Origin of the sequence: Arthrobacter sp. Leaf69, from assembly GCF_001422645.1 — a bacterium.
GTDB lineage: Bacteria > Actinomycetota > Actinomycetes > Actinomycetales > Micrococcaceae > Arthrobacter.
Genome location: NZ_LMLR01000016.1, coordinates 1 through 54,378, shown reverse-complemented (window position 1 = coordinate 54,378; position 54,378 = coordinate 1). Strand labels below are relative to the sequence as shown.

At 63.4% G+C, this 54,378-nt stretch carries 48 protein-coding genes and 1 pseudogene; 21 read left to right on the top strand and 28 right to left on the bottom strand.

The features are described 5' to 3' along the window. From ASE96_RS19645 to ASE96_RS17455, 6 genes are all read right to left on the bottom strand, one after another. Positions 1–876, bottom strand: an 876-nt coding sequence (locus ASE96_RS19645) for an FG-GAP repeat domain-containing protein (RefSeq protein WP_235500328.1), incomplete at its 3' end; no start/stop codon positions are given. A gap of 1,328 nt (positions 877–2,204) precedes the next feature. Then, entirely contained in the window at positions 2,205–3,860 is a 1,656-nt protein-coding gene (locus tag ASE96_RS17475; RefSeq protein ID WP_056433405.1) for an alpha-amylase family glycosyl hydrolase, read from the bottom strand. Then, on the bottom strand, positions 3,857–4,783 hold the full coding sequence (locus ASE96_RS17470; protein WP_235500326.1) for a carbohydrate ABC transporter permease: 927 nt from the start codon (positions 4,781–4,783) through the stop codon (positions 3,857–3,859). The genes ASE96_RS17475 and ASE96_RS17470 overlap by 4 nt, the downstream gene beginning before the upstream one ends. Beyond that, positions 4,780–5,850: a carbohydrate ABC transporter permease gene (locus ASE96_RS17465; protein WP_235500325.1), complete on the bottom strand. Its 1,071-nt coding sequence runs from the start codon at positions 5,848–5,850 to the stop codon at positions 4,780–4,782. Before ASE96_RS17465 ends, ASE96_RS17470 begins: the two co-directional genes overlap by 4 nt. A gap of 90 nt (positions 5,851–5,940) precedes the next feature. Further along, positions 5,941–7,260 carry an ABC transporter substrate-binding protein gene (locus ASE96_RS17460; protein ID WP_056433398.1) on the bottom strand — a complete coding sequence of 440 codons (1,320 nt, stop codon included), beginning with the start codon at positions 7,258–7,260 and terminating at the stop codon, positions 5,941–5,943. A gap of 150 nt (positions 7,261–7,410) precedes the next feature. Next, positions 7,411–8,193, bottom strand: coding sequence for a substrate-binding domain-containing protein (locus ASE96_RS17455; protein WP_235500324.1), 783 nt, complete (start codon positions 8,191–8,193; stop codon positions 7,411–7,413). A 651-nt stretch (positions 8,194–8,844) separates the two neighbouring features. Between ASE96_RS17455 and ASE96_RS19275 the strand changes: the two genes are divergently transcribed. From ASE96_RS19275 to ASE96_RS17435, 8 genes are all read left to right on the top strand, one after another. Continuing rightward, on the top strand, positions 8,845–9,480 hold the full coding sequence (locus tag ASE96_RS19275) for a hypothetical protein (protein WP_156367657.1): 636 nt from the start codon (positions 8,845–8,847) through the stop codon (positions 9,478–9,480). Beyond that, complete coding sequence (locus tag ASE96_RS19270; protein WP_156367656.1) at positions 9,477–11,003, top strand: hypothetical protein; 1,527 nt, start codon at positions 9,477–9,479, stop codon at positions 11,001–11,003. The genes ASE96_RS19275 and ASE96_RS19270 overlap by 4 nt, the downstream gene beginning before the upstream one ends. Positions 11,004–11,011: 8 nt before the next feature. Continuing rightward, positions 11,012–12,688, top strand: coding sequence for a nuclease-related domain-containing DEAD/DEAH box helicase (locus ASE96_RS18990; RefSeq protein WP_162238837.1), 1,677 nt, complete (start codon positions 11,012–11,014; stop codon positions 12,686–12,688). A 311-nt stretch (positions 12,689–12,999) separates the two neighbouring features. Then, positions 13,000–16,116, top strand: a complete 3,117-nt coding sequence (locus ASE96_RS18985) for a helicase-related protein (RefSeq protein ID WP_200913089.1) — start codon at positions 13,000–13,002, stop codon at positions 16,114–16,116. A gap of 11 nt (positions 16,117–16,127) precedes the next feature. Then, a complete protein-coding gene (drmB, locus tag ASE96_RS19640) occupies positions 16,128–18,032 on the top strand; it encodes a DUF1998 domain-containing protein (RefSeq protein ID WP_082492831.1) in 1,905 nt (634 codons plus the stop codon). A 216-nt stretch (positions 18,033–18,248) separates the two neighbouring features. Beyond that, positions 18,249–19,256 carry a DNA cytosine methyltransferase gene (locus ASE96_RS18975; protein ID WP_082492846.1) on the top strand — a complete coding sequence of 336 codons (1,008 nt, stop codon included), beginning with the start codon at positions 18,249–18,251 and terminating at the stop codon, positions 19,254–19,256. A 1,060-nt stretch (positions 19,257–20,316) separates the two neighbouring features. Continuing rightward, positions 20,317–21,126 (top strand): HNH endonuclease, encoded by an 810-nt coding sequence (locus ASE96_RS18970; protein ID WP_235500322.1) that lies wholly within the window; start codon positions 20,317–20,319, stop codon positions 21,124–21,126. 296 nt (positions 21,127–21,422) lie between these two features. Then, the gene (locus tag ASE96_RS17435; protein ID WP_056433387.1) at positions 21,423–23,216 is read left to right on the top strand and encodes a DUF262 domain-containing protein; all 1,794 of its coding nucleotides are present in this window, start codon (positions 21,423–21,425) and stop codon (positions 23,214–23,216) included. A gap of 85 nt (positions 23,217–23,301) precedes the next feature. On the opposite strand, the gene ASE96_RS19265 is transcribed toward ASE96_RS17435, so the two are convergent. The 5 genes and pseudogenes from ASE96_RS19265 to ASE96_RS17410 form a co-directional block, all read right to left on the bottom strand. Then, positions 23,302–23,814, bottom strand: a complete 513-nt coding sequence (locus ASE96_RS19265) for a hypothetical protein (RefSeq protein WP_156367655.1) — start codon at positions 23,812–23,814, stop codon at positions 23,302–23,304. Between the two features lie 447 nt (positions 23,815–24,261). Continuing rightward, a complete protein-coding gene (locus ASE96_RS17425) occupies positions 24,262–24,735 on the bottom strand; it encodes a hypothetical protein (RefSeq protein ID WP_056433382.1) in 474 nt (157 codons plus the stop codon). A 120-nt stretch (positions 24,736–24,855) separates the two neighbouring features. Beyond that, a pseudogene (locus ASE96_RS17420) lies at positions 24,856–25,857 on the bottom strand (NAD(P)-binding domain-containing protein); the annotation flags it as partial. A 210-nt stretch (positions 25,858–26,067) separates the two neighbouring features. Beyond that, complete coding sequence (locus ASE96_RS17415) at positions 26,068–27,543, bottom strand: SLC13 family permease (RefSeq protein WP_082492830.1); 1,476 nt, start codon at positions 27,541–27,543, stop codon at positions 26,068–26,070. Between the two features lie 12 nt (positions 27,544–27,555). Further along, the gene (locus ASE96_RS17410) at positions 27,556–28,674 is read right to left on the bottom strand and encodes a PrpF domain-containing protein (RefSeq protein WP_056433379.1); all 1,119 of its coding nucleotides are present in this window, start codon (positions 28,672–28,674) and stop codon (positions 27,556–27,558) included. A gap of 241 nt (positions 28,675–28,915) precedes the next feature. Between ASE96_RS17410 and ASE96_RS17405 the strand changes: the two genes are divergently transcribed. Next, positions 28,916–29,854: a LysR family transcriptional regulator gene (locus ASE96_RS17405; protein ID WP_056433826.1), complete on the top strand. Its 939-nt coding sequence runs from the start codon at positions 28,916–28,918 to the stop codon at positions 29,852–29,854. 20 nt (positions 29,855–29,874) lie between these two features. On the opposite strand, the gene ASE96_RS17400 is transcribed toward ASE96_RS17405, so the two are convergent. Continuing rightward, positions 29,875–31,146, bottom strand: a complete 1,272-nt coding sequence (locus ASE96_RS17400; protein WP_056433377.1) for a flavin-containing monooxygenase — start codon at positions 31,144–31,146, stop codon at positions 29,875–29,877. 2 nt (positions 31,147–31,148) lie between these two features. Continuing rightward, the gene (locus ASE96_RS17395) at positions 31,149–31,520 is read right to left on the bottom strand and encodes a TfoX/Sxy family protein (protein WP_056433370.1); all 372 of its coding nucleotides are present in this window, start codon (positions 31,518–31,520) and stop codon (positions 31,149–31,151) included. A 410-nt stretch (positions 31,521–31,930) separates the two neighbouring features. On the opposite strand from ASE96_RS17395, the gene ASE96_RS17390 reads away from it, so the two are divergent. Next, positions 31,931–32,779 carry an esterase/lipase family protein gene (locus tag ASE96_RS17390; RefSeq protein ID WP_056433367.1) on the top strand — a complete coding sequence of 283 codons (849 nt, stop codon included), beginning with the start codon at positions 31,931–31,933 and terminating at the stop codon, positions 32,777–32,779. Positions 32,780–32,909: 130 nt separating this feature from the next. Further along, positions 32,910–34,064 (top strand): DUF6226 family protein, encoded by a 1,155-nt coding sequence (locus tag ASE96_RS17385; RefSeq protein WP_156367654.1) that lies wholly within the window; start codon positions 32,910–32,912, stop codon positions 34,062–34,064. Positions 34,065–34,112: 48 nt separating this feature from the next. Here ASE96_RS17385 and ASE96_RS17380 read toward each other — a convergent pair whose 3' ends face one another. Further along, positions 34,113–34,520, bottom strand: coding sequence for a type II toxin-antitoxin system VapC family toxin (locus tag ASE96_RS17380; protein ID WP_235500320.1), 408 nt, complete (start codon positions 34,518–34,520; stop codon positions 34,113–34,115). 8 nt (positions 34,521–34,528) lie between these two features. Continuing rightward, positions 34,529–34,792: a type II toxin-antitoxin system Phd/YefM family antitoxin gene (locus tag ASE96_RS17375; protein ID WP_056433358.1), complete on the bottom strand. Its 264-nt coding sequence runs from the start codon at positions 34,790–34,792 to the stop codon at positions 34,529–34,531. A gap of 86 nt (positions 34,793–34,878) precedes the next feature. Between ASE96_RS17375 and ASE96_RS17370 the strand changes: the two genes are divergently transcribed. Beyond that, positions 34,879–36,114 (top strand): acyltransferase family protein, encoded by a 1,236-nt coding sequence (locus ASE96_RS17370; protein WP_082492829.1) that lies wholly within the window; start codon positions 34,879–34,881, stop codon positions 36,112–36,114. 38 nt (positions 36,115–36,152) lie between these two features. Here ASE96_RS17370 and ASE96_RS17365 read toward each other — a convergent pair whose 3' ends face one another. After that, positions 36,153–36,554, bottom strand: coding sequence for a VOC family protein (locus ASE96_RS17365; protein WP_056433354.1), 402 nt, complete (start codon positions 36,552–36,554; stop codon positions 36,153–36,155). A 38-nt stretch (positions 36,555–36,592) separates the two neighbouring features. Then, the gene (locus ASE96_RS17360; RefSeq protein ID WP_056433349.1) at positions 36,593–37,015 is read right to left on the bottom strand and encodes a helix-turn-helix transcriptional regulator; all 423 of its coding nucleotides are present in this window, start codon (positions 37,013–37,015) and stop codon (positions 36,593–36,595) included. Positions 37,016–37,284: 269 nt separating this feature from the next. Between ASE96_RS17360 and ASE96_RS17355 the strand changes: the two genes are divergently transcribed. Continuing rightward, positions 37,285–37,488, top strand: a complete 204-nt coding sequence (locus ASE96_RS17355; RefSeq protein WP_024365339.1) for a cold-shock protein — start codon at positions 37,285–37,287, stop codon at positions 37,486–37,488. A 122-nt stretch (positions 37,489–37,610) separates the two neighbouring features. Here the strand turns inward: ASE96_RS17355 and ASE96_RS17350 are convergent, their stop codons facing one another. Together ASE96_RS17350 and ASE96_RS17345 are read right to left on the bottom strand one after the other, a co-directional pair. Beyond that, positions 37,611–37,961 (bottom strand): DUF6176 family protein, encoded by a 351-nt coding sequence (locus ASE96_RS17350; RefSeq protein ID WP_056433346.1) that lies wholly within the window; start codon positions 37,959–37,961, stop codon positions 37,611–37,613. Between the two features lie 144 nt (positions 37,962–38,105). Further along, positions 38,106–39,926: a hypothetical protein gene (locus ASE96_RS17345; protein WP_056433344.1), complete on the bottom strand. Its 1,821-nt coding sequence runs from the start codon at positions 39,924–39,926 to the stop codon at positions 38,106–38,108. Between the two features lie 131 nt (positions 39,927–40,057). On the opposite strand from ASE96_RS17345, the gene ASE96_RS17340 reads away from it, so the two are divergent. The 4 genes from ASE96_RS17340 (at position 40,058) to ASE96_RS17325 (ending at position 42,124) form a co-directional block, all read left to right on the top strand. Continuing rightward, on the top strand, positions 40,058–40,252 hold the full coding sequence (locus ASE96_RS17340; protein ID WP_056433341.1) for a hypothetical protein: 195 nt from the start codon (positions 40,058–40,060) through the stop codon (positions 40,250–40,252). Between the two features lie 217 nt (positions 40,253–40,469). After that, complete coding sequence (locus tag ASE96_RS17335; RefSeq protein WP_056433338.1) at positions 40,470–41,294, top strand: MBL fold metallo-hydrolase; 825 nt, start codon at positions 40,470–40,472, stop codon at positions 41,292–41,294. A gap of 68 nt (positions 41,295–41,362) precedes the next feature. Then, a complete protein-coding gene (locus ASE96_RS17330; protein WP_056433335.1) occupies positions 41,363–41,800 on the top strand; it encodes a VOC family protein in 438 nt (145 codons plus the stop codon). Positions 41,801–41,803: 3 nt separating this feature from the next. Beyond that, entirely contained in the window at positions 41,804–42,124 is a 321-nt protein-coding gene (locus ASE96_RS17325; protein ID WP_056433332.1) for a hypothetical protein, read from the top strand. 127 nt (positions 42,125–42,251) lie between these two features. Here the strand turns inward: ASE96_RS17325 and ASE96_RS17320 are convergent, their stop codons facing one another. The 3 genes from ASE96_RS17320 to ASE96_RS17310 all read right to left on the bottom strand — a co-directional run bounded on the left by ASE96_RS17320 (position 42,252) and on the right by ASE96_RS17310 (position 44,200). Further along, positions 42,252–42,773 (bottom strand): hypothetical protein, encoded by a 522-nt coding sequence (locus tag ASE96_RS17320; protein WP_056433330.1) that lies wholly within the window; start codon positions 42,771–42,773, stop codon positions 42,252–42,254. A gap of 86 nt (positions 42,774–42,859) precedes the next feature. Continuing rightward, positions 42,860–43,432 (bottom strand): GNAT family N-acetyltransferase, encoded by a 573-nt coding sequence (locus ASE96_RS17315; protein WP_442853914.1) that lies wholly within the window; start codon positions 43,430–43,432, stop codon positions 42,860–42,862. 54 nt (positions 43,433–43,486) lie between these two features. Further along, positions 43,487–44,200 carry a 4a-hydroxytetrahydrobiopterin dehydratase gene (locus ASE96_RS17310; protein WP_056433324.1) on the bottom strand — a complete coding sequence of 238 codons (714 nt, stop codon included), beginning with the start codon at positions 44,198–44,200 and terminating at the stop codon, positions 43,487–43,489. A 548-nt stretch (positions 44,201–44,748) separates the two neighbouring features. Here ASE96_RS17310 and ASE96_RS17300 point away from each other — a divergent pair. Continuing rightward, positions 44,749–45,312 carry a dihydrofolate reductase family protein gene (locus ASE96_RS17300; RefSeq protein ID WP_056433320.1) on the top strand — a complete coding sequence of 188 codons (564 nt, stop codon included), beginning with the start codon at positions 44,749–44,751 and terminating at the stop codon, positions 45,310–45,312. Positions 45,313–45,499: 187 nt separating this feature from the next. Here the strand turns inward: ASE96_RS17300 and ASE96_RS17295 are convergent, their stop codons facing one another. Continuing rightward, complete coding sequence (locus ASE96_RS17295) at positions 45,500–46,051, bottom strand: hypothetical protein (RefSeq protein ID WP_056433317.1); 552 nt, start codon at positions 46,049–46,051, stop codon at positions 45,500–45,502. Positions 46,052–46,542: 491 nt separating this feature from the next. Here ASE96_RS17295 and ASE96_RS17290 point away from each other — a divergent pair, with 491 nt between their 5' ends. Continuing rightward, positions 46,543–47,202 (top strand): Type 1 glutamine amidotransferase-like domain-containing protein, encoded by a 660-nt coding sequence (locus ASE96_RS17290; protein ID WP_056433315.1) that lies wholly within the window; start codon positions 46,543–46,545, stop codon positions 47,200–47,202. 394 nt (positions 47,203–47,596) lie between these two features. Here ASE96_RS17290 and ASE96_RS17285 read toward each other — a convergent pair whose 3' ends face one another. From ASE96_RS17285 to ASE96_RS17265, 5 genes are all read right to left on the bottom strand, one after another. Next, positions 47,597–48,016, bottom strand: a complete 420-nt coding sequence (locus tag ASE96_RS17285) for a GNAT family N-acetyltransferase (protein WP_326952923.1) — start codon at positions 48,014–48,016, stop codon at positions 47,597–47,599. A gap of 1,513 nt (positions 48,017–49,529) precedes the next feature. After that, positions 49,530–50,231 carry an alpha/beta fold hydrolase gene (locus tag ASE96_RS17280; protein WP_268753773.1) on the bottom strand — a complete coding sequence of 234 codons (702 nt, stop codon included), beginning with the start codon at positions 50,229–50,231 and terminating at the stop codon, positions 49,530–49,532. A 462-nt stretch (positions 50,232–50,693) separates the two neighbouring features. Then, positions 50,694–51,473 carry an alpha/beta fold hydrolase gene (locus tag ASE96_RS17275; RefSeq protein WP_056433309.1) on the bottom strand — a complete coding sequence of 260 codons (780 nt, stop codon included), beginning with the start codon at positions 51,471–51,473 and terminating at the stop codon, positions 50,694–50,696. A gap of 77 nt (positions 51,474–51,550) precedes the next feature. Continuing rightward, positions 51,551–51,718, bottom strand: coding sequence for a PspC domain-containing protein (locus ASE96_RS17270; RefSeq protein WP_235500318.1), 168 nt, complete (start codon positions 51,716–51,718; stop codon positions 51,551–51,553). A gap of 165 nt (positions 51,719–51,883) precedes the next feature. Further along, positions 51,884–52,777, bottom strand: coding sequence for a glucose 1-dehydrogenase (locus ASE96_RS17265; RefSeq protein ID WP_056433303.1), 894 nt, complete (start codon positions 52,775–52,777; stop codon positions 51,884–51,886). Between the two features lie 228 nt (positions 52,778–53,005). On the opposite strand from ASE96_RS17265, the gene ASE96_RS18965 reads away from it, so the two are divergent. Together ASE96_RS18965 and ASE96_RS17255 are read left to right on the top strand one after the other, a co-directional pair. Then, positions 53,006–53,371, top strand: a complete 366-nt coding sequence (locus ASE96_RS18965; protein ID WP_082492828.1) for an IS1096 element passenger TnpR family protein — start codon at positions 53,006–53,008, stop codon at positions 53,369–53,371. Positions 53,372–53,564: 193 nt separating this feature from the next. Continuing rightward, the gene (locus ASE96_RS17255; RefSeq protein WP_056433298.1) at positions 53,565–53,837 is read left to right on the top strand and encodes a hypothetical protein; all 273 of its coding nucleotides are present in this window, start codon (positions 53,565–53,567) and stop codon (positions 53,835–53,837) included. Positions 53,838–54,378: the final 541 nt, after the last annotated feature.

Sequence of the window (54,378 nt, the reverse complement as noted above, 5' to 3'; positions counted from 1 at the left end):
GGCCAGCAGGTCGGCCCGGCTGTCACCGTTGAGGTCTCCGGTGCCGGTAATGGATGTCATGGCGTTCCAGCCGCTGCCGATTCGTACCCGGGCGAGGAAGGATCCTTTGCCGTTGCCGGGGTAGAACCACAGGACCCCGGTGTTGTCCCYGGCCAGCAGGTCGCCCCGGCCGTCACCGTTGAAATCGTTTGACCTTCTGGCTGACGCGAAAGTCGCCTTGAAGGTGGTGGTCCAGGTCGTTGTTGCGCCGGCGGCAAGGACATAGTTGGTGCGGGCTTTCGCGGTGATGGTGATGGTTCCGGTGCCGGGGTATGTGCCTGCCGGTTTGGCTGTTCCGCCGACGAGGTAGTCCACGCCGGTGGTGGCGGGGATCGTGTAGGTGTCAGCGGTCATGCCGTCCTTGTCGGTGAAGATGACTGCTGCGGGGGTGACCTGGAACGGGGTGGTTTTGAACGTCGCGGTCCAGGATGCTGTTGCACCCGGAGCCAGGACGTAGTTGGCTTTGGCTTTCGCGGTCATGGTGATGGTTCCGGTGCCGGGGTAGGTGCCGGCCGGTTTGGCTGTTCCGCCGACGAGGTAGTCCACGCCGGTGGTGGCGGGGATCGTGTAGGTGTCAGCGGTCGTGCCGTCCTTGTCGGTGAAGATGACTGCTGCGGGGGTGACCTGGAACGGGGTGGTTTTGAAGGTAGCGGTCCAGGATGCTGTTGCACCCGGAGCCAGGACGTAGTCCGTGCGGGCTTTCGCGGTCACGGTGACGGTTCCGGTGCCGGGGTAGGTGCCGGCCGGTTTGGCTGTTCCGCCGACGAGGTAGTCAACGCCGGTGGTTGCCGGGACGGTGTAGGTGTCCTGGGCGGTGCCGTCCTTGTCCGTGAACACCACCGCAGCCGGGGTCGCCGCCGGTGGTTGCCGGGACGGTGTAGGTGTCCTGGGCGGTGCCGTCCTTGTCCGTGAACACCACCGCAGCCGGGGTCGCCGGGTTGGGGGTGGTTTTGAACGTGGTGGTCCAGGWGGAGGTCGCGCCGGCGGYCAGGACGTAGTCGGTTTTGGCTTTGGCGGTGACGGTGATGGTTCCGTTGCCGGGGTACGTCCCCGCGGGAACGACCTTGTCGCCGACGAGGTAGTCAACGTGATGGTTCCGTTGCCGGGGTACGTCCCCGCGGGAACGACCTTGTCGCCGACGAGGTAGTCAACRCCGGTGGTTGCCGGGACGGTGTAGGTGTCCTGGGCGGTGCCGTCCTTGTCGGTGAAGGTCACCGGCGCGGGGGTCACCTCACGGTCAGTGACCGTTAGTGTCGGGGCGGTGATATCTGCTAGCGCTTCGTTCCCGGAGTAGTTGCCGACGGCGTCTTGAACACCACTAAAGCGCGGAKTCCAAGTTCCCGCGGGGGCACCGGCAGGGATGGTTAGAGTCGCGCTGAAGGTGCCGTCAACCGGGGTTCCGCTGGCGAGATTTTCCAAGTTCCCGCGGGGGCACCGGCAGGGATGGTTAGAGTCGCGCTGAAGGTGCCGTCAACCGGGGTTCCGCTGGCGAGATTCATGAACGAATAGACCTTGCCAGGAAGGTTTTCAAGGTAGAGGAACACGGAGCCGGTCCCGGAGAGGTCGTCTGTGATGTGGGCTGTARCCGTCACTGTCTTGGGACCGTTGCTTACATCAACGGTCTGCGGCGATATCGACATCCCTCGCACCACAGGAGGCGTCGTATCCTCCGCCGCGTGCGAGGCAGAAATGGGCGCAAGGCCAAGCATCAAGGACACGACGACCAGCAACCGCGCGGCAATCGAAAATGGCCCAACTCTGTTAGAAGCCAACAAGAAATGTCCCCCCAAGGGCCGCACTTTGGGCGGCGTTCGAGCCCGCAGAGCCGCGGACAATGAGAATCTAACACCTAAATCCATGACGACATGTGTCTCCCCTACTTGAGAGGGCTGAAGCAGACATACACAAGGGCTGTTCACGCTGAGCACGTCGAGTGTCTGAGGCAGAGTCACCTCGGGCTAAGCGGTCAAGTACTCCTGGTTGAGGGTCCAGTGGGCAGTGAGGACTGCCGAAGGGGGCGGTGGCACCGCCTGGGCGTTCGGCCGTTTTTGGTTTTTCGGCAGAGTCAGTCCTTCCCGTTGTGGCTCGACGGCGGGTGCCGCCGGACACCCCAAGAGTCGCCCAGACTCCGCGAAGGATACTGGGCGGCCCGAAGCGGACAAGGATCAGTCCCGCAACGCCCACACGGTGTTGTTCGGCTGCAGCCAGCCGTCCGCGGCTAGGGGTGCGGCGCTGAGTAGCACGGTCCCGGCCGGCAGCCGGACCGGTTCGGTGCCCATCGCGACGGCGACGAAGAAGTCGGCGCTGCGTTCGCAGACCAGCAGGTTGCCGGGTTCCACGCGCCAGGTGCCGCCGTCGTTTGGGCCGAAGACCTCGTTCTTCCACAGCAGCCGGCGTAGCTCCAGGGCCTTGGTCACCAGTGCCAGCGAGGACTCCGGGTTTTGCTGCTGGAGTTCGATTGCATGCGCGCCCCAGCCGGCGGGCTGGGGCAGCCACGGTTCCGCCACGGATTCAGCCAGCGAGAAACCGTGGCTCAACGCATCGTCACCAGTCCACGGCAGCGGGACGCGGGCACCGTCGCGGCAGACGCCGCCGCGGGCCCACATCGGATCCACCCGGGACTCCAGAGGGACTTCCACCTCGGGCAGCCCCAGCTCCTGGCCCTGGTAGATATACGCCGGGCCGGGAAGCCCCAGCAGCGCCACCAGCGCGGCCCGGGCACGCAGCGCGCCAACGTCACCGCCCCCGAACCGGGTGACCGAACGGACGATGTCGTGGTTCTCCAGCGCCCACGTCGGTGTGGCGCCGTGCAGCTGCCGCGCGGCCTCGAGCTCGTTCCCGACGGCGGCCCACGCCGCCGGGTCCCAGCCGAGCTTCACGAACGCGAAGGCGAAGGCCTGCTGCATCTCATCGGCGCGGGTGTAGCGGGCGGCGCGGGCCGGTTCCAGGTTGACCTCGCCCACCAGCAGGCGGTGCGGCTCGTACTTCTCCGCGAGGGTGCGCCAGCGGCGGTAGACCTCGTGGACTTCCTCCTGGTCCGAGACCTGCGGGTTGGACCGCAGCCCGTCCACCACCCCGCCCGCGGAGGGCGAGTCGGGCAGGCCATCGGCCTTGAACAGGGCATGCGCGACGTCGATCCGGAGGCCGTCCACACCCTTGTCGAACCAGAAGCGCAGCACCCCGTCGAAGTAGTCGCCGACGGCGGGATTGCGCCAGTTCCAGTCCGGCTGCTCGGGGGAGAAGAGGTGCAGGTACCAGTCCCGGTCCCTCGCGGAGTCCGGGTTGGCCCGGCTCCACGCCCGGCCGCCGAAGACGCTCTGCCAGTTGTTCGGCGGGACGTCGTCGAGGTCAGCAACACCGGTACCCAAGCCGCCGCCGTCGGACATGTCCACCGGACCCGGGACAAAGTGGAACATGTCCCGCTCCGGGGACCCCGGCCCGGCCGCCAAAGCTGCCTGGAACAGCGGGTGCGCCGAGGAGCAGTGGTTGGGGACGACGTCGAGCAGCACTCGCAGACCCAGCGCGTGCGCCTCAGCCAGCAGCGTGTCGAACTGCTCCATGGTGCCGAACAGTGGGTCCACGCCGCAGTAGTCGCTCACGTCGTAGCCCTGGTCCACCTGAGGGGAGGGCTGGAACGGGGTCATCCAGATGCCGTCGACGCCGAGCGAAGCGATGTACGGCAGCCGGGCGGTGAGCCCGGCGAGGTCGCCCACGCCGTCGCCGTCGCCGTCCGCGAAGGACCGCGGATAGACCTCGTAGATGACGGCGGACTGCCACCACTTCACGTCGGGCGTGAGCGTGGTTTCCTCGAGAGCGCTCATTTGCTGGCGCCGGCGGTGAGGCCTTCGACGATCCGGCGCTGGAAGATCAGCACCATGATCACGAGCGGGACGGTGACGATCACGCCGGCCGCCATCTGCTCGCCGAAGGGCGCCTGGAACTCGGTGGCGCCGGTGAACTTGGAGATCGCGACCGTGGCGGTCTGGATCTTCGGATCGTTGATCATGGACAGCGCGATGATGAATTCGTTCCAGCTGTGGATGAACGTCAGGATCGCGGTGGTGAAGACGCCCGGCGCGGCCAGCGGCAGCAGCACCCGGCGGAACGCCTGCCACTTGGTGCAGCCGTCGATCATGGCCGCCTCTTCGAGGTCGAACGGCAGGGCCTTCATAAACGTGGTGAGGTTCCAGACCGCCAGCGGGATCGCGAAGGACAGGTTCGGCACGATCATCGCCTGGTACGTGTTGATCCAGCCGATGTCCGTGAAGAGCCGCAGCAGCGGGACCACCACGGAGATGCCGGGGAACATCGACGTCGCGATGATGACACCCAGGATCAGCGACTTGAAGCGGAAGTTCAGCCGGGAGATGGCGTAGGCGGCGAACACGCCCAGGACCAGCGCGAAGGTGGTGGTGGTGCCGGCGACGATCAGGGAGTTGAGCAGCGCCTGGCCGAACATCGTGGAGCCGTCGAACACTTTGGCGTAGTTCTCCAGCGAGAATGGGGCCGGCAGCAGGGTGTTGTCGAAGATGTCCGCGGTGCGGCGCAGGCTGGAGACCAGCATCCAGTAGAACGGCGCCAGGCAGTACGCGAAGATCAGCGCCAGGCCTGCGTAGACGCTGTACGAGCGCCAGGTGCGCTTGGGTTTCGTTTTGCCGGGTACGACGGCGGCAGTCGCCTCGGGTGCGCCGGAACCGGTCGCGCCGGAGTCGGCGGCGGCGTTGCGGAGGTCGGAGATGGTCATCGGGTGGCCTCGGCCTTCTTCTGGTCTGACACTTCAGTGTTCGCCTGCGTCTGGCTGGCCGCGAGGCGGTTCTTCCGGGCGGTCTTCTTCGACAGCAGCTTCAGTTCCTTCGCGCCGGTGACGTCGGCGCCGAGGACCTTCACGAACACGATCGCGACGACGGCGACGTACAGGAAGAGCATGACGGCGAACGCGGAGGCGGAGCCGTAGCGGAGCTGGTTGGATTCGTCCCAGGCGAGCATGGAGAGGGTCTCCACGGATTCCTTGCCCGGCCCGATCAGCACGAAGGGAAGGTCGAACATGCGCAGGGCGTCGAGCATGCGGAACAGCACGGCCACCAGCAGGGTGGGCTTGACCAGCGGGAGGGTGATGGAGCCGAGCTGGCGCCACCAGCCGGCGCCGTCGATCCGGGCGGCTTCGTAGACTTCGCCGGGGATGACCTGCATGCCGGCCAGGACCAGGAGGCCGATGAACGGGGCGGTCTTCCAGACCTCGGCGATGATGACGGCGACCCTGGAGGCGTTGCCTTCGGCGGTCCAGAGGATTTCGCTGCCGAGCAGGTTGTTGGCGATGCCGTCGGACTGGAAGATCCAGCGCCACAGCAGGCCGGAGACGGCGGTGGGGACGGCCCACGGGACCAGGATGCTGGCGCGCAGGAAGGACCGGCCGCGGAAGGCGCGGTTCATGGCGAGGGCCAGGCAGAGGCCCAGGACGGTCTCGAGGAACACCGTGGTGACGGTGAAGAACGTGGTGTTGGCGAAGGCGTTCAGGAAGCGCCGGCCGGACTCGCCGACGAACAGGTCGGCGTAGTTGGCCAGGCCCACGAAGGATTCGACGTCGGAGACGAAACCGTCCGCGTCCAGACCGGATTCGGCGCGGAACAGGGACTGGTGCACCGCGGAGAGCAGCGGGTACACAATCACCAGGGCAAGCACCAGGATGGTGGGGGAGAGCAGCATCGCGGCCATGCGGCCTTCGCCTGGGGAGCGTTTGCCGCGTCTGCGGGGCCCGGGTGCGTGGGGCGTGCCGGTCTGCGCGCCGGCGGGCGGGGCGGTCGTCGTCGTCATGCTGGGTACCTAACTGGAGTTGCAGCTGCCTGGCCGGCCGGGATGGACCGGCCGGCCAGACGTGGGGTCTGAACTGCTGGGGCTACGGAATTACTTGGTCAGCTCGGTGAGCTTGGCCTGCATGTCCTTCAGGGCGGTGTCCGTGTCCTTGGCGCCGGTGATGGCCGCGTAGGCCTCTTCCTGGATCGCCTTGGTGGTGGCGCCGTACTGGACCACCTTGGGGCGCGGCTGGGCGTTGTTCAGCGAGGTCAGCAGGGTGGGGAAGAACGGGCGCTTGGCGACGACGGCGGGATCCTCGAACAGAGAGGCGTACACCGGGGCGCGGGAGGACAGGGCGAGGCGCTTCTGGGCCTGCTCCTCGCTGGTGAAGAACTTGACGAACTCCAGCGCGGTGGCCTTGTTCGGGGTGAACGGCGAGATGGCGAGGCTGCGGCCGCCCAGGGTGGAGACGCCGGGGCCGTCGGTGCCGGGGATGGAGGTGATGTTGAACTTGCCGTTCACCTTGCTGGAGCCGTCGGTGGCGCTCAGGGAGGCGTGCAGGAAGGGCCAGTTGCGCATGAAGACCAGCTTGCCGTCTTGGAACGCGCGGCGGCCCTGCTCCTCGAGGTAGGTGATGGCGTCGGAGGGGAAGAGCCCGTCCTTGAAGCCGTCCACCAGCAGGTTCAGGCCTTCCTTGGCTTCGGGGGTGTTGACGGTGGGCTTGCCGTCGGCGTCGACGACGGTGCCGCCGGCGGAGGCGACGGCCTCGGAGAAGTTGACCGTGAGGGCCTCGTTCTTGTCGAACTGGCCGGTGTAGCAGGACATGCCGGCGGCTTCGGGGAGCGCCAGGATCGCCTTGCAGGCAGTCTTCATCTCGTCCCAGGTCTTGGGCGGGGCGGCGATGCCGGCGGCCTGGAGCAGGTCGGAGCGGAAGTAGAACAGGGCGCCGTCGGTGTAGTACGGCGCGCCCACCAGGGAGTCCCGGTACGTCGCGGCGTTGACCGTGGCGGGGATCATCTTGTCGGTGGGGACGGCGTCCGCGGGCAGCGGCAGGATCCACTTGTTGGCGGCGAACTCGGAGGTCCAGACGACGTCCAGGTTCAGCACGCTGAAGGTGTCCGACTTGATCTGCGCGTTCTGGATGAGCTGCTGGCGCTGCTGGTCCGCGGAGTCCGGCAGTTCGATGAACGTGACCTTCTCCTCGGGGTGGGCGGCGTTCCACTCCTCGATGGTCTTGTTCGCGGCACCGGAGGCGTCGCGGTTGGAGACGTAGTTGATGGGGCCCTTGCCCTCGAAGGACGCGGCGGCGGCCTTCGGGGTGCTCTTCGCGTCTGTAGCGGTCCCGCCGCAGCCGGTGAGGGCGACGGCGGCGACGGTCAGGGATGCGGTGGTGGCGAGAAGAGTCTGCCAGGTGCGGCGGCGCTGCCTCATGTGTTGCTCCTTGTTGAGTGGTTTGGTGCGAATGGTTTGGTGCGAGTGGTTTGGTGTGGGTGGTTTGGTGCATGCGGAACTGCGGTGGCTGGCCGGTTGGTGGCACGGGGGAGTGCCGGCTGCCGCCGGTGGTGGTGTGGTCTGTTGGGGCTAGCTGGTGGGTTCTGGCGTGCCCGGCGGGGCTGGACTGGGCGGTGTTGAACCGGGCGGGGCGGTGGAGCCGCGCTCGATCAGCCGGTGCGGCATGATCTTCGGCCCCAGGTCGCGGGAGCGGAGCAGCTTTTTCACGGCCATCCGCCCCATCTCCTCGAGCGGCTGGGCCATGGTGCTCAGCGGCGGGTTCACGTGCAGGGAGGTGGAGGTGTTGTCGAAGCCCAGGACGGAGACGTCCTCCGGCACCCGGAGCCCGCGCCGCTGCAGTTCATTGACGACGGCGGCGCCCATCTCGTCGCTCATCGCGAAGATGGCGGTGAGCCCGGCGTCCTGCTGTAGCAGCTCGTCGACGCCGTTAGCGCCGCTTTCGTAGAAGAAGCTGCCGGTGGCGGTGACCGGGGTGCAGCATGCTTCGGTCATGGCGCGGAGATAGCCGCGTTTCCGGGGCTGGGCGACGTAGACTGACGCCGGATCCCCGGTCAGCAGGCCGATGCGCCGGTGGCCGAGCCGCAGCAGGTGACGGGTCGCGTCGTAGGCTGCCTGCTCGTCGTCGATCGCCACGCTGGGGGAGCCCGACTTGTCGCTGATGGCGACGGAGATGATGGGGACGTTCGGCCCCAGCAGCTGCCTGGTCTCCGGCGTGATCACCGCGGAGATGAGGATGACGCCCGCGGCCCGGTAGGTGCGCAGGGTCCGCAGGTAGCCGGCGATGTAGGCGGACTTGGCGCCGGTGCGGCCCACCATCGCGGCGTACACGCGTTCCCGGGCTTCCTCCTCCACGCCCTGCATGTTTTGTATCGATGGAAGGCCCTGCCGCGGGGACCGTCCGCGCTGAAGTCAAGCCTCCGACTAATACATGCGACGGTCACGTGATCGCCTAGTGCCGGGATCCCGTGAGACGAAGGACTACTGGAGAGGTGTCATGGCCCTGCGGAGTCGACCTGCCGGCCGTTGTGCCGCCGATTTCGATTCCGCGCGGGTTCCGACTCGCCAGTCTTGGTCGTTCCCCAACCAAGCATCACCTCCGTGACGCAACCAAATATGTCACCTCCTCCGACCAGTACGGCCCAGGTACTTCTAACGGCTGCGAGAAAGGTAGTCGCCATTACGAGCTGCGCATGGGGAGGGTGATACTTTGAACCTAAACAGATCGTCGGCTGGTAATCGGAGAGTTAAGTGCCTCTATACATGAAGCAGAATGGGGGCCCGGCGGTCGAAGCAGCGTGGGCTGATTCATTTCTGTTACTTGGCAGACAGTTAGCCAAGCATCAAACAGATCCCCAGAGTCAAGTAATTCTGGTGGTCACAGTACCCCTACGGGATTATGCAGCCTGGCTGATTGGCGTTGGTTGGCGGTTATCCAAACGGCGAGAATACGCTTCAATATCGGCCTCAAGTTTTAAGCTACTGCGTCCAGGAAATTTAATCGCATTGGCAACCGGAAATCGTGTACGTTGCGGTATTTTTCATGGCTGGGATGAGAACAAGAAGCGAATTAATATCGACGGAATACATCTTTCGATAGATAGTGTGCTTTACGCAAATATACGGGAAAACGGAATAGGTTCAACCGGGTACAGAGACATTCCCCGACCGGCCTCAATTCTCGCCGGAACATGGTTAGAGGGAAGTTGGATTGCTGCCAACGCCGAAGTAGATCACGACGTTGCCATCGTGGGAGTGAAGCGAAGTCTCCTTGCTGAGAGCGAAACGTTGATCGGCCTGGCACCAGATTCCATGAATGCGCTTGGAGACATACTGACAGTGCCAGAGTCGACGAGCGCCACGTCGTGGTGCGCCACCATTGTCCCGTCTACCGATGGCGGACGCTCAGATCTTGATGCCGGTGCTTCCCTGGTCATTCTTGATGGAACATCCGCTGCGCGCTGGCTCCGGACTGTTGAATCACAGTTTATAGTATGCGTCGTTGATCGAAGTCAGGACCATGAGTCTTTTGATGAATCTGTTCTCAGAATAAGGGCCGGAGGGGTCCCGCTAGAAAACGGTTTCCTCGATTGGACTCCACCGCCAGGCATAGAAGTTCTCGGCTTCGAGGTTCCGTTGTGAAGACAATTAAAGAAATCCGGAACATCTACGAAGTTGTTCGTGGTGCGACTCGAGCCCCGATTGAAATTCTAAGGGTGGGAGACCTGATAGGTGAGACTCTAACTTACCTACTCCGACAAATCCGAATAGAATTGGAGCTGGACGGGATCTCTCCGTGGCAGCCCACTTTTGATTTGATCTCTGGGCTGCGCTGGCATTGGTCGCAGTCACCCGGAGAAATTCGCCTAAACCTGCGTTTTGGTGAATTTCTTGAAAGTCTTGAACGAGATATTCTTCGGCTGGAGTTGATGTCTTCCAACGCAGAACGCATTCAGAGTGTTCGACAGCTTGTCGATAAACTACGTTCAGAAACCACGGCGCCCATGGCAGAAGTACTGGCAGATTATCTAAAGGATGGGGTCGGGACGAACATCGCTGTCGTACTGCCCCGCAATTACTTAGTCGAACAGTACCGAGCTAACCTACGGTCAGCGTTTCCTGGAACCCAGATTCTGGGGCGCACGGAAGTGAAGGGAATAACCCCCGTCGACCAAATAATATACCTTGGAGCACCAGTTCTTTTTGGATCCGGCGCCTGGCGTTCGCCGCGATCAGAAGAACAGGTCTTCATCATGCCAAGCTGGATTAGCAAACCCAGTCTTCCATCTTCTGAACTTCAAGTTGCATTCATGAACCCGTATACCCGAGCTGTTGTCCACAGAGAGACAGGCACGTTAGATCTCGAGACGGCAGGGCAGGGAGATGACGAAGTCGGCGCGGACTTCTATCTCGAAGGGCCGCGAGCCAGAGCGACGGAGGATGACTCAGTCCCGCTTCACGTTGACGAGGTTTGGGCGCGGGAGGTAACGCTTTCAGGAGGACACAGCACGCTTCTCGACGTTGAAGGAGAACAGGTAAGGACGATAGATCCCCAGGGGCGGCTGGGAGAACGGGTGAAGCTTACCGATGTTGAAGAAGTGAATGTCGGCACCTATCTCGTGGTCCGAGAGGGTGCTTCTGACTCAGACATACTGCGCGAGCTTACGCTGCAGAAGCTCGGCAGTAACGGTGCCTCGACTCTGAATTTGCATTCCCAATGGAAATCCCTGCTGTCCCTGCAGCTACGTCGACATGGAGAACGCTGGGTTCGGAGTCGGCTCTTGCACGCTGGCATGCGCACCATTCCAAGGGTAGAGGCTTGGTCCCTGGACGGTACGTTTGGTCCTCGCTCCGATACCGACTTCAAATTGTTGATGCAGTGGCTTGGCCTAGATCCCGGCGACTTTCTGGACGCGCGAAATCAACTTCGTAGCGCACAAAGCAAGACAACTCAGGGCATTCGGAGGCAACTTGAAGCCAAGTTGTCTCAGGCTGACATGCAAGTGTTACTTGTGCAGGGCTCATTGAGAATGAACTCAGAAATTAGCGGCTTGGCCAGTATGCTTGCGTGTGAAGTTCTTGCGGTCTCGCCCAATGTGTTCAGGGTCAAAAAACATGAATGTCGCTCGCTTAAATTAGAGAGTAGGTACCTATGGCTCGAATGATTCCTCCAATGCTGGCGAAAGAGACTAAGTCTCCGGGCGAAGTGATCCTATTTCCGAAGTTTGAGTCAGACGCCGCGACACGGGACTGGATTGTCCTTCATTCCCTAAACATCGCCAACCACGTCAGCAATCTCGAAGGCGAGGCTGATTTTCTAGTCATTGCTCCGGGACGGGGTATCGCCTTAGTTGAGGTGAAAGCGGTCCAGAGAATTGAACGCAAGAACGGCATGTGGCATATGGGCAATTTGCCTCCCACACATCGCAGTCCCTTCGACCAGGCTAATGATGCTTACCGATCTATTGAGCGGTCCCTCAAGAAAAAGGGAATAAATCTCGAAGGAATTCCCTTTGACTCAGTTGTATGGTTCACGCATATTTCGCGAAGTCATTCCATTGTTGATTCACCTGAATGGAACCGGTGGGATTCGCTCTATTCAGAGGATAGGCGCGGTAGCGTGGGACGAGCCATAGCCGATTTCTTGAACATCGCAGAAGGGCACCTGAGAGGAAAAGGGCGACTGGTACAGCCGTCCAATCTTGACAGACGTCTAGCAAATCGCATAGCAGAGGTCCTCCGTCCGGATTTTCTCCGTCGGCAATCGGCAGATGAACTGCGGCAAGATCTGACTGAAGAACTGGAAGAGGTCCTGACCGAGCAGCTGGATGCGCTGGACGTCATGGAAGACAATCCTAGAGTGTTATTCATGGGGCCAGCAGGTTCGGGGAAGACGCACCTGGCGAAAGCTGCCGCTCGTAAGTATGCGGCGGAGGGGAAATCGGGCTACTTGGTATGTTTTAACAGGAATCTTTCTGAGCATCTGCGGAAGGAACTGGCCGATGTTCCAGGGCTGGAGGTCGGCACTATACACGGCTTGCTCAAGAGAATTTCTGGAATCCCGGTACCAGCAGACGTCCCCCACGGTTGGTGGGACAACGAGTTCATAGATGCGGCTCTCGAATGGCTACTTGCGCATGATTGCGCGAGAGACTACCTCCTAATCGATGAAGCCCAGGATATACTGCGGAGTCGCTACCTTAATGTGTTAGATGGAATGCTTCACGGTGAACTAACGAACGGTCGTTTTCTGGCATTTGGCGACTTCGATCATCAGAAAATATATACCACCGAAGACATAATTGCGAAGTTTGACCTAAGGGTTCCCGAAACCCCCGTCTATAGGCTCCATAGTAACTGCAGGAATTTGCCAAAAGTAGGAGCTTCCGTGGCTCTTTTCGGGCGTCTGGATCCGGGATATAAACGCTATAGGCGTCGTGATGACGGAGTAATGCCGAAGTTTAAGACTTACAAGAACCTTCTCGAGGCTGAAGACATTCTCATTGAGGCCATCCGTGAACTGACATGTGAGGGTTTTGAGCTCAAAGATATTGTCGTTTTGAGTCCGCGAAAAAAATCGGTTGCATCCGAGGCGAGTAATTCGTGGCTCAATAAGCGATTGGTTCCCTATGGAAGCGTCGCGAATGATTCGATCGCAAAATTCGAAACAATCCATTCCTTCAAGGGTCTTGAGGCGCCTTGCGTAATAATCACCGATATTGATTCTAAATCAAGTTTGAGGGCTATCGCAGACCTGCTCTACATAGGCATGAGTCGATCGACAATGAGGACTGTCGTGACCGGACAAGCCTCCGTCTTGAACCAAATTCTTCCAGGAGTAAAAGCATGAATGGACGTGAAACAGTCGAGTCGCAGGTTAGACGCGAGCTGGTTGGCCCCCTACTCTCAAATGAGAGGCTAGGAAAACCTATAGATCTTTCCAGCCCGGTTCGCTTCACATCGTGGTTGGAGGCAGAGGGCCCGTGGCATGATTCGGAGTCTGGCGAAGAGATTCTGTCAATTGTCCAACCAAGTAATCGCTACGGTGTTGGGTTGCTATTCCCTGCAGGGAAGGTTCGTGATCTTGGTGACGCCGGGGTTGGTTCTCCCTACGAACATGACGCTACAGCCCGTCCTGCAGTAGCCGATCCCGTTGAGGGTATGGATCTTGAGTTCAACTCTGATGCTTCGGAGGTCGGCGGCGATGATTTGGATCTTGCGGGTGCAAACCAATATCTTCCTAGCAGCTTGGCCGTCACCTGTTCCCTTCATCGAGATTTCAAAGGTCAACTCTTGTGGCGCGTTCGCGGCGCCGTTTATCGAAAGTTCAATGTTGAAGTCTCCGGAACAAAGCGAAGTTGGTGGGTCAGGAGGCCTTTTGAATCCGCTGGATGCATCGATTCGCGGGAAATCTTGGACCGTCAACGACTGCGGCAATCCCTAACTCCGACTTCGACTGTGGGCGAAGTGCCAAATATACGGTTGAGCTATTTCTCTCGGACCTCACCCCATAGGCATGACACGGACGATGTCTTGACGACCTTCGTGCTCGAGAACTTGGAATCGAAGGAGGGGCAGCAGTCCACTGTCTTCCAGGTTGAAATGCAGGTCTACTCCGAGAGCGGTGGCGCATTTACTGCATTTCCCGAGCGTCCGTTGGTCGACAGTACGGACGAAGAGATGGCAGAGCTAGCACTGCTTTTCAGAAACACTAGAACGTTCGCTCGAGGCCATGGATGTGCGGCGAACTGGTCCGAACCGGCCGGGGACCGGGTCAGTATGGTCTGGGCGGATGTTCTACCGACTTACGAGGCAAGCAGTCCCACCCCGGACATCCGGGTGAAGACGCATGATGGAACAAGGGAGCAGCTCCGCCTGGAAATGGGTCTATTGGCGGCGGGAGATCCTGTCGGCGATTTACAGTTGAAGACCTTGGTGGACAGTTATGGGGCGTGGATTGGCGAGCAAGAGTCGGTGTCTGACCAACTGGATGAAAGCTATCGCTCCGCGGCAGCCCGCAATATGGAGTTGTGCAGAGGCGCGCATCGTAGAATGGAAGCTGGACTTGATATATTGCGTCGTAATAAGCTAGCAAGAGTGTCATTCCAACTCGCGAATGAAGCGATGCTTATGCAACAGGAGCGTTCGCGGTTCCCATTGCGCGATGTGAAGTTAAATTCACAACTCGGTTATGATTTCTCAATTGCCTATCCCACGAGTCCTACTATTCAAGATTCGAATGCACGCTGGCGTGCCTTTCAGCTTGGTTTCATCCTTAGCATTATTCCTGAGCTGGTAGAGACAGAGAATGCCCATCGGGAAAATGTTGACCTAATATTTTTCCCGACGGGTGGCGGGAAGACGGAAGCATACCTTGGGGCCGCAGCCTTCATGATTCTGTATCGTCGCCTCACCGATGCTGATGATGTCGGTACCTCGGTGATCATGCGATACACACTTCGCCTTCTGTCGGCCCAACAGTTCCTCCGAGCCGCTGCGTTGATAGCGGTGTTGGAGGACATGCGCAGCCGCAGAACGGACCTAGGGTCGGAACCTATTAGCATCGGAATCTGGGTCGGGAGCGGTTCAACGCCGAACACGTGGGAGGCAGCTCGAAAAGACTTCCAGCAGATGGAGAAATCCCCCAAAGCTTCGAATAGGTTCTTGCTTTTGAGATGCCCATGGTGTGGAGCGCGTTTTGGGCACATCAAGTCCGACAGACGAAAAGGTCATTTGGTCGGATATGAACGGGTGGGCGGTCGCATAGCCTTTATCTGTCCGGACGCGAAGTGCAGGTTCGGCGGACGCCGCGAGCTTCCTGTGCATGTTGTGGACGAGGGTATTTACGAGTCTCGGCCGACGTTCTTGCTCGGCACCGTCGACAAGTTTGCGATGTTAGCCTGGCGGCCAAAGGCCCGATCGATATTTGGTTTGGGCCCGACGGGCGAGCGTGTTGCTTCGCCGCCCGGACTTATTATTCAAGATGAGCTACACCTGATCTCAGGCCCACTCGGTTCCATGGTGGGAATATATGAACCCGTCATTGAGGAACTCTGTACGGACCGTCGGCGGGGAGCAAATGTTCGACCCAAGATACTGGCAGCGACTGCTACTATCAGAAACTTTAAACAGCAGGTGAGATCGCTCTATGCCAGGGAACAGGTGACCCTGTTTCCTCCAAACGGTCTAGAGCAGGGGCATTCATTCTTCTCGGAGCCTGCCCGCGGAGAGGATGGACGGCTTCTGCCTGGGCGGCGGTATGTTGGCATACATGCGCCGGCACTGGGATCCATACAGAGCGCGCAAGTTCGAACTATGTCGGCCGCGCTCCTGGGCGGCATGCTAGTCGAGTCTGCGGACAAGGATGCGTACTGGACAAATGTTTGTTTCTTCAACAGTCTCAGGGAGCTTGGAAATACTGTTTCGCTCGTCCAGTCGGATATTCCGGATTACCTTTCCGCGTGGGGAAATCGAGAAGGGTATGACAATAAAGATGTTCGAAGGCCCCGCCACAACATGGAGCTGACGAGCCGCAGGAGCGAGGAGATTGCAAAGGCGCTCGAAGAACTCGAAGTTTCCCTGGATACAGCTGCTCACCGGACAGTCGACATTTGCCTTGCGTCCAGCATCATCGAGGTCGGCGTTGATATCGACCGTCTGTCCCTCATGACAATCGTCGGCCAGCCAAAGACTACGGCCCAATATATCCAGGTTAGTGGTCGCGTCGGCCGACGATGGTGGGAAATACCCGGTCTAGTCTTGACTGTGTACGGTGCATCAAAGCCAAGGGATCGAAGTCACTACGAACGGTTTCGGGAGTACCATGAGCGTTTGTATGCCGGTGTGGAGCCGACTAGCCTGACTCCTTTTGCGGAGCCGGTGGTGAAACGGGCCCTACATGGTTCCGTGGTGGCATACTTGCGCCAATCAAATCCGGACTTGACTAGCCCGTTTCCTTTTCCCGAACAGGCATTCCGAGACGGAGCGCAAGTTATCCGGGATCGTGCATCCAAGGTTGATAAAGAAGGACCGAACTTTGTCGACAAGTACCGCGACGATCTTATCCGTTCGGGGAAAGCCTTTGAGAGAATCCACTGGGATGGAAATCTTGTTGGTGGGCGTCCGAAGGATGGATTGATGCGATTCGCTGGTTCTGCAAGTTTTGCGGATTCAGTACCGATGTGGGAGGTACCCTCGTCAATGAGAAATGTCGATGCCGAATGCCAACTAAGGATTTCAACCTACTACGCTGAGTCTGATGGAGGAGTTAACCAGTGAGCATTGGTCCAATGCGTCGTGGACAGTTGATCAGCCCCTTCGGCGTAGGGGCCATGAGTACTCTGGTAAATGGTACGTCGGTCGTCACAGCTGGACTTGACGCGTGGTTCAAACCTCCCGCTGGGAGCGATCTGTATCTGGAGGAATTCTCTGCTTCTGCGAACGACCCCAGGTTGCTACGGCGACTTGGTGTTGAAGAACTTCGCCTTCCACCGGACTATCGCACACGGAGCCAATACTCTGAAGGAACGGGGACAAACACGAATTTGTCCGTGCCTGTTCTTCGGTTTCCAGGCTGGAGTTTTTGCCCGTGGTCCGCATGCCGCCGTCTAAAAAAATGGCCGTTGACCCTAAACGAAGTGCCTCGATGTGATTCACAACTACACGAGGGTTGGAAGTCCAAACCCACCATGCATCAAGTGCCGTTTGTGGCTATTTGTCCAGCTGGGCACCTCATGGATTTTCCTTTCGCTGAGTGGGTACACAAATCGCCAGACCCCTCGTGCCAGGGATCCTTGACGCTGCGCTCGACCGGGGGTGGCACGCTGGCTGGCCAGCTTGTCACGTGCGCATGCGGCGCCAGCCGAAACTTGGGAGGGGTTCTCGAAGGAGCATTGGATCGGGATGGGAACGAAAGCTCTGTTCTAACCGAGGCCCTCTCACCAGTATCGGTATTTTCGTGTCGAGGGTCTAAGCCTTGGGCGCAGGAAGTGCTGGGATTTTGCGGACAGCCGTTGAGGGGTGCATTGCGGGGTGCAGGGAATGTCTACTTTCCGAAAGTCGAATCCTCCATATTCCTCCCCCAGGGGGAATCTCCTTCGCCTCAAGACCTGATCGAAAGCCTTCGGCGGCCCCAGGTGTATGCACTCCTCTCCATAATGGTTCAACTACTGGTGTCACCTCCCGCGGCGATCATCCGGCAAAGACTGTCCGCGGAGTACCTCCTCGGGTACCCGGATGACGTCATCGAATCCGCTGTCGCAGAGCTATTCGGCTCCGACCAGTACGTGGAGACTGGAAAGGCGTCATCTAGCACCGAGGATGATCTGGAGCCTGAGAGCAGTTGGCGGGCTCCAGAATACGAGGCGCTGCGCACGATTCAGGATTACGCAGATTTGAAGACCACAAATCCTGGATTGACAGGGGAAACCGCGAAGTATTTCGCCCTAGTCCACAGAGTCGAGTCATTGCGTGAGACGCGGGCTCTTAGGGGCTTCACCAGGCTCAGGGACTCGGCGCTGGGGCTGTCCAATGGGAAGGACCTCTTGCGGCGCTCTCATGAAAACCTTGAAAAGCCATGGTTGCCGGCTTATGTGGTGAGGGGCGAAGGCATCTTTTTTCAGTTTCGAGAAGATAAGCTCCGTTCTTGGGAGTCAGATCCGAAGGTAGTTCAGCGAATTGTCAAGCTGAACCACCGGCGTGAGGAGTTGGCTGAAGGCCGGGGAGCTCCGACTTTGCTGAAGATCAGTCCTCGACTAGTTTTGCTCCATACGTTCGCCCACGTCATGATAAACCAGCTTATCTTTTCGTGTGGATACGGTAGTGCTTCGCTCCGGGAGCGTATCTATGTGAGCGATCAACCATCCAGTGACGAAACAGCCGGGGTCCTGATCTATACTGCCGCGGGCGACTCGGAGGGAACAATGGGCGGACTTGTTCGGATGGCTAACCCTGCAGACCTGTCGAAGCTACTAAGCCAGGCAATGCTCGAGTCCGAATGGTGCTCGTCCGACCCCGTGTGCATGGAGCTTGGGAAAACCGGACAAGGGCCTGATGGTTGCAATCTCGCGGCCTGCCACTCATGCGGTCTACTGCCCGAGACCTCATGTGAAATGTTCAACAGATGGCTGGACCGAGGCGTACTCATTGGTGACCACGAAGACAAGACGCTCGGGTTCTTCTCGGAACTGTTGTGACGGTTCCCACTCGACAGTCGTGATGTGCCGACCGATGCCGTTGGCGGCGCAGTTGGGCCGACGGTCGGCGGTGGAGTGAGCGTGGCGCATTGAACGTCCTCGGACACCCAGCTCCTGAGCCAACGCACTCTATTCCTGTCGGAGGTATAGGGCAAAGTCTGAGACACAGGCCCTCAGTGGCAAGACCATGCCAGCCGAAATGAGATGATGGACGACATGAAAACCCCCTCTAAACTCACTGTGCTCGAAATCTGCGCCGGAGCTGGAGGCCAGTCAGTAGGGCTGGAACAAGCCGGTTTCGGTCATTCGTTGGCCGTCGAGATCGACACCGATGCAGCTGCGACGCTGCGGCTAAATCGACCATCCTGGGACGTCCACCACGGTGACGTTCGAGAAGTCAGCGGCAAGGACTTCAGGGGCGTCGACCTGCTGGCCGGAGGCGTGCCTTGCCCGCCATTCAGCATCGCTGGTAAGCAGCTTGGGGCCGACGATGAGAGGGATCTTTTTCCGGAGGCTCTACGTCTCGTACGGGAGGCCAATCCATCCGCCGTTATGTTAGAGAACGTCAAGGGGCTGGCATCGGCACGATTTTCCACCTATCGGCAGTCAATACTCGACGCATTAGGGACCCTTGGATACGAGGCCGACTGGCAACTGTTCTACTCCAGCGAGTTTGGCGTGCCCCAGCTCCGTCCGAGATTCATCTTGGTGGCGGTAAAGAAGCGCTACGTCAAGAAATTCGAATGGCCGTCGACTCACGGGGTCCCACCGACAGTAGGCGAAGTTCTGTTGCCAATGATGGAGAGCGGCAACTGGCCCGGAGCGGCAGCTTGGGCACGAAGAGCTGACGGTATCGCTCCAACGGTTGTGGGCGGATCCAAGAAACATGGAGGGGCTGACTTGGGCCCCACACGAGCGAAGGCTGCATGGCTCCAGCTGGGCGTTGACGGGAAGGGCATTGCCAATGAGGTGCCAGGCCCTGACGCTCCGCTAGACCACGTGCCTCGTCTTACCAACGAAATGGTTGCCCGTATCCAAGGGTTCCCATTGGATTGGCAGTTTTCGGGGAAGAAAACGTCAGTCTACCGCCAGATTGGCAATGCTTTTCCGCCACCTGTTGCTGCGGCTATGGGTAGGTCGATTGCCGCGGCTTTAGGCGTCAGGCCCGCTAAAACCGCAATATTCGAGGAGTCGGTTGAGCGCGAACTCCTAGCTGTCAGCTAAATAGTTGTTTGTTGCTCGGCTGACGCCCTGACTCGAGCACTTCTTGCCATTGCACAAGGCGCGGCCGGCGAACCATTTATTTCGTTTTCATTTAGTCTGTTCTGGCCGCGAAATACGGTTGGAACGTGGCCTGGAATTTGTGCTGGTGAAGCTCCGCAGGGGTCTGCGGAGCTCCGGCCAAGCCCTCATGCTTCCCGAGTGGGGAGCGTCAATTTGTGTGTATGTCCAGAGCGTAGCCCGCCATCGTGCCCTTTTTTTGGCCGCTCGGGTCCGGTGCCCGAGTCGCCAGTACAGGGGGTTCCAGGGGCCGCTTGCTCGGTTAGGAAATCGCCTCTGGCATGGACCGCGCGCCAGTATCGGCGTTGACGGATTCGGTGTGGAGCTAGTGCTGCGGATGATCCGCCGGCTTCCGCGTCACAGTCCAAAAACGGCACGAAGTCGCTCTAGGCGTCTCCGGCAGCCGAGTTATCGCCGGGTACTGTTGGCGCCATTGGGTCGAGAATTCCACGAATCGTTCCTTGGCCGCGGATTCGGACGGTGCAGCATTGGCCGGCCGCGGGACCATGGGACATTTCGTCCCTGTACTGCCAGGCCGCATACCGGATGGAGTTCCGGATCGGATTCGGTTCTGGACCGCGGTCAGCTCCCACCCGGTGTTGATGGCCGCGGCGGGCCCTCGAGTCCGTCGCAGGCCGTGTTGCAGACGTCTTCCACGCCGCATTGTTGATCTTGGTCGGCCGGTTGAACGGATTGTCCGGTTCGACGAGATCGATTCCCTGCTCTTGGCCTGGACTAGGAGCTGCCGCAGTAACTCTTGCTGATGCACTTCAGTCGGCATGGGCTCGTTCAGCTCATGATTAGTCCACCCAGCCAGGCGCCGCCCGGTGTGGCAGCCAACCCCGAATCCACCGTTTCAGAAACTCCTGCCAAGCGTCCCACTGTCCGCGATCACGCGCATGGATTTATTACTTGCCGCGACTTGCCGCGGCAATCTTCGGCAAGTAGGATCTGAGTGTTCGTATGTGATGCACCTGAGTGCGTGATGAAGAGAATGGATGGAATGGATATGAACGCTGTAGATGAGACGGGGCAGATGCCTGGCTGGCGTGAAGCAAAGGGCACTCGCGTGCGAGTTGCCCTGTGGCTTGCCACTGAAGTCGGAGAGGGTGGAACTTTCAAGAAGCAGCAGCTCCGGGACGCGATGCCTGGCGTCGAGCAGATCGACCGGCGCATGAGGGACCTTCGTCCTGCCGGGTGGAAGATTTCGACGTACCGTGACCGGGCCGCCCTCGGAGCTGACGAATTGATGCTTGAAAAAATCGGCCTCCCTGTATGGGAAAAGGAGCATCGGGCAGCCGGATTGCGGGCGATTTCGGCAAGGACGCGCCAGGAGGTTATGAACCGGGACTTTCACCGTTGCGTGCGCTGCGGAATCTTGGCCGGGGAGGCCTATCCGGATGACCCCAGTTCAACGGCCCGACTCACTTTGGGTCATGTCCATCCCCATAAGCACGGTTCAGGTTCGACGCCGTCCGACCTTGTGACTGAATGCGCTCGGTGCAATGAAAGCGTTCAGCATTTCACGGAAAGTAGGCTTTCATTTGAACAGGTTTGGGACCGCGTGCAGGCCCTGACCGGTCGGGACAAGAACCTTGTGCTCCGATGGATCGTCAAAGGCCATCGCGATGCATCTCCGGCCGAGCGGGCAGTGGGGCTGATTAACCAACTGTCGGCTGTTGATCGGGATGCAGTGAAAGCCCGCCTGGTTGATTTCGTCGGTGGCCCAGTGGACGGTGCACATGTCGAGTTGCCTGAGGATGGCATTGCCGACGGCGGCTCGGGCGAGGAGCTTCCTGGCGGCGCGTCTTAGGAATGACTCGGTTCGTCTCGGCCCTGTCCCGGTGGCGTAAAGCACGCCGGGGCGGGGCGCCTGTTAGATCAACTTCCCCGGACCTTCGGATGCCAGCACGTCGTCAGGCATAAGTGATCCCGTTGACCGCGGACACCTCCTGCGTCGGGGACGCCGCGCATCTACTGCCCATGCCAATCCCCAGAGCCTTCCGCCAGTAGTCGGGATACCGATCGGGCGGGGCTGAATTGGTCCGGCGGGGCGTACCGCATGTGCTTAGATGGGCGAAAGTGAATTGAGAGAAGGAATGCCGACGGATGTCGACTGAAGAAAAGCTCGGGGCCGATCCGGTCACCCTCAATGTCCGACTCGGGGATGATGTGCAGCTCTACTGTCCACTGTTCCAGCGCCCCTACGTATGGGGGAAGGCCCAGATCGATCGACTCTGGGACGATATCGACACGGTCCGTGATGAAACCTATCCCCGGCGATTCCTTGGCGCTCTTGTTTTCAATGAAGACCTGCCTGCCACTGCCACCCAGGCCGGACGTTACTGGATCATTGATGGCCAGCAGCGCCTGACGACGATGGTGCTCACACTGGTGGCGCTGGCAGCGCATGCACAACATTTCGGCGATGCTGGTAAAGAAATCGCCCAAGACATATTTGAGCAGTACCTGGTTAGCCGAAAGAAAAACAGCAAGAATCAGCCGAAGCTCTGCCCGACGTTGACGGATACACGTCAGTTTCACGACATCATGCGCTCGGCCTTTGGGTACGAGTTTGATCTGGAAATCGATATGTCCCGAGAGGCCGGGGATCCCGACGGCGACATGACCCGGGCGTACCAGATAATTCTCAAGCACATCGTCAAACGGACCTCTAAACCCCAGGATGACGTAGAACTGAATAACGATGAAGCAGTGACGAACATAGAAAGTCTTCGAGACGTGCTGCTGGAGTGCCTGGAATTTGTCGAGATCCGCCTGGGATCGAGCCACGACCCCAATGAAGTGTTCGACCGCCTCAACAACGAAGGGGTGAAGCTGGGTATTATCGACCTTGTCCGAAACGACATACTGAAGCGATTGGACAAGGATGGCAAGCAGGCCCTCAAGCTCTACCAGAATGAATGGAAGCCCTTTGAAGAGGCCTTCTCGGACAGCGCTGCGAAGACCGGGTACTTCTTTCCCTTTGCACTGACGGTCGATTCGACTGTTACAAAGGCCTCCACCTTTAGCGCACTGTCGCGGCGATGGGCAGAGACATTAGAAGACAAAAACCTAGATGCACGCGGTGAGCTCCTGGAGCTCATGAGCGACCTCCGCTCACATCAGGCTTCTTATAACGCGATCCACTCGGGTCGGCTTGACCAGGTTGAGTCCGAGCTGACGGAGTATGTGCGTCGCCTCGTCGACTTGAACCGACCCGGTTCGACGTACCCGTACATAATGCAACTGCTCACCAGCGCTAGTAGCGGCGAGTGCAGTACTTCTGCCGCGATTGAGTGTCTCCGTATTATGGAATCCTTCCTGGTCCGTCGGGGGTTGCAGGGCATCGAGCCGACTGGTCTCCACGCAATTTTCAAGAAGCTTTGGAAGGAAGCCGGCTCCGATCCCGCGGCAGTCAGAAGGAAGATCGTTTCGTCGACGGTCGTGTTTCCCGACGACTCGTCGGTCGCTCAGGCGATTGCCTATGGAGACCTGTACCACCGAAAAATCAAGAAATACGTCATGCTTGAATATGAGCGCGACTTCACCAGCGGGGACGTCCTTGAAACTTTTCCTCCAACGACGGTGGATCACCTCATGCCCCAGAATCACACTGATGACTGGAAGAGGGAAGTCTCCGCCGAGGACCACAAGAGACTGCTTAACACCTGGGGTAATCTCGTTCCACTATCTCCGGACGCCAACTCCACGAAGGGCTGCAAATCATGGAGCGAAGCCCGCAGGTTGCTTCAGTCCGAATCCGTCTTCTCCACCACAAAGCAGGTCTACATGCATCATGAAAGCTGGAACGCGGACCACATTCAACGCCGTTCCAAGAAAATTGAAGCTTGGGCGCTCGAACGCTGGCCATATTTCGGGGGATATCTCGGCGAGCAGTAGCCTTCACTTGGAAAGCTGCTCGCGGCGCGAGATCGCGGCGATCACCCGGGTCGAGAAACGACGGTTACGTAGGGGTCTCGCGACACTAATGCCCTGACACGGCATTACCCCGAGAACCCCACCCGTCGCTGCGCGCCGCCTCGATGTAGGCGTCCGTTAGCAGCTTCAGCCGCTGGCAGATCTCGGCTTCCACCAGCTGCAGGTCTCCGGGGACGCCGATGACGGCGAGTACGCCGTCGTCGGTTTCCTCGAATCGTAGCCAGCAGGTATTCGGTGATTTGCCGCCGCGCTGCCCGGCGCCCACCACCAGCACCGCAAAGTCCTGCAGCTGCTGCGCGCTGCGGAACTCGTGGCTACGGAGCTTGGCACAGGCCCGACAGGCCGTCCCGCGGGAGCAGGGATGCGCGGGCGCCGGAAGTTGCCGTTGGCCACGACCACGTTCTCTGCTATGACGTGCCCACGCGGCGATCCGCTGAGAATAGTCGCGGAACAGGTCAATGACGGTGTCGCGGGGAAGGAGGGCATCCGGCTCGGGACGGTCATATGTCAGCCCGGCAGCATGAACGAAAAGTTGGGCGTGTCCAAGAATGCGTCGCACCGGTCCTGCCCCCGCCCAGGGCATCTCGCCGCTCCAGCACCTGGTGCTCCACGCCGTGCTGGGCGAGCCAGGTGGTTGCTTGGAGGATTGATGGAATTGCTTCGCACCGAAGCCGCCCTGGCTGCTCGGCTCCCTAAGCGCAGAACGCCCCGATCCCCCAATAGTGCGGGACAATGAAAGTCCCGACCACGAAAGTGGGTCACGTTGATTAGTCCAGCAGGATGCCGACGGCTTCACCCGGCTGACTCCATGCCACTAAACGGGGCGGGCGGCGCCGGCCATCTCGATCCGCTGCTGTATCCGTGGGACCCGCCCGTGGCCTCGGGCGTCATGGACGGCAATGAATTCCGGCCCCTTGAGCCTTCAGCCGGACTGGACGAAGCCCTCGCACAGGCCGGCGCGGCACCGCTGGAAACCCGTTCCCTGGTGGTCTCCATCGGTTCGAATTCAAGCGCCGACGTGATGCGGCGGAAATTCGCCAACTACCGCCAGCCTGTCAGCGCGGTCCTGCCGCTGGTCCGGGGGCAGCTCCACAACATCGCCGTTGGCCACTCCGCCCACGTGAGCAAGGCCGGTTACATCGCCGCCGCCCCGTATCCGCTGATGGGGGAGTGCATAGCGGTCTGGCTTTCGTGGCTGGACGATGTCCAACTGATGGCCCTCGACGAGACGGAGCCCAACTACCGGCGGATCCAGCTCGACGGCGAAGCCTGCCCGCTCGAGGCGGACCACGGGGAACCTCCGGAGGAGTTTTCGCTGTTCACCTCGCGCTGGGGCGTGCTGACCGACGGCGACGGCGGGAAGCTTCCCTTCCTCGACCAGCCTGCCCTCTTCGGGCTCCTTGCCGGCAGCGGCACCGGGGACCTCCTGGAGGAGGGGAAGTCCGTGTTCGACGGACCGCCGGAGCTTGTTGCCGAGCAACTCGCCGCACCCTCGGTCCAGGCCTGGGCCAGGGAATGGTTCAGCGCGGCCGGCCTCGCCGCGCCAGTGGACTTCGACAGGCCTTGCGCTCTGAGTAGCCACCCCTGCGGAACGCCGCCTTCACCGGGCGGCGATGTCCTTGCCGATGTTCCCGGCGATGTGTTGGGCAATGTATTCCGCATCGCGGCCCCCTCCGGCCACGATGGACGAGCCGTGCCCGGTCAGCCACGGCAACCCGACGGCGTACAGGCCCGGGTGTTCGGTGACGCCGCGGTGGTGCCGGGGGTAGTTCCATTCGTCCAGCACCGGGATGTCCAGGATGCTGAAGTCCAGCCGGTAGCCCGTGGCCCAGAGGACCGAGGTGACGTTGGCGGCCTCGAGGTTCAGCCGCGCAGGCTCCGACGGAAGCCAGCGGTCCTGGCGCGGCGGCGCAGGCTCCGGTGCCGGCATCCCGGTTGCGGCAATATAGCTGTCGAACATCGGTTTCATCCGCTGGTAGAACGCCGCCTCCACCAGGGCCAGGCGTTCCGGAAGGTCATCGCTGAAGACGAGGCCGCCGTCGTCGGCTGCTTCCAAATGGCCGTGCAGCCGGACGCCGCGGCGTCCGAGGTCCCGCAGGTGGATGTCGTGGCCGCCGTCGGCGCCGGACACCAGCGGGTTGCAGACGAACCTCGCCGCGGGGGAGGGCAGCTGCCCCACGGTGAGGCCGTTCAGTCCGTAGTCGGGGCCGAATTGTGCAAGCTGCATCATCAAATAGAGGAGGTCCTGGCCGCGGTACCGGCGCGGTGCTTCCGGGCACGTGGACACCGCCAGGTGGATTTCGCGGCCGACGCCGAGCAGTTCCTCGGCGATCTGGCCGCCGGACTGGCCGGTGCCGACGATGAGCACGGCACCGTCGGGCAGTTGGCCCGGGTTGCGGTAGCTGTCGGTGTGAAGTTGCAGGATGTGGCTGGGCAGTTGCGCCGACAGCGCGGGGATTTTCGGCGTCTGGTAACCGCCGGTAGCGAGCACCACGTTCCGGGCCCGCCAGCTGCCCCGGGTTGTGGCCACGTTGAAGCCGCCGCCCTCCGCGGGCGCGACACGCGTGACATCCGCACCCGTCCGGACAGGAGCGCCGATGCTGAGTCACGGTTGATGCGGACTAACGCTTCCCGGCAAGCCAAAGGCAGGGCGGCTGTCAGAGCCGTCCTGCCTTTGGTGCGTACGGGGTTTACCTGCGCCCGTCTATCGGGTTTCCTGTTGCGTTGGAGTGCAGGGTTGTCCCGTGCGCTTGCCGGAGTCGGTCCGGCAGTCCTACGTGCCTGCGCGGGCCCCGGGATTCGGGCGTCCCTCCTACATAATCCCGGTCGGCACCAGCAGAACCCAGGCCAGCGCGGGAGCCACGAGAACGACTCCGCCGGCGTACATCATGAGTTGGCGGTAGACGCGCTGGCGGTCGTTGTCGCGGGCGTTGGCCACCACCAGGGCGCCGTCGGTGGAGAAGGGGGAGACGTCCACCACTGTGGCCGCGATGGCGAGGGCCGCGACCGTGCCGGAGGCGCTCAGCGAGCTGGTGGCCAGCAGCGGGCCGGCCATCGGGATGAACGCGGTGAGCAGCGCCGTCGAGGACGCGAAGGCGGAGCCGACGCCGATGACGTAGCAGAGGACCAGGGCGATCAGCAGCGGCGCTCCCAGGGCCAGGGCCATCTCGGCGAGGGTGTCGATGACGCCCACGTGCTGGAGCAGGGAGACGTAGGTGATCATGCCGGCCACCAGCAGGACGGTGGACCAGGACACGCCCCCGATGAACGTTTTGTGTTCCTTGATGTTGACGAACGCCAGCAGCAGGCCGGCGGAGAGGGCCACGAAGCCGATCGGCATGTGGAAGCCCAGGGTGCACACCAGGATCGCGGCGATCAAAAACAGGGTGAAGATCTGCTGGCCCCCGGGGCGGCCGGTGCGGGCCGTGTCCAGGCCGGTGTACTCGTTGCCGTGCTTGTCGCGCAGCTTGCCCAGCAGGGCGAACAGCACGATGGTCAGCGCGGAGAGGATGAAGTTCAGGGCGAAGCTGGCCAGGAAGAGCCCGCCCTGTGAGATGGGGAAGCCGTTCTTCAGGGCGATGTCGTGCACCAGCACACCGGCGACGGACAGCGGGGAGAAGCCGCCGGCGTGGGCTCCGTTGATGACGAAGGCGCCCATCAGGACCGGGTGGATGCGTGACTCGTACGCCAGGCCCAGGGCCGCCGGCGCCAGCAGCGCCACCGCCGCGGGGGAGAAGGTGCCCAGCGCCGTCAGCGCCGCGGCCAACAGGAAGAACACCCAGGGGAGCAGCATGGTCTTGCCCCGCACCAGCCGCACGCAGGTCTGGACGATGATGTCGATGGACCCGTTCCGCTGCGCCATGCTGAAGAAGTACGTCACGCCGATGATCGTCAGGACGATGCTGGCCGGGAAGTCCGCCAGGATCTCCTTGTCGCTCATGCCCAGGATGAAGTAGCCGACGCCGAAGGACGCCACCAGCCCCATGACGCCGATGTTCAGCGGCCATTTCGTGGCGACGACGAACATCACCACAAGGATGACGAGCGGAATGATCTGGGTGGCGGTCATGGTCGGCTCCGATTCAGAGGCGGCCGCGGGGTTAAAGAGGACACCTCCAAACAGGAGGGCCGCCAGACCCAGCATAGTAAGGGCGGCTACCGCCACCAGCAGGACACGGCGGCGGCGGTCGGGCCGCCGGGAGGGCTCGACGCGCGTGCCGCCGGGGGCGGCCTGTACGGCAGTCTGTTCCGTGGGCTGTTCTGCAGTCTTTTCTGCGATGTTAGTCATGATGCTGTCTCCTCATTGAGTAGCGCTGGCAAAGGCGGCGTCGACGGCGGTGCCGAGGGCCTCGGGAAGGTGGATGGTGGTGGTGGCGATGGTGCGGGCGGTGCGGTCGACGCCGACCAGCAGTTGCCCGTCCCGTTCCTCGATCCAGGTTTCGATGACCCCGGCCGGGGTGCGCAGCCGCAGGGTGGGGCCGGCGGTGCCGCCGGTGATGTCGCCCAGCAGCGTGCCCGGGGTGCGGGCCGCGAGGGTCAGGGCGATGCTGCCGGTGATGGCCAGGGCCGGGTGCGGCTTGCCCATTGACAGCATGACGACGGCGACGTCGCTGCCGGCGTCCGACGGCGCCGGCGCGGCGACGACGGCGACCTTGGGGACGGCGCGGGCGGCTTCGCCGGGAGTCGCTGCGAGCCCCATCCGCACCGCTGCCTGGCGCCGGATGTGTTCCAGGGTGTCAAGCTGCAGTTCCAGCCCGGCGGGCCAGCTGCCGTAGCGCTCCGGGTCCAGGCCCAGGTCCTCGGCGCGCAGCATGACGACGGGAGCTCCGGCGTCGACCATGGAAACGGTCCAGCGCGTCCCCCCGGCGACGATGGTATCGGTCGCCGATCCGGTGGGAAGCAACCGGCCGGTGGTCTTGCCGGCCGGGTCCAGGAAGCCGAGCCCCACCCGGTAGCCCGGGAACGGGACGCCGGGCATCTGGGCCTGCGGGACGATCGGCAAGGCGCCGGCCGGCGTCGCGACCCGCTGGATGATGACCTGTCCGGTGTTGGTGTTGCGGGTGACGATCCGGGTGACGTCGCCGGTGGGGACCACCCAGCCCTTTTCGATGGCGTACAGGCCCACCACTGCCGAGCAGTTGCCGCAGTTGCTGCCCCAGTCCACGGTGGCCTCTTCGATGCCCACCTGGGCGAAGGTGAATTCGACGTCGACGCCGGCATCGGCGGGGCGGTGGAGGATCATCGCCTTGCTGGTGGTGGAGGTGGCCCCGCCGACGCCGTCGATCTGCCGGTGGTCGGGGCTGCCGAACAGGCGGGGCAGCAGGACGTCCGGGCTGGTCCCGGTTTCCCCCAGCTGGCCGGTTTCGAAAACCCAGCATTTGCTGGTGCCTCCGCGCATCCACTCCGCTTCGATCTTCATGGTCTGTTCCTTGCTTCGGTTCTGCCCCGAGGTGTTCAAGGGCTTGATTCGAGATTGATCCAGATCACAAATGAAGACAAGGTTGGATTTCTGCAAAGGAGTGTAGCGATGCTTCATTCACCGTCGCTGAAGCTCACGCGATACCGCCTAGGGAAGTGCCGCCGTCGCAAATTGCTCACTTCACCCCGCGAACGGGAGGGTGACTGTATAGAATTAACGAATCCAACAGAAGGGCAAAGTGTTGCTTAACGATCCTGACCAAGAATTGTTCGACATTCGGCGCCTCGCCCTGCTGGTGGAGGTGGTGGAGCAGGGATCCATCACCGCCGCGGCCGAGCTGATGATGTACACGCCCTCCGCCGTTTCGCAGCAGCTGCGGAAACTTGAGCAGGAGGTGGGGCAGCCGCTGCTGAACCGGCGCTCCCGCGGGGTGGTGCCCACGGAGGCAGGCCAGGTGCTGGCCGGGCACGCGCGCAAAGTCATCGGACAGATGCGCGCCGCCCAGTCCGACCTGGGCCAGATCGCCGGCCTCAAACGCGGCTCCCTGACCGTCGGGACGTTTCCGACGCTGGCCGGCTCGTTCCTGCCGGTTGTCATCCGGGCCTTCAAGAAGCGGTACCCGGCCATCGGCCTGTCCGTCCGCAGCGCGCGCTTCGATGACCTGGTGAGCGACCTGCAGTCCGGAGTGACCGGCCTGTGCCTGCTCTGGGACTACCCCTGGAACCGCTTTCATGACGATTCCATCCGGATCACGGAGGTGTTCCAGGAAAGCACGGTGCTGCTGGTGTCCCGCAGCCATCCGCTGGCCGACCGCGACGAGATCCGGATGGAGGAGCTACGCAAAGAGTCGTGGATTGTGCGGGCCGAGGCGCACCCCGTGGTCGAAGTGCTGCAGCGCTCCGCCCACGAGGCCGGCTTCGAGCCGACCATCGGCTTCCTGGCCAACGACTACCAGGAAGCGCAGGCGATGGTGAGCGTGGGGATGGGCGTGGCCATGGTGCCGAAGACGGCCGTGGCCCTGCAGCACCCGGACGTCCGCGTCATCAGTCTCGGCTCCGCCGCGCCCCTGCGGCGCGTCCTCCTGGCCCAACGCCAGGACAAGGTCTACGCCCCGGCAGAGGTCGCCTTCCATTCCACGCTGCTCGAAATCGCCCGCGAACGGGCCGGAGACTACCTGTAACGACGGCGACGGCGGCCCGGTCACCGCCCTGCGATGTGCTCGGCCACGAACTCCGCATCGTCGCCCACCACGGACAGCGTGGCCGACAGGTGCTTCGTGAGCCAGGGGAGGCCCACGGCGTAAAGACCCGGGACTTCGGTGACGCCGCGGCTGTGCCGCGGGTAGTTCCACTGGTCCAGCACCGGGATGTCGAGGAAACCGAAGTCGAGGCCATAGCCGGTGCACCAGATGACCGAGGTCACGCCCTCGGCGGCCAGGTTCAAGCGCGCCCCGGAGCCTGCAGGCAGCCAGTCGTCCGTGGGCGTGGGCGTGGGCTCTGCGGGTGGGGCGTCGATGCCTGCCGCGGCGATGTAGGCGTCGGCCATCCGCCCCAGCCGCTCGCGGAACCCCGCCTCCACCAGGGCGAGGCGTGCGGGGAGGTCGTCGCTGAAGACGAGGGCGCCGTCGTCCGTCCCCTCAAACCGGCCGTGCAGCCGGACACCGCGGCGGCCGAGGTCGCGGAGGTGGATGCTGTGGCCGCCGCCGTTGCCGGAGATCAACGGGTTGCACATGAAGCGCGCGGCCGGTGAGGGCAGCTGGTCCGCCTGGAGGCCGTTGATGCCGACCCCGGGGCCGTGGAGGTTGACCTGCAGGATCCAGTAGAAAATATCCTGGCCGCGGTACCGCCGCGGAGCCTCGGGGCAGGTGGAGACGGCCAGATGGACCTCCCGGCCGGCGTCGAGCAGGTCCTCGGTGATCTGGCCACCGGACTGCCCGGTGCCCACCACCAGCACGGCGCCGTCGGGAAGCTGCCGCGCGTTGCGGTAGTCGTGGCTGTGCAGCTGGCGGATGTGCCGGGGGAGGATGGCGGCCGACGCCGGAATCCGCGGCCGCTGGAAGGCGCCGTTCGCGAGGACCACATTGCGTGCGTGCCAGCGGCCCTGATTGGTCTCGACCGCGAAGCGGCCGTCGACGACGCCGGCCCGGGTCACCTCCGTGCCGAGCCGGACCGGCGCGTTGATCCGCGCAGCGTAGTCACGGAAGAGGCCGATCACCTCGTCCCGGGGGAGGAAGGCCTCCGGCTCGGGTCCGTCGTAGCTCAGCTCCGGCAACAGGAACGAGAAGTTCGGGGTGTTCAGGTAAAACGAGTCCCAGCGGTCCTGCCAGGCGCCGCCCAGTTCCGGCCGCTGCTCCAGTAATTGATGTTCGACGCCGTGCCGGCTCAGCCAGTAGCTCGTCGCCAGGCCGGCCTGGCCAGCGCCGACCACCAGGGTATCGACCTCGTGGACTGGGCCTGCGCCGGGGGAGGGCATGGCTACTTCTTAGAAGCCTTCGGGGCCTTTGGCGGCAGCCCGGCCACGTGCTCGAATGCTCTCTCCACCCAGGCCTTGGCCCGCGCCTCATCGCCGTCGCCCTCGGCATTCCAGATCTCCGGCAATCCGGTGTAACCGCCCATGGGGCGCTCGGCCGGCCCGAACGGAACGGTCCGCTCGGTACTTTCGAGCGTTTCCTTGTCCGCTTCGCCCAGCTTCACACCGATGGTGGGGCCGAACAGGCCGGCGAACATGTTGCCGTTCACGAACGCCCCGAGGTTTCCGAACATCGGTTTAACCACCACCTCGGGACGGTCGGGCAGCACCGAGCGGAAGTGCTCCTTGTCGGCGTCGGACGCTTTTGGCATTTCCATGGGTCTTCCCCCGATAACTGTGGGTCACGGACAGGTCTTCCTGCAGGATATGCCCGCGGCTGAGCACGGTATAGCCGCGCTCGTACTGCGCGCAGCCGGCGGACGACATGGCCAGCGACCCCGGCGTCCCGTCGGATGAACGTTTGTGCAATCGCGGCTGACGATTTACCCAGACCTCCCTCCGGCAACAATGACCTACTGACCAGTAACTTTGATGCGCGGGGGAGCGGCACTTCAGGACGGGACAGGGTCAACCCGCGGAGCCGGTTTTCGTGCACATCCGTGCAAATCCATAGCCGCACCGGGCTCCGGGCTGCCTACGTTGGAGTATCCGGGCAACCCTGGCTGACCTGCAGCACAGGCATTACTGCTGGCCCGCAGCCCGCTGACACACGAACAAAGAGGTTTCTATGTCACTGCTCACCAAAGTCCTGTCCACCGCCGCCGTTGCCTTCCTGGCCGGGTCCCTGGCCGCGGCTCCCGCCCATGCGGGAACTGTTGAGCTGTCCCCGCCGGGTGCCAATGACTGGTCCTGCAAACCCAGCGCTGAACATCCGTATCCGGTCATCCTGGTGCCTGGAACCTTTGAGAGCATGGACAAGAACTGGTCCACCCTCTCGCCGTACCTCAAGAGCGCCGGGTACTGCGTCTTCGCCCTCAACTACGGCGAGACCAACGGCGTATATGCCACGGCGCCGGTCGCGGACTCGGCGCAGCAACTCGCGCCGTTCGTGGATAAGGTGCGTTCCGCCACCGGCGCCAAGCAGGTGGATCTGGTGGGCCACAGCCAGGGCGGCATGATGCCCCGCTACTACATGGGCTTTCTGGGCGGCGCCAAGAATGTCCATCAGCTCATCGGGATCGCACCCTCCAACCACGGCACGGAAGGTGTGATCGTCCCGCAGCCGGGCGCTGTCCCGGATCCCGACTACACCGGCCTGGGGTGTGCCGCCTGCGCGGATCAGCAGGTGGGGTCGGCTTTTATGCAGAAGCTCAACGCCATCGGCGATACGGTTGCGGGACCCTCCTATACCGTCATCTCCACGGTGCACGACGAAGTGGTCATTCCCTACAACAGCCAGTTCCTCAACGGGACGGCGCGGCAGGTCACCAACATCACCATCCAGGACAAATGCCCGGCCGACGCCTTCGAACATGACCAGACGCCGAACGACCCCGTGGTGCACCAGATTGTGGCCCATGCACTGGGCAAGGTGTCGGGACCCGCTGATCCGGCCTACCAGCCCACATGCATCTAGCAGTGCGTGGCGGGAGGCCCGGGGACAGAAGGGCTCTCCGCGAACCGCGGCCGACGGCGTGGCAGAGTTGGGAGTCAGCGGCGCCAATGCGGTCCTCGGCCCCCGCAGCCCCGCGGACTACGATCGCGGTATGGGGACGACAGAGGACTTGTTCGAAGGACCGCCCGCCGGGTTGCCCGCGCCCACGTCACGCGGCACCGCGCTGTACCGGGAAGGGCCGGGCCCCGCAGTGGTCCGGCATGTGGGAGGCTACGCCGCGTTCGTTGACTTCTGCGCGGCGCAGGGCGTGCGGGCCGACGAACTGGCCGCCGACCCCGAACTGCTGATCTGGTTCCTGCGCACGGCCGACTCCCAGATCGCGGAGGACAGCAGGCTCAGCGCGGCCGCAACCGTCTTCGCCGGGAACACCCTTGCCCGGCTGCGGCCGGACGCGCAGTGGACCGCCTACGAAGGGGCCCCACCCACGGTGGGAAACCGGGCGAAGCAGTTCGAGGTCGACCGCCTGCTGGAGGGTCTGCGCAGCGCGGACGACGCTGCGGTCCGCGGGCTGATTTCCTTGCTGTCGGACTGGGCCCAGGAAGAGCCGGATGAGCCCGCGGCAATGCCGCCCCGCCCGGTACCCGCTGCGACGGGGCAACCCCGCTATGTCCGGCCGCCCCTCCCGGCCGTCACCTACTACTCCGCTCAGGGGGAGCCCATTCCCTACGGCCGGAAATGGGGCGCCGACGGGCCCGACCCGGATTCCTACAGCGTGGACAGCCACCCGGAGCGCTTCGCCGGACTTCACGTCGTCGCACGTGCGCTGATCGAACGTCTGGCGGCGGTGTACGACGTCGACGTCCAGGACGATCCGGCCCTCGCCGGGGAACTACTGATGGAGCCGAAAGCGGTGCTGCAGGCGGTCAAGATCACTCCTCGGGATGCCGGGGCGGCAGCCCTGACGTTTGTGCTGACCGGGTACCCGGGGGTCATGGTCCACGCCGGGGTGCTGCACGACTTCCCGTTTCCCGTGTGCGGCTGCGATGCCTGCGACGAGACGGCGGAGACGGTGGCGGACCGGCTGGAAATGCTTGCGCTCTCGGTCGCGGCCGGCGGCTACAGCGAACGCTACCCGGTGGGCCGCAAGCGGTGGAGCGAATATGCCCTGACCGCGTTCGACGGCTCCGGCTCGGAAAGCGGACAAGGCGAACCCGGCCCGGCAGCGGCCGTCCGGCTCCATGACGCTGAGGTCAGGCTGCGGGAGGTGTCCGGCGTGTGGAGTGCCTGGCCGCTGCGCCGGAGCTGACGCCGGAAGCCCTTATTCGGGCCGATCAGAATTTGGTGCGATGAACCTTCAGTCCTGGCCACCAGCGTAAGGGGAGTTGCTGCCCGGGGACAGGACGTTGAGTCCGGCTTCCACTGCCGCGGTGAGCAGTTCGGCGTCGTAGGCAACCAGAACGTCGGACTGCAGCCGGATGGCCGACGCGAGATGGATGGCATCAACGCTCCGCAAACCGCCGGGGAGGGCGGCCGCGTACATCAGGTCCGAACGCGCCAGATCCACCAGATTGAGTCCACCGAGCACGGAATTGACCAGCCCGCCGGGTAGACCGCGCCGGTGGGCGGCGCAATGAAGCTCCGTGTAGAGCAACATGGACGCCACCAGCTTGTCACCGCGGGCCGCCGCCGTTGAAAGATACGTGGCGGCGGCGGTTGATTCCTTCTCCTCCACCACGAGTTTGAGGGCAGCAGAGGTGTCCACGTAGATGATCAACGGTCCCCGCGAAGGTCCGCCAGGATGTCCGCCGTGCCCGCGGCCTGACGGACGCGCGGCATTGCCTGAAAGTCAATGACGCCGGCCGCTGGCCGGACCTGCCCTGCCAGCAAGAGCCGCTCGAAGGGGGAGGCGGACGGAGGGATCAGGGTGGCGGTGATTTCGCCGTTGTTCGTGACATCGATGGTTTCGCCGTTCTTCACGCGCTCAAGAATCTTGCTGCTCTGGTTGCGCAGTTCGCGGTGCGGAATGGTCGTCATGGCTGCCTCCGTAGCAATCGTAGCAATGACGGAGTCAGGCGGGAAGGGTCCGGGCTGCAATGTAACGAACTGGTAACATAAGGTGAATGCGCTCTAAGTCTGCTCATTCAAGAGTCACGCAGCTGGACGGCCTCAGGGGGCTCGCCGCCCTGGTGGTTGTCGCCTGCCACGTCATGTCGACGCTCCCCGGAATCGGGAGCGCAGTCAGCCACGACCGCTCCGCGGAACTCACTACCACGGAGGCATGGGCAGTCTTCTCCCCGCTGCATGTCCTCTGGAACGGCACTCCTGCGGTCCACGTGTTCTTTGTGCTTTCCGGCTTCGTCCTGGTCCTGCCGTTCACCAGGCCGGGGGCGGCGAGGAGCTGGGCCCAGTACTACGCCAAGCGCTTTTTCCGCCTGTACTTACCGGCGTGGGCGTCCCTGGCGGTGGCCGTTGCGTTGATTGCCCTCATCCCCCGGACGGCGTCGCCCCTGCAGAGCCCGTGGGCGGATATGTACGTGATCGACCCCAGCGTGGGTCAGGTCCTCAAGGACGGCCTGCTGCTGCTGAGCGCGAGTACCATCAACACCCCGCTGTGGTCGCTGAAATGGGAGGTCGCGTTTTCCCTCCTGCTCCCGATTTACGTCCTCTTCGCCCTCCGCTGGCGGCGGTTCTGGCCCGTGAAAATCGGCCTTGCACTGCTGCTGGCCGTGATTGGAGCAGTGCAGGACGTGGAGTGGCTGTCCTATCTCCCGATTTTCGCCATCGGGGCGGTCCTGGGCGTTGAATGTGAACGGATCAGTGGGCTGACGCAGTCCTGGCCCCGCATCGTCTGGTTCTTCGTGGCCGCCGCGGGCATCTTCCTGGCCAACGCGGAGTGGATCAGCTCCAAACAGCCGGTCCCCGGCGTCGAGGCCATTGTGACGGTGGGCGCGGTGCTGATCGTCCTGCTCTTCGTGTCCTGGGACCCGGCCAAGCGACTCGGCGACACGGCCGTGGCGCAATGGCTGGGACGCGTGTCCTTCAGCCTCTACCTGGTGCATCTTCCGATCATCCTGGCCGCCGTCACCCTGCTGCGATCCGTCTCGCTCCCGCTGGCGCTCGCCGTCTCTGTGGCCGCCTCGTTTGTGGCCGCCGAGCTGTTCTACCGCTACGTGGAACAGCCCGCCCACCGGCTCTCAATGGCCGCGGGGCGTGCCGTGGGGCGCCGGATGCGCAGTGACGCACCTGAGGCGCCCGCGGACACCTCGGCCACCCCGGAGCGTCCGGCCGCCCCGGCCACTCCGGAAGCCCCACCTGTCCGCGCCATGGCCGAGGCGGGCGCGGGTCACCGCAGCTAGCGCGGTTGCGTCCGCCCCGGCGTCGTTCGCCGTGCCCGTCAGGCCTGGTTAAACCTGACCATGTTGCCGGACGGGTCACGGAACGCGCAGTCCCGCGGGCCCCAGGGCTGGACGATGGGTTCCTGGAGGACCTCCGCGCCGGAGGCCCGGACCGCCTCGAACGTGGCGTCCAGATCGTCCGTGCGGAACACCAGGATGGGCAGGGCGCCCTTGACGAGCAGCTGCTGGAGGGCGTCGCCGTCGTCCTGGGAGCGGCCGGCATGCGGCTCGGACAGCACCAGCTCCAGATCCGGCTGGGCCGCGCTGCCGAGGGTGACCCAGCGCTGCCCGTCCGAGCCGACGTCGTTGCGCACTTCCAGGCCGAGCACGTCCCTGTAGAACGCGAGGGACTCGTCGAGGTCATTGACGGTGATTTGTGAGTACTGCAGTGAAATGTTCATGTCTTCCACGCTAGGGCAGCGGCTGCGGGGGCGCTTCTTCAATCCTGCTCGGCTTGCACGCCCTGCTTCCGGGGCGGCCGGGTGCGCAGCCGGGCAATGCACGGCGGCATGGCGTTCACCGCATGGTGCTCCCGCGACCGGTACTCGCTGGGCGGCATGCCCACGATCTCGGTGAACCGCGAGCTGAACGATCCCAGCGAGGTACAGCCCACCTCCATGCACGCATCCGTCACGCTGGAACCGGCCCGCAGCAGCGCCATGGCGCGTTCGATCCGCCGGGTCATGAGGTAGTTGTACGGGGTCTCGCCGTAGGCCGCTTTGAACTGGCGGGAGAAGTGCGCCGGGGACATCAGCGCACCGGCAGCCATGGTGGGCACATCCAGCGGCCGGGCGTAGTCACGGTCGATCAGGTCCCGCGCCCGGCGCAGGTGCACCAGGTTTGCCAGCTCCTGTGGTGTCATGCCGCCATTCTAGATCGGGGGGACGTCCCGCCGGGCGCCGGGATAGGGGCGGCGGGGACCCCGCCGTCGTCCCGTGAAAACCGCTTTGGTAAGCCGCCCCGCGAAACTCCTGTAGTGTTGATCCTGTTGTTGTGTTTATGCAGTTCGTAGTTCAGGCAGTACGCAAGGTTGCAAGACCTTGTTCTTCTGAAGCAGCGGTTTTGAGCACCCCACACCGGAGGACCCGAAAGTCGGGACTTTTCCTCCACCTTCACGAAGGACAAAAAATAATGGCTACTGGTACCGTCAAATGGTTTAACGCTGAAAAGGGCTTCGGCTTCATTTCCCCCGATGACTCCTCACAGGACGTCTTCGCACACTACTCCGCGATCGCTTCCTCCGGCTTCCGCTCCCTCGAAGAGAACCAGAAGGTCTCCTTCGAAACCGAGCAGGGCCCCAAGGGTCCCCAGGCCGTAAACATCCAGGCTCTCTAAGACTTAGCTTTCAGCTAACTCTTCTGAGTCCGGAACCTTACAGGTTTCGAGCAGGGTCCGTCTTTGACGGGCCCTGCTTTTGTTTAACCCACGTGTGCTGTTTCAGCGGCGCTCAGCCGCCATCAGCCGTCGGCCCGGTAGTCGAAGAACAGTGTGGCCGGGATGGGCCCCGCAAGCATCTCCGCTGTCAGCCCGTGCACGCTGACCAGATGCTCGCGGAACCACACATCGTAGGGATCCTCCGAGGCGGCGAGCGTCTGGAAGGCCTTCGCAAGATCCTCGGCCTCGTGGAAGAGGCTGACGAAATCCCCCTGCGGGGTCTGCACCAGGCTGGCGACCTCCCGGGTGACGCCCATACGCTTCCTCGAGCGGGCATGTTCCTCCCGGCGCGGGCCGTTCATCTCCGCGTCGAGCGCCTTCCATTCGTCCAGTTTCCCGGGCAGAATCGGCGCGAACCACGTAATGCATTCCATGACAAATGTCCTTCCACGCAGTAGTCAGCACGGTGGCAATTCCATCGGTACAGCTGCATGTTAGTCCCGTGTTCGACGGCGGGACAGGGCTTCCGGAATCAGCTCCGGACCCGCTGAACCGCGGCCAACTCAACGCCGGCGAGGTCAATGCGCGACGACGTGGCGGCCGGCCAGGAACGCGGTCAGCGCCGGGTTGTCGATCTCCTTCGCGAGCCAGGGCACGGACTGGGCCGCGGCCTCGTCTCCGAGGGCCGCGCGGTGCGACTGCGCCCGGACCACAAACTCCCGCATGCCGCTCCGGCTGGCCAGCGCGGCCAGCCGGTCCACGAACCCGGCGGCCCGCGGGGAGCCCGCGGCGATGGTGACTTCCGCCGCGGTGTCCAGCAGCCGGGCCGTGTACCAGAGGTACCAGGGCTTGGGTTCCAGGCCCCGGTCGATCCAGTGCTCGGCGGCGGCCAGGTCGCCGTGCGCCAGGAACAGGCGGGCTTCCGCCCCGGCCGCCAGCGCCATGTAGCAGTGGTCGCCGGCGAGTTCGGCCATCACCCAGGACCGGTCGATCAGGGCCGCGGCCTCCTCCAGCCGCCCCGCCGCCAGGTACGTCTCGCCGCGTACCCCGGCGACAAACGGTTCGAACGCCGTCCAGTGTTCCGCCGCCACCGATTCCAGCGCGCGGTCCAGGGCGGCGGCCGCCAGCTCCAGGTCCCCGCGAAGCAGATGCACGCGCCCCAGCAGCGCCTCGCTGAACGCCAGCTGCCGGCGGTTCCGCACAGCCCGGGCCAGCCGCCGCGACTCGGCGAAGGCAGCCACCGCATCCCCGTAGTGCGCGGTGTCCGAGGCCAGCATGCCCTGGATCGCGAGGATCCTCGCCTGCTCGTCCGGGATTCCCTGCGCCGCCTGCATCGCCCGGTCCAGCCAGCCGGCCGCGCGGTCCGGCACGCCGCGCTGCACGGACAGGTAGCCCAGCTCGCGGTAGGCCGCGGCGGCAGTCCGGGAGACGCCGTCGGGCGCTTCCGCCGACAGCGCGCGGTGCAGGAAGTCGGCCACCTCGGCGCCGCGGCCGCCGGCCTGGTGGATGAGGGCCCCGGACAGCGTCACCAGCGATTCGGCCACGAGGTGCCGGTCGGGGTTTGGTAGCCCAGCGCGCTGGGCCAGGACGACGGCGAGGCGCAGCTGGTCGAGTCCCCGGTCGACGGCTCCCGCCGATAGGGAGGCGCTGCCGGCGTCGAGATAGGACCGGACGGTGGCCGCGTTGGCGTGGAGCTCGGGGTCGGCCACCGGCGCGGAGTCGGACAGCGCGCGTCGGACCTCCGCCGGCAGCGGCAGGCCCAGCTCACGGTGGTACAGCTCCGCACACTTAGCGACCTCGTCCCGCGCCCGCCGGTGCTCGCCGAGGGCAACGAGAGCCTTCACCAGGACGGCGGTGCAGTCCGCGTGGAACGCATCCCGGCGCAGTGCCAGCGAGGCGAGTTCGACGGCGTCGGCGGCAGCGCCCGCGGCGAGGGCGGCCAGCGACGCTTCGTAGAGCAGCGACTGGACGCAGTTTTCGAGCCGGTACCGCTGGTCCGCCAGCCAGGAATCAAAGACGGCATTATCCGCGAAGGAGAGCCCCTCCAGCAGCTGGCCGTCGATCGTTCGCGGGTCCAGGCCGTGGCCGTTGGCCGAGCCCACCAGTTCCAGCGCATCGCAGTGCCAGGGCGGCAGGAGTGTCAGCCGCAGCGGGTCGCCGGTGATGGAGACGCCGTCGAGGGTCCGGCGCAGCTCGGACAGGTTCCAACGCAGGGCGCCCAGCGGATCCGCGGCGTCGGGGAAGAGCAGCATGGCGGTGCGGGAACGGCTGACGCCGTCCGGCTGCAGGGCGAGGTACGCCAGCACAGCCCAGGCTTTGCGGCCTTTGGGTTGTGGGGGAGCGGTGCCTGCGGACTCGATCTTTGGCGGACCGAGGAGCCGAATCCACGTCTCGGCCATAGGAGCAATTTTACGCCCCGGGGCCCGTTGGCGTTCCGGGAATTCAGTCCCGGGGGATTCACACGGTTGTTCACACGGAGGGTTCCGACACTGGAGTCATCCAATCCGCTCTCCACCCGAGGAATCAAAAAATGGAACTGTTCGTAGTCCTTCTGCTCGGACTCGTGATTGTCGCCGGCACCGCCACGGTCCGCGCCGTACTCAAGGACGGACACGGCCACACCCCCGTGGTGCGGTCCACCGAGTTCTGGAGCACCGGGAACCTGCCCAGCGAGCCCTTCTCGTCGTCGCTGGCCTGGTACCTGCCGGGGTCGCGGGTCCAGTAGGTGCTGATTTTTACGATCGCCGGGGATTCTTACGGGGCGGCGGGCCAGCGGCCCGCCGCCCCGTAGTGTGTCCGGCTGGTGGCGTTCGTGCTTCGTTGCGGCGTTCCGGGTCCGCCTCGACGGCGGTTCGTCCGTTTTGCCCATAGTTCTTGCGATCCGCCACCGTCAGGCAATACCGTCTCGACCAGCGGTGCACACCACAAGCGGAAGGCGTTTCATGCTGAAACAAGTCGCTGAGGGCGTTCTTGTTCACGAGAGCGAGTTCATCCAGAGCAACTCCGTTGTGGTGCAGGGCCGGGCCGGGGTGTTGCTCATCGACCCCGGCATAACAACTGGCGAAATGGCCGACCTCGCGAACGACCTGCGCGAGTTGGGCCAGCCCGTCGTGGCAGGCTTCTCGACGCATCCTCATTGGGACCACGTGCTGTGGCACGCGGACTTCGGCGACGTGCCCCGCTACGGTACAGCCCGTTGCGCGGCCGCCATCCACGATGTGCTGTCGCACTCGGATTGGAAGGCCCGCGTTACCGAGGGGCTGCCGCCGGAGTACGCCGACGATATCCCGATGGACATGCTCGGTCCTATTACCGGTCTGCCCGCCGGAGCCGCGCAGATTCCTTGGGACGGGCCCACAGTCCGGATCATCGAGCATCAGGCCCATGCCCCAGGCCATGCCGCGCTGCTGATCGAGGAGCGCGGCGTCCTGGTCGCCGGCGACATGCTGTCCGACATCCTGATGCCGTTCCTCGACCTCGAGGCCGCGGATCCGGTCGGGGACTACCTCGCCGCGCTGCTGCTGTTCGAGGGCGTGGCCGACGACGTTGCTGCCGTCATCCCCGGTCACGGCTCAGTCGGCGGAGCCGAGCAGCTGCGAGCACGAATCAACCAGGACCTCGCGTACGTAGCGGCCCTGCGCGACGGCGGTGTGCCCGACGACCCGCGTGTCGGCCCCTCGGCCCCGATGGAGTGGCTGCCCGACGTGCACAGATGGCAACTACAGCGGCTCGCGCAAAGAACCGGGCGCGATGGAACGCCCGGCTAGCGGGGCTTGTTCAACCGAGCCCCGGCTCGCCTCTGGAGGTAATCGGTCCGCCTTGGTAGCTTCAACGCATGGCCATCAAACTTGAGAACGTCGGTATCGCCGTTCGCGACCTCGAAGCAACAATCGCTTTTTTCACCGATCTCGGTCTTACGGTCATCGGCCGTGACACGGTCAGCGGCGAGTGGACCGATACCGCCGTCGGACTTGATGGCAACCACGCCAACATCGCGATGCTCCAAACCCCGGACGGTCATGGTCGGCTCGAGCTCTTCGAATACATCCACCCCGAAGCGATCGAGTCGAACCCGACCCGTCCCAACGACATCGGGATGCACCGGGTGGCCTTCTCGGTCGACGACATCGACGAGGCCCTTGAGATAGCTGCGAAGCACGGATGCCATCCGCTACGCGGCGTGGCGACCTATAAGGACGTCTACAAACTCACGTACCTCCGCGGCCCCAGCGGAATTATCGTGATGCTCGCCGAGAAATTGAAGGAGGGCTGACCCATGGTCGACGAAGAACTCAGTGCAGCGTTGAGGACCTACTACGAGTCTTGGTATCAGTTCCGCTACGGCCCGGCGCGCCAGCGCGGTGAGGCTGTGCCGTCAGAGAAGGAGCTATTCCTAGCGGCGGTCGGCTCAGATCGAGGTCAGGAGTTGTGGGCCGCTATCCGTGCACTGCAGGCTGAAGCGGACCGTGTGCCTGACCCGGGCGGACCGCTCACAAACTATATTGACGCGCTCCATGCTTGGGCCGCCACCCATCCCGAGGTCGACCCCCGCGAAATGGGCGCAATCACCTCCCCCCTGATCCGGGATCACCGGTAGGCCGCTCGAGCTTATTCGACGGGGTGATGGTGAGTAGTCCGCTCGATGTCGCCATCCCCTCCACCTGACGAGTAGATCACCAGCACCGTCTGCGCCCGGCCGTCCGCCTGGGCCGGGTTGAGCTCAATCAGGCTGCGGGGGCCAGACGAAAGATAAACCGGTCATCGGCGGACCACGGATGCTCGTCGTCACATCGATAGCCACGCAGCCAGGCTTGCCCGTCCACGACGCGAAGATAGAAGCCCTTGGGATAGTCGTCGTCAGCACTCAGCGTTTCTGCGGCCACAGTAAGGGCGCCGGTGGGCGCCTTCCCTGAGGACATCACCGAATCAAGGGATGTCGCCTGCTCGCTCAGAGCCATGCGCAAATAGGGCCCAGTATCCGCCGGGCAGAGCAACAAGCCCTGTTGCTGCGCACCCTCGAGGATCTGGGGAAGAGTCGCCCCATCAGGAAGGCCCAAGCCGGCGACCGTGCGCTCGGTGACCACAATGGCGCGTATGGCCCGCTTGTCGAAGACGGCGTCTTCCAACAGGGTTTTAGCATGCGCGTTAAGAAGGACGCCTCGCGAGCTCAGCCTGCTCATCAACTCAGCTCGGGATAGCCCCCCGACAGCAATCTCCAGCCGTTCAACGTGGGCTGTCTCTGCCATGGCTTCCTAACGGTGAGGGTGTGCTGCGGTACGGTCGTGAACTCTACCGGCGATGAACACCGTGAAAGATACGTGCGACCCCAGCGTCAGCCGCGGGCCGGCGGGACCGTCTTGCGCATCACGGTCTTGCTCTTGCCGATGTGACGCTCGAACGTGAATCCCGCCTTCTCGAACATGGCCCTCGTACCGTTGTGGAGGAATGAGGACGACGACCTCTTGCCCAGGGCGAGCTCGTTGGGGAACGAGACCACCTCGCCGCCGCCGGCCTGCGCGATCAGCTCGAGCGCGCCATCCAGCGCCTCCCGCGCCACTCCCGACCGTCGGTGGTCGCGATCGACGAAGAAGCATGTGATGCGCCACGGTGCCGGTTCGGACTCGCCCGCGTCATACTCCTTGCGATGATAGATGCGCGGCAGCTCGACCGGACTGCCGTACTCGCACCACGCGATGGCGTCGTCGCCGTCGAAGACGAGCGCGGCGTGCGCGACGCCCTCCGCCACGAGTCTCCGCTTGAACGTCGGCCCGTCGTACTCGCTCTTGACGGTGCGCTCCGTGTCGTCGTGGAAATACGAGCAGTAGCACCCGCCCCAGACCCCGTTGTGCTTCTGCGCGAGCGCCAGCCACGCCGGGAAGGTCTCGGCCGTGAGCGGCTTGATCACGTGCGACGTCGTCAAGCACACCTCCGGGTTGTCTCGGGAACGAGTTGATGAAAGTCAGGTGGTAGATCTCGTCGCGGGGGACTCGGCGACGCATAGGACTCCTGTGTTGCCGTCCTGGTCGGCGATCACGGTGAGCGACGGCGCGCCGCTGTCATCGACGACAGTCCCGCCCGCGGCGACGGCAGCGGCGATTCGTTGCTCGGCCACTTCGGGCGCCACATAGACCTCGACGTGGAACCGCTGCCTGGGGGTCTCGTGCGCACCGGCGTCCCCAAACCACAGGTTCGGTACACGCCCTGTAGCGTCCCTGATCTCGTCGCTGGGTGACCCGTGACCCTGGGACTCGGCGTTCCCGGTCAACAGCGCGGCCCACACCGGGGCGATGGTCGCGGAGTGGGCCGTATCGAGACCGAGCTCGATGACGCTGACCGAGGCCGGGTCGGCGTCGACCTCGTGGTCGGCGGCGATCTCGGTGATCCGTCGCGCGAGGTCGACGTCCTGCTGGGTCACCCATTCGACGACGTGTTCGGTGCCCTCGTCGTCGCGGTATATGGCGTCCGCGCTGACCATCTTGAGGTCGACGTACCCATTCCCGATCGACACGCTCGGGTGGTGCCCGAGCGCATCGCCCGCCTCGCCGACCGCGGTAACGAACCGTGCACCGGTGCCGAAGTCGTCGACCAGGTAGCGGGCATGGAGTCCCTGGGCCAACTTGCGCCAGTCGGTCAGCCTGGCCTGGGCGATCTCCTCGCCGTTCAGCATGTCCATGTTCGGGACCTCATCTGTGATTCAGCCTCAGCGCTGGAGCTCATCATCTGTAAGTGCCTCCCGCCCCCTGTGCCAACAGTAAAGCCGATACGGAACTCATCTTCAAGGGAAGTCAGCGCCTGCTACCCATCGACCAGTTTCCGGAATGGCGCCTTGAGTGCATCCGTCCTCACGCGCCGTTGCAGCGCCCCACGACTTAGCGCACTCCGAAATGTTTTGTCGCCGCATGGCACATGCTCGACGACGAAAGAAGGTCAGTCCTCCGCAATGAGCTGGCTTGCGATGACGGTGAGTGGTGGCGTGGAGCCGCGTGGGCATTCCAGCAGTCGATGGGCTTGGTGTGGTACTACCGGGAGACAAACCCGGGGATGAGCATGCTCGGGCCGATCCTTCACCGGGCAGCTCAGTTGAAAAGCTGACCGAAGGCTATGGCATCCAGATCATGGGCAGTTACGGTGGCACCATGAGGGACAGGACGCTGCCGATCATATGCGGGACGACAGAGTTCAAGGACGCCCTCGACCACTACGAGACGGAAGGCTGGCGCCGTGCGGAAACTGATCTACGGCATGAATCTGACCTTGGACGGCTACATCGCCGCGGCCGGCGACGACATCGGCTGGGGCGGGCCGAGCGACGAACTGTTCCAGTGGTGGCTCGAGCAGGAGCAGGCTAGCAGCCTGTCGCTGTACGGCCGCAAGCTCTGGGAGACCATGAGCTCCTACTGGCCGACCGGCGACCAGCAGCCCAACGCCACCCCGGCGGAGATCGCGTTCGCGCGGAACTGGCGGGACACGCCTAAGGTGGTGTTCTCCTCGACGATCGACAAGGTCGGCTGGAACACCCGCCTGGTCACCGGCGACGCGATCGCTGAGATCACCCGGCTCAAGGCCGGGGACGGCGGCCCGATGAGCGTCGGGGGCGCAACGCTCGCCGGGGCGGCCATGAGGGCAGGGCTGATCGACGAATACGTGCTGGCGACCCATCCGGTCCTGGTGGGCGGCGGCACTCCGTTCTTCACCTCGCTGGACAGCTGGGTGAACCTGAACCTGGTGGAGACGCGGACGTTTCCCGGCGGCGTGGTCCTGACCAGGTACGAGACGAGGCGCTGAGCGCGATTCCTCCGCGAGTACAGCCGGGGCACCTCATCCTGAAGGAACATGGGCAACTGATGCTGTTTGAGGACTGACCCCGTTGATACCTTGATGGAAGTCATCGTCGTGGTTGCCATCGCCACCCTCAACCGGGCAGCAACCAAGGCGCGCCAGCGGGGGCCGCGGCCACCTCTGCGCGTTCCCGCTACTCGACGACGGACATCGGCAAGCCGCCTCCATGCACCAAAGGCGTGATGCTGTCGAGCTGCCAGCCGTCCGCGGATGCCCGGAACGTCGCCGTCTGCGGCAGCGAGTAGCCGGACGGGACGTCGCTCGGCCCATTCGCCGCTGAGGCCTGGTGTTCCTCGGTCAATTCCTCGAAATGGACTCTCGCTTCCGAGCCGGTCACCTCGAATGACTCCACCGTGATCGTCGTCGAAAAGTCCGTGTACCAGAAGCCCCTCGACTTGAAGCGGGCCTTTGACCGGGCCACCACTGGAAGGTCCCTCGCGCGCTTGGCCCGGTAGGCCGCCGTCGACTGCGCGTCGCCGAGCTGCGGCGCCGGTGGAACGTCGAGGGCAGTGCCGTTACGGTCCTCGACGGCAGCCTGGATGATGGCTGCAAGCTCGGAGGACGACGGGCTGGGCACAGCTGCTGCGGGAGACCCGACCGGGAGCGGGACGGTAACAGGCTGGCACCCGGAAAGGGCAAACCCGAGCAGCACCGCGATGGCGGCCACCGAGCGTCGGTAAGTCATCGTGGTCCCCCCGTGCCGGATGTCCTCACAGCCTGCCCGGAAGGCCCCAGCCAGTCAACTAGTGCCGGATGGAGGGTGTAGAAGGTCCCGACCGCCGGTTGGCGGAAGACGGGCCGGACCACGCCGACGACTTCGCCTTGTGTGACAGCCACCAATACGACTCGGTCGCTCCTGGGGGCGATCATCTCCCTGGCCCAGCGTGTTCGGGCGCTGGCATCACAGACCGCATTCACATGTCCCAGGGCATCCAGAGTGGATTCACGAATCTGCATGGGCACAGCGTACTGGGCGGGTTAGATTTCTATCGTGGATGGTCAGGCCAACTTGAGGGTTCCGTCCAAGCGAACTGTGGACAAGGTCTTGCTGGGTGTGTCCCAATTGAAGGGTCGAGCGCGAGGCGGGCGGGCTTACCAAATCGGCCGGTGATTTCCAGCCCGGTCCCGCGTCTTCAGGCACATCAACCATCCGCGCGCGAAAAATTGGGGGCACATTTGAAACTCTTGCTTACGTCAGGCGGCGTGACGAACCCGAGCATCCACTCGGCGCTCGTGCAGCTTCTCGACAAGCCGATCGCCCAGTGCCACGCCTTGGTCGTCCCTACAGCGCAGTGGGGTCACCCGATGTGCGGACCGGCATCGGTGCTGGGCCTACTGACCGCCGAGCCCGACGTCCGTCACTTGTCCGGCCTGGGCTGGGCTTCGCTCGGCGTTCTAGAGCTCACCGCGCTGCCCACCATCGGCGCGGAGCGATGGGTCCCCTGGCTTCGGGAGGCCGACGTGCTCCTGGTCGACGGCGGCGACGCGACGTACCTGTGCCATTGGATGCGTGAGTCCGGGATGGCCGACCTGCTGCCGTCGCTGCCCGACACGGTGTGGGTGGGAGTGAGTGCCGGAAGCATGGTGATGACGCCCCGGATCGGGGAGTACTTCGTCGAGTGGCCGTCCGCGCCGGACGATCGCACCCTGGGGGTGGTGGACTTTTCGATCTTCCCGCACTTGAACGCTTTCCCGACCAACACTCCGGCCCACGCAGAGCGGTGGGCCGCCGACGTCGGTGGCCCGGCCTATGCCATCGACGAGCAGACAGCTATCAAGGTCGTCGACGGCTCCGTCGAGGTGGTTTCCGAAGGGCAATGGACGAAGTTCGGGTGATAGCTTCCAGACATTCATGACGTCGCGCGGCTTTGGTGGGCAGCAGGACGGGGCGAATCAACTGCTGCCTCATCTGCCGCTCATCCTCCTCCATGCCGCGATTCTTGCACGACCGGCAGTCGGCTGTCCGCGCCGGACTAGTCTTCGGTCATGTCAGATAATCGCGTCCGTCGGGTCATCGCCTGTTTCCTGATTACGGCCATCCCTGACCGCTTTGGGAGAACAGCACTGCCGAGCATCCACCCAAATACACAATGGAGCCAGCGGACTTCGGGCTGTCGCATAACCTAACTGACTGGCTTCGCGTTTGCGAGTAGAACCGGCGTCGCTAAACGACACCTCAAATGTCCCGGTGAGGGATCCTATACCGGGAGACATGCCATGGTGATCGGCGTTATTTTGTTTTGTACTTGAAACCACGGTGCGATCCAACGAAACCCAAACGCTCATAAAAGCGGTGTGCGTCCTGACGTTCCTCGTCAGACGTAAGTTGCACTAGCGACGCCGCCACGGCGGGGGCTGCAGTTTCAGTAACCCACCGCATCATGGCTGATCCGACGCCACTCGACCTCGTGTCGCTACGGACACGGACGGCTTCGACCAGAAGTCGAGTGGACCCACGTCGGGCCATGCCAGGTATCCGAGTAAGCTGCATTGTCGCTATGGGCTCATCTGCCTCGTTCACGACCACGAGGAGTTCGTTGGAGGGATCTGCGATGATCGCAGTCAACGCAGACCGGTAAGCCGCTGCATCAGAACCGTCGGCCTTGTCACCCCTCGATGCGCTGATTGGATCGTCCGCGAGAAGGAGCATCAGTGCCATGAGGTCATTCTCGGAAGCCCTGCGCAGGGTGAGCTCCTGAGCCGTAACGCTGAGGGTAATAGGTAAGTTCAGAGTACGAATCACTCTCGCAGTCTCCCATCTATCGGGCTCGCCTCGCGGATCTGCATGCATAGGGCTTCCGGAGAATACAGAAACAGCGCCTTACCCGGTGTACGTAAGCCGTTCCCTTCGCGAAACGGCCGTCGAAGAGTCCGTTCCCCAAGTGGGTCCAAGTCCCGAGCCACGGATGCGACGAGAACGCAGCGCCGTCGAGTCATGTAAACCGAGGCGCCCGCAACTTCTCACCTCAACGGCGTCGGTCCAACGCGAATAGCACCCTGAGAGGTAGCTGGTACTCGCGGAGGGAGAAACCCTCCGGCCGGCCGCCGCAGCGACACAACGGACTGACGCTAGGGTTGACGTACAGCAGAACTACCGGTTGAAGGTTCATTGGGGGGAACATGAAGCAGCCATCAGCGAGCGGAATCGGCTTTCGGGAAGTGGACCAGGATGGGAATCCTGCGGTCCGAGTGCCGGACACTGCGCAGGATTCATCCCGTCAAGATAGGCACTGGTCCGTCAATCCATTCATCGCCTTGTTGTGGCTGTTGGCCGCCGTGCTGGTCGTCGGCGGCGTCTCAGTCCTGTCGACCGTGACCTTCAATCCGGGCCCTGTGAGTGGGCCGCCGGCCATTACATTCCTAATGATGACATTCGCGCCCCACGCGTTACTCCTTGGACTTGTTGTCGTCCTTTGCCTACTCTTCTGGCACGCATGGCAATGGCAGCGGCGGCACGCGAAACGGCCAACTCGCTAGCCTCGAACCGACCTGCCCACCCGGTGTGTCTTCTCACCGACCCCGACCAGGGGAAGTGGAGATCGCCTACTTAGCCCCTGCGTAGGCGAATGACCCGGACGGAGTGAAAAATGATCAACCCCACTCCAACGCTGACGAATATGGCGTCTGCCCAGCGGGGCGGGGCTGTGGCAAGCCTGTATACATTAGAGCGGCCGGCCGTAGGGGTAGTCCACCCATGCTCCGGTACCTTCATCCGGGCACGCATCTCTGGCGCCGTTTTTCGTGGACCAGTAGTCCGCGGGGAAGCGGGCTCCTTGGAGAACGGCGTCCAAATCGACGCCGTGCTCCTCACGCCCGTCCGCGAATCGCGCGTCATACCGAATGCTGAGATAACGACTCTTCAACCAACGACGAGTCTTCCAATATGCGGTGGCTCGGATAGCAATCGGCATTTGTGAACTCATGCCTACATCCTCGCCTGTCTAGGGTCCTCCTGTTGCGAGCCGCTGGTGGAAAAGCTCAAAGGATATTCGGACAAGCATGTCCCAATTCCTTGGAGGTGGACATCGGATACCGGCCGTTCTGCAAATAGCGACACGCCTCCCGAATTGAATCGCAGCTGTAAGTGGCAGCTTTCTCGCTGAGCTTTTTGTCACCCTTGCCGCTCCTGAGTCCGTCCGTGAACGGTCCATGGTAATGCGCGGTCAGGCGGTGAATCCGATGATCTGGCCGTGAAGCGTGGACGCGATAATGCCGGGGTGGCTGAACGGGAGGTCGTGCGCAGCGCCCTGCACCGTGCGGAGAGTGCCGCCAGGAAGCGCCGAAGCGGTCAGCTTGGCGGATTCGTGCATGAGTTTTCGTTCGTTCGCTCCAACCAGTACGTCGGCGGCTCCCTGATAGTCGCTCCATGTCGCGGGCAGCGTGAATCGGATGTTCTCGCTGACGCTAGACAGGAGGGTTTCGCGAGTGGTTGCGGCGCTGTCGTGAAGGTAGTCGTCCAACAGGTGATTGGGGATACCGAGCTGGTGTGCTTGGGCCGCCGCAAACCACCTATGCCGAGCGAGCGGGGCAGCCAGGCTGAGCAGTGCGAGCGTAGGTCCGGGAAAGGGAACGGGTCTTGTTTCAGCGCTGACAACGACGACGCCCCGCACAAGGTGGGGTAGCTCGGAAGCGAGCAGGATCGCGAGCTGGGCTCCCATGGAGAAGCCGACGACGTGGGCTCCCTGCGGGGCGTGGCGTTCGATCACGCCGGTGAGTCTTTGCACGGTGTCTTCATGCGAGATGTACGGCTGTGCTGCGCTACGGCCGAATCCCGGGAGATCGGGGACGATGGCTTTCATGGTCGGCCCTAGCAGCTCGCGCAGGGGTCTCCACATCCATCCGCTCACGCCGGCCGCGTGAATCATTAGAACCGGGTTGCTGCCTTCGTCCACGTTGACGTACATCCGGTCATCATCGCAGAGCGGTCGATCGCACGGGCGAGGCGATGAGGCCGTGGGCCGGTCGTTCAGCGGCGCAAGTGCCACTCAAAATATCCGGATCACTATCGCCGAAATACCGCGGCTACTGGATTCCAGTAAGACCCGCCCGCAAAACTGCCCGGTGAAGGTGCCCGAGCCTCACGGCCCCAGTTTGATCGAGCACTCGCCGCGCTGATCGACGGTGAATCCCTCTTCATCACGACGCCGGACCGGCCCGGCGATCCATCCGGAACATGCTCGCCTTCGCTTAATGGCGCGGTCGAAGCGCGGGCAAGTCATAGGCACTCAGATTCGAAGCGCCATCCGCTTGAGCGGACGCGGTGAACACGCTGCGCAGGTTTCCTGCGATCTCGGAATGTCCCGAGCAACGTTCATGGACCCCAAGGGTCAGTTCATGGCGGAAGGGTTGCTGCCCTCCGCGCGGTCCCAGTGCTCACGCAACAGCTGGGCCAGCCGTCCGGGCTCCACCCGGTGCGGGGGATCAAAGTGGTGGCGGCCTGCAAACACTTCGAGCCGGAAGTCGGGGAAAACCGCGGACAGGCGCCGGGCAATCTCACCGAACTGGTCAGGGTTGCTCAGGCCGCCCATGACGAACAGGACGGGGGAGTCGAATGCGGCCAGCCGGCCGCGGTCCAGGTCGTAGCTCCGGAAGCTGCGCAGGAACGCCGCGATGCCGGCCGGCCGCCTGGCCAGCCATGGCGGAGGGGCGTCCGGCGCCGGCGGCGGCAGGACGACGTCGGGCCTGACCTGCAGTTGCATGAACTGCTGCATGAACTGCCCGGGCGGGAGAGTTTCCAGCCGGTCGAAGGCTTTCCACAGCCCGGCGTGTGCCGGGCTCCAGTCCCAGGTTCCGGCCCAGGCCGGTTCCAGCAGGGCCAGGCTCAGCAGGCGCTGCGGGTGTTGGGCGGCGAACGCGAGGGCCGCCGAGCCGCCCCCGGAATACCCGGCGAGATGGAACGAATCCCAGCCCCGGGCGTCGGCTTCACGCAGGACGCCCGTAATCTCGGTGTCCAGGCTCCAGCCGGGCAGGGGCTCGTCGCCCGCATAGAGTTCCAGGTCCTTGGCGACGGCCTGCACGTCCGGTCCCAGGGCCTCGAGGAGCGCGCCGTAGGCCAGCTGCGCGGGAAGAACAGCACCCGGAAGGAATATGACCCGAATCGGTCCCATGCAAAAACGATACGCGCGGGCGGGCAGAGTTCAAGGGGAGTTCCGCGCGCCGGCCGGCCGGCAGCCGCCGTCGGACGTTACCGGGACTTGGGGATGAGGATCCACAACGCGATGTAGACGAGCTCACCGACGCCGAAGAGGCCGAAGAACACGAAGCCGAGGCGCACCACGGTCACGGAGATGCCGAAGCGGCCGGCGATGGCTGCGCAGACCCCCGCGATGATCTTGCGGTTCCGTGGCCTCATCAGTGATTGTTCCATCCCGCCAAAGTAGCAGTGCGGGCCCGTCATGAGAACAGTCCCGGCCCAAGAACGGCACAACGCCAGCGGGACCTGCTCCGGCGGCAAAAGCCGTTCCGGGAGGGCCCGCTGGCGTTCAATCCGCGCCGAGACGGCGCCGTGAAGCCCGGCCTACGGCGTCGGCATGCCGCCGTTGACGTTGAGCGTCTCGCCGATCACGTAGCTGGACTCGGCTGAGGCCAGGAACACGTACGCCGGGGCGAGCTCTGCCGGCTGGCCGGCACGGCCCAGCGGAGTCTCCTTGCCAAACTCCGGCAGATCCTGGGTGAGCTGCCCGCCGCTGGGCTGGAGCGGAGTCCAGATGGGACCGGGTGCCACCGCGTTGACCCTGATGCCCTTGGGCGCGAGCTGCTGCGCCAGACCCTTGGTGAAGTTGTTGATGGCGCCCTTGGTGGAGGCGTAGTCCACCAGCGTCTCCGACGGGCTGTAGGCCTGGATGGACGTCGTGTTGATGATGCTCGACCCGGCCGGAAGGTGCGGCAGCGCCTCCTTGGTCAGCCAGAACATCGCGTACACATTGGTCTTGTAGGTGTGGTCAAACTCGACGTCGGTGATGTCGCCCAGCGCTTCCTGCGCCACCTGCTTGCCGGCGTTGTTCACCAGGATGTCCAAACCGCCCAGCTCGCGCACGGCGGTCTCCACCAGCTGCCGGCACATCGCCGAGTCCTTGAGATCGCCGGGAACCTTGACCGCCTTCCGCCCGGCCTTTTCAATCAGCTCCGCGACCCGGGCCGCGTCCTCTTCCTCCTCCGGAAGGTAGGACATGACGACGTCGGCACCCTCGCGGGCGAAGGCGATCGCCGTTGCGGCGCCGATCCCGGAGTCCGCGCCGGTGATGAGTGCCTTGCGGCCTTCGAGCCGGCCGGTGCCGCGGTAGGTGTCCTCGCCCAGGTCGGCCTTGGGCATCATCTTGGAGTCCAGGCCGGGTTCCGGCTGACTCTGCTCGGGCGGCTCGATCTGCTCGTAGGCCGTGACGGGGTTCCTGAACGTGTACTGGTCAGTCATGGTGCTCCTCGGGATCGTCGGGCCTCGGCGCGGACGGCTCACACGCCGCGCACATGCTAAGCATGCTTACCATCCACCCTAGTCACGACAGGGGCGGGCTCGCAACGGGGAGGATCCGGCGGAGGAGATGGGCGACGAGCCGGCGTCCTGCGTCGTGCGCTTTGAACTCCTCGACGCACAGCAGACCGGGCCGGCCACGCTCGAATACGAGTATGACTTCGGCGATGCGTGGACGCACCTCTTCGAGGTGATGGGGCCGGCCGAACTGCCGGCACCGTGTGCTGGATCGGCGGCGCCAACCGGGGCCCGGTGGAGGATGCCGGCGGGACGTCCGGTTATGCGCGCCTCATAGAAGCCCTGGCCGACCCGGCGGACGAGGACCACCAGGAACTCTCCGGCTGGTACACGTTCGCGACTGGCCAAGACGCCGGCAGCTTTGCGCCGTACGCGTTCGACGCCGATGCACTCAACGTCCGCCTCGACGGGCTGGCGAAACGCCTCTGGCCGGACCGCCCACGGACGAGGAGATCGACGCCGTCGTGCGGCCCGTGCAGTGGCTCCTCACGCAGGCGGGCGCTGACGGACTGCAGTTAACCCAGGGCGGCTACCTCAAACCCGCCGTGGTACGCCAGACGGTCAGCGAGCTGGGGTGGGACAACCGCTGGCCCGGAGCGGCGAACCGCGAAAGCCAGACCCTGCCCGTCCTAGTGCTCCGGCAGCAGCTCCAGGCCTGGAAGCTGCTGCGGAAGAGCGAGGGTCGGCTGGTCTGTCGCCGGCGGGCCGCAAGATGCACGACGGCGGCCGCCCACTCTGGGATTTCGTCGCCACTGCGGTGGCCTTCCCTGCGGACGAAGCGACGGCCCTGGTGACCCGCATCGTGGTCCACCGGCTGCTTGAGGGCGCCACCCCGTCCTGGCGCGAGCGGGAACGGATCATCGCGGACATGCTGAACGCGGCCGGCTTCCGGGTGGACAACGGGAAGCCAGTGTTGCTGGATGACGCCCGGGAACTCTATTCGGACGCCGGCAGGTCCACCGCCGGCGCACCGCCGCGCATGTGAGCCAGTACACAGACCCCTCCTTCGCCCGCTTGGCCGGAGGAGAGCCGTTTTTGCGGCCTGGTTTCCGCGCCGTTCCAGGGTTTCGGAGCTGTGGGAGGGGCATGGTGGGTGGATTTGTGTGGGGGCTGTGTCGCGTGTACAGTTATTCGAGTCGCCGCCGCTGATGCGGAAAGATTGCGACCGACCCCCTGATAAACGGCCTGAAATATGGTGCGCTGTTGAGCGTGCCGGAGTAGGNAGTTATTCGAGTCGCCGCCGCTGATGCGGAAAGATTGCGACCGACCCCCTGATAAACGGCCTGAAATATGGTGCGCTGTTGAGCGTGCCGGAGTAGGGTGGGGATCCTCTTGTGGGGCTGGGAATCGCGGAAACGTTGATTTGCAAAGCTYCACGGGTTCGGGTAAGTTTGAAAAGTTGCTCCGGAGCGATCCGCGACCGTAAGGGTTGTGGTGGTGCCGGGTGTGTCTGTTGTTTGAGAACTCAATAGTGTGCCAAGTTTGTTGATACCAATTTATTGTATTGAATTGGTTGAATTTGCCGG

What these genes read in the sequence shown, in the direction of transcription:
- ASE96_RS17410 (WP_056433379.1), bottom strand. Translation starts at nt 28,674, where the DNA reads ATGAAGATCGAAGCGGAGTGGATGCGCGGAGGCACCAGCAAATGCTGG.
- ASE96_RS17275 (WP_056433309.1), bottom strand. Translation starts at nt 51,473, where the DNA reads ATGGGACCGATTCGGGTCATATTCCTTCCGGGTGCTGTTCTTCCCGCG.
- ASE96_RS17435 (WP_056433387.1), top strand. Translation starts at nt 21,423, where the DNA reads ATGTCGACTGAAGAAAAGCTCGGGGCCGATCCGGTCACCCTCAATGTC.
- ASE96_RS17350 (WP_056433346.1), bottom strand. Translation starts at nt 37,961, where the DNA reads ATGGAATGCATTACGTGGTTCGCGCCGATTCTGCCCGGGAAACTGGAC.
- ASE96_RS18990 (WP_162238837.1), top strand. Translation starts at nt 11,012, where the DNA reads ATGCTGGCGAAAGAGACTAAGTCTCCGGGCGAAGTGATCCTATTTCCG.
- ASE96_RS17270 (WP_235500318.1), bottom strand. Translation starts at nt 51,718, where the DNA reads ATGAGGCCACGGAACCGCAAGATCATCGCGGGGGTCTGCGCAGCCATC.
- ASE96_RS17375 (WP_056433358.1), bottom strand. Translation starts at nt 34,792, where the DNA reads ATGACGACCATTCCGCACCGCGAACTGCGCAACCAGAGCAGCAAGATT.
- ASE96_RS17335 (WP_056433338.1), top strand. Translation starts at nt 40,470, where the DNA reads ATGCTGAAACAAGTCGCTGAGGGCGTTCTTGTTCACGAGAGCGAGTTC.
- drmB (WP_082492831.1), top strand. Translation starts at nt 16,128, where the DNA reads ATGCGTCGTGGACAGTTGATCAGCCCCTTCGGCGTAGGGGCCATGAGT.
- ASE96_RS17320 (WP_056433330.1), bottom strand. Translation starts at nt 42,773, where the DNA reads ATGGCAGAGACAGCCCACGTTGAACGGCTGGAGATTGCTGTCGGGGGG.
- ASE96_RS17370 (WP_082492829.1), top strand. Translation starts at nt 34,879, where the DNA reads ATGCGCTCTAAGTCTGCTCATTCAAGAGTCACGCAGCTGGACGGCCTC.
- ASE96_RS17360 (WP_056433349.1), bottom strand. Translation starts at nt 37,015, where the DNA reads ATGACACCACAGGAGCTGGCAAACCTGGTGCACCTGCGCCGGGCGCGG.
- ASE96_RS17465 (WP_235500325.1), bottom strand. Translation starts at nt 5,850, where the DNA reads ATGACGACGACGACCGCCCCGCCCGCCGGCGCGCAGACCGGCACGCCC.
- ASE96_RS18970 (WP_235500322.1), top strand. Translation starts at nt 20,317, where the DNA reads ATGGATATGAACGCTGTAGATGAGACGGGGCAGATGCCTGGCTGGCGT.
- ASE96_RS17415 (WP_082492830.1), bottom strand. Translation starts at nt 27,543, where the DNA reads ATGACTAACATCGCAGAAAAGACTGCAGAACAGCCCACGGAACAGACT.
- ASE96_RS17475 (WP_056433405.1), bottom strand. Translation starts at nt 3,860, where the DNA reads ATGAGCGCTCTCGAGGAAACCACGCTCACGCCCGACGTGAAGTGGTGG.
- ASE96_RS17400 (WP_056433377.1), bottom strand. Translation starts at nt 31,146, where the DNA reads ATGCCCTCCCCCGGCGCAGGCCCAGTCCACGAGGTCGATACCCTGGTG.
- ASE96_RS18985 (WP_200913089.1), top strand. Translation starts at nt 13,000, where the DNA reads ATGGATCTTGAGTTCAACTCTGATGCTTCGGAGGTCGGCGGCGATGAT.
- ASE96_RS17280 (WP_268753773.1), bottom strand. Translation starts at nt 50,231, where the DNA reads ATGATTCACGCGGCCGGCGTGAGCGGATGGATGTGGAGACCCCTGCGC.
- ASE96_RS17310 (WP_056433324.1), bottom strand. Translation starts at nt 44,200, where the DNA reads ATGGACATGCTGAACGGCGAGGAGATCGCCCAGGCCAGGCTGACCGAC.
- ASE96_RS17365 (WP_056433354.1), bottom strand. Translation starts at nt 36,554, where the DNA reads ATGAACATTTCACTGCAGTACTCACAAATCACCGTCAATGACCTCGAC.
- ASE96_RS18975 (WP_082492846.1), top strand. Translation starts at nt 18,249, where the DNA reads ATGAAAACCCCCTCTAAACTCACTGTGCTCGAAATCTGCGCCGGAGCT.
- ASE96_RS17330 (WP_056433335.1), top strand. Translation starts at nt 41,363, where the DNA reads ATGGCCATCAAACTTGAGAACGTCGGTATCGCCGTTCGCGACCTCGAA.
- ASE96_RS17340 (WP_056433341.1), top strand. Translation starts at nt 40,058, where the DNA reads ATGGAACTGTTCGTAGTCCTTCTGCTCGGACTCGTGATTGTCGCCGGC.
- ASE96_RS17345 (WP_056433344.1), bottom strand. Translation starts at nt 39,926, where the DNA reads ATGGCCGAGACGTGGATTCGGCTCCTCGGTCCGCCAAAGATCGAGTCC.
- ASE96_RS17390 (WP_056433367.1), top strand. Translation starts at nt 31,931, where the DNA reads ATGTCACTGCTCACCAAAGTCCTGTCCACCGCCGCCGTTGCCTTCCTG.
- ASE96_RS17470 (WP_235500326.1), bottom strand. Translation starts at nt 4,783, where the DNA reads ATGACCATCTCCGACCTCCGCAACGCCGCCGCCGACTCCGGCGCGACC.
- ASE96_RS17460 (WP_056433398.1), bottom strand. Translation starts at nt 7,260, where the DNA reads ATGAGGCAGCGCCGCCGCACCTGGCAGACTCTTCTCGCCACCACCGCA.
- ASE96_RS17295 (WP_056433317.1), bottom strand. Translation starts at nt 46,051, where the DNA reads ATGACTTACCGACGCTCGGTGGCCGCCATCGCGGTGCTGCTCGGGTTT.
- ASE96_RS17255 (WP_056433298.1), top strand. Translation starts at nt 53,565, where the DNA reads ATGCACGACGGCGGCCGCCCACTCTGGGATTTCGTCGCCACTGCGGTG.
- ASE96_RS17395 (WP_056433370.1), bottom strand. Translation starts at nt 31,520, where the DNA reads ATGGAAATGCCAAAAGCGTCCGACGCCGACAAGGAGCACTTCCGCTCG.
- ASE96_RS17285 (WP_326952923.1), bottom strand. Translation starts at nt 48,016, where the DNA reads ATGCTCCTTCTCGCGGACGATCCAATCAGCGCATCGAGGGGTGACAAG.
- ASE96_RS17325 (WP_056433332.1), top strand. Translation starts at nt 41,804, where the DNA reads ATGGTCGACGAAGAACTCAGTGCAGCGTTGAGGACCTACTACGAGTCT.
- ASE96_RS17355 (WP_024365339.1), top strand. Translation starts at nt 37,285, where the DNA reads ATGGCTACTGGTACCGTCAAATGGTTTAACGCTGAAAAGGGCTTCGGC.
- ASE96_RS17385 (WP_156367654.1), top strand. Translation starts at nt 32,910, where the DNA reads ATGGGGACGACAGAGGACTTGTTCGAAGGACCGCCCGCCGGGTTGCCC.
- ASE96_RS17265 (WP_056433303.1), bottom strand. Translation starts at nt 52,777, where the DNA reads ATGACTGACCAGTACACGTTCAGGAACCCCGTCACGGCCTACGAGCAG.